Below are 57671 nucleotides of genomic sequence, written 5' to 3' on the forward strand. Positions count from 1 at the left end.
GTGTTAAGCACGCCGCCAGCGTTCGTCCTGAGCCAGGATCAAACTCTCCGTGAATGCTTTTCACGGGAGCGGAACAGCCGGAGGAATGATCCGACTGTTCACAGCGTCCTCGCTGTGTTTTCTTCAAAGGAACCTCGCCACCAGGAAAAGCTTCCCGGTGTCGGGGTATCAACATATCTGGCGTTGACTTTTGGCACGCTGTTGAGTTCTCAAGGAACGGACGCTTCCTTTGTACTCACCCTCTCGGGCTTTCCTCCGTGCTTCCCTTCGGTGTTCCAAACTCTATCAGTGTTTTTCCGGCCCTCTGACCACCGTCCTGCAAGCATGCAGAAGGCGACCCCGAGATAGGATCTGACAAGTTGGGTGCTGCTGGGCGAGGACGCCTAGCTGCGTCACTCATCCCCAAGCAGGAGTACGACTGTACACGCGGCCTCAGACCGGGTGCAAATCGGTTTACGGTATGGTCTAGACCACTTCGGAGTGCCCGCGCGGAACCGGCACTTCACGTGACATACCCTGCTGAACAGTGTGCCGTCGGAGCAGGCAGCGACGGCCCATAACGATCTCCACCCCTGGGAGGCTTCCCATGACCACCGTGACGTCCCCGCTGGCAGGACGCGCCGTCGGACTGGCATCCGTGCCGGATCCTGTCTTCTCCGGGGCCATGGTCGGCCCGGGCACCGCGATCGATCCCGTGCGTGAGCCCTCCGAGGCCGTGTCGCCCGTGGACGGGGTGATCGTGTCTCTCCATCCGCATGCCTTCGTCGTTGTGGACGAGCAGGGTCATGGGGTGTTGACTCACCTCGGTATCGACACCGTGCAGCTCAACGGCGAGGGCTTCGAGCTGCTCGTGAACAAGGGCGACACCGTGACTCGCGGCCAGGGCATCGTGCGGTGGGACCCGGCAGCCGTCGAGGCGGCCGGCAAGTCCCCGGTATGCCCGATCGTCGCCCTCGAGGCGACGGCCGAAGCCCTCTCCGATCTGCGTGACAACGGCGATGTGAAGGCCGGCGACAGCCTCTTCGCCTGGAAGTGACTTCGGTGCCGTCGTGTTACGGCGCGTAGGGACGACAACCACCGCGGCGGCGGGACCCGCCGCACTATCGGAGACGGGTGAGATGGAGACAACGCTGCGAGGCGTCGGTGTGAGCCACGGGGTGGCGATCGGCGAGGTTCGGCACATGGGAACGGCGGTGCTCGAGCCGCCTGCCAAGCAGATTCCGGCCGAGGACGCGGAGCGTGAACAGGGGCGCGCCCGCAAGGCCGTGGAGGCCGTGGCAGCCGATCTGATGGCGCGCGGCAATCTGGCGGGAGGCGAAGCCCAGGCGGTGCTCGAGGCGCAGGCCATGATGGCCCAGGACCCCGAGCTGATGGCGGACGTGGACCGGCGTATCGCCGTGGGAAGCACGGCCGAGCGGGCCGTGTACGACGCCTTCGCCGCGTACCGCGAGTTGCTGGCCGGTGCCGGTGAGTATCTTGCCGGTCGGGTCGCCGACCTCGACGACGTGCGGAATCGTATCGTCGCGCGGTTGCTCGGGGTTCCGATGCCGGGCGTCCCGGACAGTGACGAGCCCTACGTCCTGGTGGCCCGCGATCTGGCCCCGGCCGATACGGCGCTGCTGGACCCGGCTCTCGTGCTCGGCTTCGTCACCGAGGAGGGCGGGCCGACGAGTCACAGCGCGATTCTGGCGCGGGCGCTCGGTGTGCCGGCCGTGGTCGCGTTGCCGGGTGCCGGTGAGCTTGCCGAGGGCACGCTCATCGCGGTCGACGGCAGCACCGGCGACATCTTCGTGAACCCCAGCGAGGAGAAGAAGGCCCAGCTCGAGGCTGCCGCCGCCGAGCGGAAGGCCGCGCTGGCGGCGTCGACGGGGCCGGGTGCCACCGCCGACGGCCACAAGGTGCCGCTGCTCGCCAACGTCGGCGGACCGTCGGACGTCCCCGCCGCCGTCGAGGCGGGTGCCGAGGGTGTCGGTCTGTTCCGTACCGAGTTCCTCTTCCTCGACGACAGCACGAAAGCGCCTTCGGAGGAGAAGCAGGTCGAGGCCTATCGGCAGGTTCTCGAGGCCTTCCCCGAGGGGCGTGTCGTCGTGCGTGTCCTGGACGCGGGTGCGGACAAGCCGCTGGACTTCCTGACCCCTGCCGATGAGCCGAACCCGGCGCTGGGCGTGCGTGGGCTGCGGACGCTGCTGGACCATCCTCAGGTGCTGCGGACCCAGCTGACCGCCCTCGCCAAGGCTGCGGAGGGGCTGCCCGTCTACCTCGAGGTGATGGCCCCGATGGTGGCGGACCGCACCGATGCCAAGGCCTTCGCGGACGCGTGCCGTGAAGCCGGGCTGCAGGCGAAGTTCGGTGCGATGGTCGAGATCCCGTCCGCCGCGCTGCGGGCGCGCTCGATCCTTCAGGAGGTCGAGTTCCTGTCCTTGGGGACCAACGACCTCGCCCAGTACACCTTCGCCGCGGACCGTCAGGTGGGCGCTGTGTCCCGCCTGCAGGACCCGTGGCAGCCCGCGCTGCTCGACCTGGTCGCGCTGTCCGCGGAGGCGGCGAAGGCCGAGGGCAAGAGCTGTGGTGTCTGCGGTGAGGCCGCGTCCGACCCGCTGCTGGCCTGTGTGCTGGCCGGTCTGGGTGTCACCTCCCTCTCCATGGGCTCGGCCTCGATTCCCTATGTCCGGGCGACGCTGGCGAAGTACACGCTGGCGCAGTGCGAGCGCGCCGCCTCTGCCGCACGGGCCGCGGACACCGCCGAGGAAGCACGCAACGCCGCCCAGGCGGTGCTCTCCGGCGAGTAGTCGGGGCTCGACGGCCGTATGCCTGCCGTGTGGGGCGCTCCACCTGTGGGTGGAGCGCCCCACTTGCGTTCAGTGCTGGTGTTCGTTTGGTGATTCGTCACCGCCGAGGTCCGGTGGCACGCAGTAGTCGACGTCTGATTCCGGGGAGATGAGGTCTCCGGTGTCGATGTCGGTGCAGTAGGCGTCGAAGACCTCGCCCGCGGTGAGGGGCTCCAGATCGTCTCCGCGAAGGCGCCATCCGTAGATCTGGTCCGATGTGCCGGGTGCACTGGTCCGCATCACGAGTCCGCCGGGGCTCTGGGTGGCGAGGCCGAGGGCGAGGACCGTGGTGAATTCCAGGGCTTCGGCCTCGTCCAGGTGTGTGGCGCCGTCGGCGTCGTCGTCGGCGTGCAGGACGGAGAGGAGGGTTTCCGGGGTCCCGGTGATGCTGCAGACGAGGTGTCGGCTGCCTGGCTGGGCCGTGTCGAGGATGCGCATCAGGAGGCTCGAGGCGCGGGTGAAGGCCGCGCGGCCGATGTCCTCGCCGCAGGTGGCGCAGGCGCCGAGGCGGGCGAGGAGGGTGGAGGCGTACTCCCAGGTGGCCTGTCGGACGGCCTCGTCGACGAGGGCGGGGACGACGTCTGCCAGTGGCTGGCCCTCGTAGGGGATGGTGGGTCCGGTGGTCGCGAGTTCGGCCGTGAAGCGCGTGCGGCTTGCCGGGGCGTCGGGGTCGAGGCCTGTTTCGGTGCAGAACTCCGCGTACTCCTGCGGGTCGAAGAGGGCGATGGTCGTATGGCTGCCCTGGGAGGCCCTGGTCCTCAGGAGGGCCTCCACCTGTTCCAGGTAGATCTTGTGGTCGTCGAAGGTGAAGCTGCGGTAGCGCCGCATGGCACGGAAGTCGTGCTCATCGGTGAGCAGGCCGATCGTGCCGGCGATTTCGCGGCGCAGTACGCGTCGCATCGTGTGGTGGTCGGTGTGCGCCATGTTTCCCCCTTGTGCGCTGTCGATCAATGCTCACTCACAGTAATCGGCGGCACTGACAATGGGGGCGGAGCTGGTCCCCCGCAGCGGCCGGCCTCGGACTTCGCCGTGGTTCGGTGAGTCCGAGGCCGGGTTGGTTCAGTCGCGCTTGCAGGCGAGTTCCTCGTAGAAGTGGAGGAGGTCGAGGTTGTCGATGGAGCCGGGGTTGACCGCCTTCTCCAGTGGGGTGCCCTGGAGCAGGCGCTTGACCGGGACCTCGATGCGCTTGCCGGTGAGGGTGTGTGGGACGCCGGGGACCTCGATGATCTCGTCGGGGACGTGGCGTGGGGAGAGTTGTTCGCGGATGGTCTGTTTGATGCGGCTGAGCAGGGCGTCGTCCAGGACGGCTCCTGGGGCCAGGTGCACGAACAGAGGCATCCAGTAGCCGCCGTCGGGCTGTTCGATGCCGATGACGAGGGATTCCTTGATCTCGGGGAGGCGCTCGACTGCCTCGTAGATGTCGGCCGATCCCATGCGGACGCCCTGGCGGTTGAGTGTCGAGTCGGAGCGGCCGTGGATGACGACGGAGCCGCGTGAGGTGACGGTGATCCAGTCGCCGTGGCGCCATACGCCGGGGTAGGTGTCGAAGTAGCTGTCGTGGTACCGGCTGCCGTCGGGGTCGTTCCAGAAGTAGATCGGCATGGACGGCATGGGGTTGGTGACCACGAGCTCGCCCACCTCGTCGATGACGGGCTTGCCGCTGGGGTCCCAGGACTGGAGGTCGGTGCCGAGGCCGGGGGCCTGGAGTTCACCGACGAAGACCGGCAGGGTGGGCACGGCTCCGGCGAAGCAGGAGCACACGTCGGTGCCGCCGCTGACGGAGGCGATCCACAGGTCGTCGCGGACCTCGTCGTGCAGCCAGCGGAATCCGTCGGGCGGCAGGGGTGATCCGGTGGTGGCGACGCACTGCACCTTGGTGAGGTCGAAGTCGCGCGCGGGATGCACGTCGGCCTTGCGGCAGGCCATGACGTACGCCGCCGAGGTGCCGTAGAGGGTGGCCTGTGTGCGTTCGGCGACGCGCCACTGGGCGCCGGTGTCGGGATAGCCGGGGCTGCCGTCGTAGAGGACGATCGTGGTGCCGGTGAGGAGGCCGGAGACGAGGAAGTTCCACATCATCCAGCCGGTCGAGGTGTACCAGAAGAAGCGGTCCTCGGGGCCCAGGTCGCAGTGCAGGCCGAGTTGTTTGAGGTGCTCGACGAGGATGCCCCCCTGGGACTGGACGATGGCCTTGGGCAGGCCGGTCGTGCCGGAGGAGTAGAGCACCCAGAGGGGGTGGTCGAAGGGCACCTGTTCGAAGACGGGTTCGATGTCGGCGGCCGTAAGGGCCGACCATTCCAGGGCGCCCTCGGGGGGTTCGGTGCCGAGGACCGGGATGTGCACGACGGCGCGCAGGGTCGGCAGTTCGCGGCGGAGTTCGGTGACGATGTCGCGGCGGTCGTGCTCCTTGCCGCCGTAGCGGTAGCCGTCGACGGTGAACAGCACGACCGGTTCGACCTGCTGGAAGCGGTCGAGAACGCTGCGTGCGCCGAAGTCGGGGGCGCAGGAGGTCCAGACGCCGCCCACGGCGGCCGTGGCGAGAAGGGCGACGACGGCCTGCGGGATGTTGGGGAGGTAGCCGCTGACGCGATCGCCGGGGCGTACGCCGAGCGCGCGCAGCTCGGCGGCGAGGGAGCCGACCTGGCGGCTCAGCTCGGACCAGGTGACGGGGCGGGGCTCGTGGGTTTCGTCGACGTGGAGGAGCGCAGGTTCGTCGGCACGGGTCGCGGAGGCGCGCAGGGCGTGCTCGGCGTAGTTGAGGGTCGCGCCGGGGAACCATGAGGCACCGGGCATCGAGCGGTCGCCCAGCACGCGCGCGTAGGGCGTGGAGAAGCGTACGTCGAACCACTCCGTGAGGGCTTTCCAGAAGGTGTCGAGTTCGTCGACCGACCAGCGGTGCAGAGCCGCGTAGCCGCCGTCCGCGGGGGCACCGTGGTTTTCGGCGGCCCAGGCCTGGAACTTGGTTACCTGTGCGCGGGCGATGCGCTGCGGATCTGGCTGCCAGAGCGGCTGAGGGTTCACGATCGACATGGGGCGGCTCCCGGACTGTGCGCGTCGTGTGCGTCTCCCGCGCACGGCGGGGTGTGCGCGTGACGCGGATGACACGGACGATGCCATGTGATCGACTTCTGCACCAGGGGCCGCCGCACATAGTCCGTGTCGTGAAGATGTGGTCCCAGCACGGGTGAACGGCAGTTGAACGGCACACGCGTGTGGGGTGGTCAATGGCAGGCTGAGCAGCATGGACGGTCGTGACCTGGTGCGTTCGATGAAGGCGGTCGGTTCTGTGGGGGCGGCACAGGGGTTGCGTACCGTACGAGCGGCGTGGCGCAGGAGGCGTGCGGACGCCGCCGGGCTGCCGCCCCGGGGTGCCGAGCGTGCCCGTGTGCCCGGACCCGTGCAGGAGGTGCGGCCGGGGCCTGGTGGTGGTGTCATCCGGTTCAGCCGGTCCGAGCTGCGTGTCTCCGTCACGGTGAACGGCGCCGTCTTCTGGGGCTGGGACGGGGCCGGTCCCGAGCCGTCGTACGCACTCGCGGGCCGCTGTCCGGAGCCGGATCCCCGGGCGGTGCTGGAGCCCGACAAGGACGGTGGCTGGCGGGTCGTGGCCGAGCGGGTGACGGTCGTCATCTCGCGGCACGGTGCCGTGGAGGTGCGGACGCCCGGTGGTGTGCCCCTGCGCCGCGATCTTCCGCCGCGCTGGTGGGAGCCCGTCGCGGGTGGGCCGGCCCGGTGGATGCAGCGGTCGGAGGTGGCCGCGGACGCACGGTTCTTCGGGCTCGGAGGGCGGGCGTCGGGCCCCCGGCTCAGGGACGGGACGTACCGGCTGTGGAACACCGACCCCGGCCGTCCGTTCGGTCCCGGTGACGACCCTCTGTACATCACCATGCCGGTTCAGGTGGTGGTGGCCGACGCGGCCACGCATCTGGTGTTCCACGACACCTCGTGGGACGGCACGGTGACCCTGCGGGAGGGCGAGGAAGGAGCCGGTTCGGGCCATGATCGGGTGGGGACCAGCGAGCTGCGGATGGACGGTGGTCCACTGCGCTGCTGGGTGATGGTCGGCACTCCCGCGCGCGTGCTGCTCGCCTGGGCCTCCTTGACCGGTGCGGCCGCGCTGCCGCCGGCGTGGGCACTGGGCCACCATCACGCGCGATGGGGATTCGGCAGCGAGCAGGAAGTGCGGCGGATCGTTTCGGGCTACCAGGATCGGGACCTGCCATTGGACGCGGTCCATCTGGACATCGACCACTACGACGAGCACCAGGTGTTCACCGTCGACCACGACGGCTTCCCGAAACTGCCGCAGCTCGCCGAGGACTTGCGGCGGGACGGGATCCGCCTGGTGTCGATCGTCGACCCGGCGGTCAAGGCCGCCCCGGGCAATGCCGTCTACGACAGTGGGAGGGCCGGGGACACGTTCGTGCGGGACGCTTCGGGGGAGCTCGTGCGGGGCGTGGTCTGGCCCGGGGAGGCCGTGTTCCCCGACTTCACGCACGCGCGCGTGCGGCAGTGGTGGGGTGGGCTGTACGAGGAACGGCTGGCGCAGGGTTTCTCGGGGTTCTGGCATGACATGAACGAGCCGACCTCGTTCACCGCGTTCGGGGAGTCGACGCTGCCGCGCTCGGCCGGGCACTCCCTGGAGGGGCGGGGCGGCGACCACCGGGAAGCGCACAACGTATACGCCCTGTGCATGGCCCGGGCGGGCTACGAAGGGCTGCGCGAACTGGCGCCCGAGGAACGGCCCTTCGTCTTCTCACGCTCCGGATGGGCCGGCATGCAGCGCTACGGCGGGACCTGGTCCGGGGACGTGGCCACGGGGTGGCCCGGGCTGCGGGCGTCGCTGGCGCTGGTCATAGGGCTCGGGCTGTGCGGGGTGCCGTACTCGGGGCCAGACGTGGGCGGCTTCGACGGAAGTCCGTCGCCGGAGCTGTATCTGCGGTGGTTCCAGTTGGCCGCGTATCTGCCGCTGTTCCGTACGCACGCGAGTCTGCGGGCCGGGCGCCGGGAGCCGTGGGAGTTCGGTCCCGATGTGCTGGAGCACGCGCGCGTGGCGCTCGTCGAGCGTAGGAGGCTGCTGCCGTACTTCGTGACGCTGGCGCATCTGGCCCGGCGCACGGGGGCGCCTTATGTGCGTCCGCTGTGGTGGTGGACGCCGGAGGACCGAGCGCTGCGTGACTGCGAGGATGCGTTTCTGCTGGGTGACTGTCTGCTGGTGGCGCCGGTGCTGGATCCGGGCCTGCAGCGGCGTGCGGTGCAGTTGCCGCGTGGGCGCTGGTACGACACGGCGACGGGGCGGGCGTACGAAGGGCCGGGGCCGGTTCTTGTCGACGCGCCCATGTCGCGGATTCCCGTGCTCGCGCGCGCTGGTGCCGTCGTCCCCGTGCGTGGGGACGACGGCGGGCTGGAACTGGAGGTGTGGGCGCCCGCTCAGGGACGCACCGGGGGTGGGCTGGTCGTGCCGGACACGGGTGACGTCTGGGACGAGCCGGAGATCGAGCGCTACGTCACTCGGTGGAAGGGCCGCAAGGTGGTCGTCGAGCTGGAGCAGGAGGACGGCGTGATCCCGTCGCCCCGTCCGGTGCGTGTACGCGGGCTCGACGCGCGCTGAGTTCAGATGTAGCGGCCCTCGAAGAACGCCCGTACGGCCACCGTGTGGAGCGGGAAGGCCAGTTCCTCCGGCCTGCGCAGGAGATGCCAGCCTTCGGTCTCGTCCGTGGCGGCGGACGTCGGCAGGCGGTCGGCGGGCCGTTCCGGGAGGAGGCCGAACAGCAGCAGATGCCCGTCGGGTGAGCTCATCGCATCGACGAGGCGTACGTCGCGGCCGGCCGCGTCGATGCCGGTCTCTTCCTTGAGTTCGCGGACGACGGCCTGGCGCCAGTCCTCACGGTGGTCGATGTAGCCGCCGGGCAGGGCGATGCCTCCGCGCGCGGGGGCGACGGTTCGGGTGATGACGACCAGGGCGGTGCCCTTGGTGTCGTACACGGGCTGGAGTGCGATCGCCACCGGCAGCGGATTGCGGTAGGCGACGGCGCCGCAGACCGGGCAGGTGCGCGGCCAGCCGGATACGCCCTCTCCGTAGGGCGCGCCGCAGCTCGAACAGTAGGAGTCCGCTGCGGAGTTGGGAACGGAGTGCTGAGTTTCGGACACGCGGCGGACTGTATCCGATCAGCGGAAGGGCATCTTCCGGGGGCCGGTCATCAGTACCTCGTGAGGGATTTCGAAAACACGTGGAAGCCATGGCGGTCAGGCCCGACGGGACGCCCTGCCGTTTTCGGGGCGCCCGTGGCACACTTCTGACGTTCCGTCAGATCAGTGGCCGGGAGGGGCTATGCCACGGACGCGCACACCTGTGGTCGCCGGGTGGTTCGCCGGTGACGAGGAGGACTTCCGGCTTCTCGGCACCCGTTGCTCCGCGTGCACATCGGTCTTCTTTCCGCGCGAGGACGCCCACTGCCGCAATCCGCGCTGCACGGGCGGTGACCTGGAGGAAGTCCCTCTCTCGCGACGCGGACGCGTCTGGTCATTCACGGACAGCCGGTACCGACCTCCGTCACCCTATGTGACCAACCCGGAACTTCCGTGGGAGCCGTACACGTTGATCGCTGTGGAGCTGCCGTCCGAGCGACTCGTGGTGCTGGGGCAGGCGGCTCCCGGGGTCACCGTCGCCGATCTGGCGGTGGGCATGGAGGTGGAGGTCGTTCCCGGCGTGCTTCATGAGGACGCGGAGACGACCTGGACGACGTGGCAGTGGCGGCCGACGGGGGTGACAGCATGACGCAGGACGTGGCGGTGCTCGGCGCGGGCATGCATCCGTGGGGCAAGTGGGGGCGCAGTTTCGTCGAGTACGGCGCGGCGGCGGCCCGGGCGGCACTCGCCGACGCGGGGCTGGAATGGCGGGACATCGGGTCGATCGTCGGTGCGGACACGGTGCGGGGCGGCTACCCGGGGTATGTGGCCGGGGCGACGTTCGCGAAGGCACTCGGCTGGCAGGGCGCCCGGGTCGCGAGCGTGTACGCGGCGTGCGCGTCCGGGGCGCAGGCCGTCAACACCGCGCGGGCACAGATACTTTCGGGGCTGGCGGACGTGGTGCTCGTGGTGGGCGCCGATGCGGCTCCCAAGGGCTTCTTCCGGCCGGCGGGCGGCGACCGGCCGGACGATCCGGACTGGCTGCGCTTCCGCGTCCTCGGTGCGACGAACCCGACGTACTTCGGGCTGTACGCACGCCGGCGGATGGCCGTGCACGGGGACACGCCCGAAAACTTCGCGCAGGTCAAGGTGAAGAACTCCGCGTTGGGCGCGCTGAATCCGTACGCACGCTACCGCAAGCCGGTCACCGCCGAGGAGGTCGCCGCCTCCGCCGTGGTCGCCGATCCCCTGCGGCTGCTCGACATCTGCGCGACGTCGGACGGCGGGGCGGCGCTCGTGCTGGCATGCATGGAGTTCGCGCGTCGGCATGGGATCACGGATCCGGTGCGCATCCGGGCGGTGTCGACCGTGACTCCGCGCTACCCCAACACCGTGCTGGACCTGCCGGACATCGCTACGGACTCGGCCGTGGCGGTGCAGCCGGCGGCGGAGACGTTCCGGGAGTCGATCGCGCGCGCGGCCTACGAGGAGGCCGGCATCGGACCCGAGGACCTCTCGTTCGCGGAGGTCTACGACCTGTCCACCGCGCTGGAGTTGCAGTGGTACGAGGATCTCGGACTGTGCGGCGAGGGCGAGGCCGTGAAGCTCCTGCGCGAGGGTGCGACGGCGCCCGGAGGACGAATACCCGTGAACGCGAGCGGCGGTCTGGCCTCCTTCGGCGAGGCGGTCCCGGCCCAGGCGATCGCCCAGGTGTGCGAACTCACTTGGCAGTTGAGGGGCGATGCGGGCGACCGGCAGGTCGGCGGGGCGCGGGTGGGCATCGCTGCGAACCAAGGGCTGTTCGGGCACGGGTCGGCGGTCGTCGCGGTGCGATGACTCGCGCCGCGTCTACGCTGTGTGAGCGGACCGGAATCCTGCGTGAACGTCTCATGAACTGGGCTCGGGCACGTCTCAGCGGCGCAATCATGCTCCCGTGCAGTCCTGGACGGATACTCTCCGCTTCGCCTTCCAGCCGGTGGTCAATCTGACGACTGGAGGGGTCGCGGCGCTGGAGATACTCGCCCGCCCGGAGACCGGCGACGTCCTGGCCGAGGCGCGCCGCGATCCCGAACTCGACGGCCGGCTTGCCGTGTTGGCGTTCCGTGCGGCAGCTCGCAAGGAGACGCTGCTTCCCTTGCACGTCAATGTGTTCGCCGGCACTCTCGCGGACCTCGGCGGTCTCACGCCGCTGCACGACGCCGTGCGAGCGGCGGGGCGGATGCCGTGGGAGGTGACGGTCGACATCGGTCCGCCGTATACGCACGTTCCGCAGCCGGCGCTTCTGGAGGCGGTCGGCGCGCTGCGGGAGCAGGGGTTCCCGATCAGCGCGGACGGAGTGGGAGACGGGGACGTTCCGCTGCGGTTGCTCACGGACATGGCACCTGAGCTGGTGAAGCTCGACGCATCCCTGCTGGCACGGCCGGCGGCGATCGGGGCGATGCGGACGCTGTGCGAGCAGCTGGGAGCGCTCCTGTGCGTCGAGGGTGTGGAGACGGAGCTCCAGTGCGCGGCGGCTCGGTCGGCGGGTGGGCAGTTGGCCCAGGGCGAGTTGTTCGCTCCGCCGACCCGCCTGCCGGTGGCGGAGGTATACGTTCCGCCGCGCTCGCCCGGACTGCCGGTGACGCCCCGTTCCGGGCCCTCGGTGCGGGAGTTCGTCCGGCCGGCCGCCCTGCTGCCCGCCACCGCGTCGGCGGGGCAGGTACGGGCGCTGCTGACCGGGTCTCCGGACGTGTCCGGCGTGCTGCTGGTGGACGCACAGGGCGTCCCGGTGCGGTCGGTGCACCGCTCCCGCTTCCTGTTGTCGATGTCGGGCCGCTACGGCCATGCCCTGTACGCCGACCGGCCTGCGGCCAAGCTCGGCGACGCGCCGCGCACGGTGGGCGTCGACGCCACCGCGTGGGAGGTGCTGGACGTGGTCGCGGACGGCGGCCGGGACCGTACGTCGGACGATGTCGCGGTGGTCGACCGGTACTGCAGGTGTGTGGGTGTCGTACGGCTCGCCGACCTCGTGCGGGCGCTCGCCGAGACCCGGGTCGAGGAGGCCGCCGGACTCAATCCGCTGACCAGACTGCCCGGATCGGACGCGATCACCGGTGAGGTGGACCGGCGGATCGCGGACGGTCGGACGTTCGCGCTGAGCTGGCTGGATGTGGACCATTTCAAGCGGGTCAACGACGGGGCCGGGTTCGCGGCGGGCGACGAGCTGATCCGGTCGGTGGGACGGGCACTGCAGCACGCCGCGTCCGACGGTACGTGCGTGGGGCACATCGGCGGGGACGACTTCCTGGTGCTCGCGGATCCGGAGGGGCTCAGCCGGCTGGCCGCCTCCCTGCTGGACGCGCCCTGGTCGGCGGGCGGGCGTCCCGTCACGCTGTCCCTGGCCACGGTCCTGTGCGAGCCCGGAAGCGTGACGGACCATCGGCAGGCCGCCTCTTGTCTGGCGCCGCTGAAGAAGGCGGCGAAGTCACTGAGCGGGGCGAGCTGGGTGCTGGGTCGCGCGGGACTGCCCGGGCACGAGGTTCTGCGAGGGGTGGCCGCGGCTCCGGCCGAGTGCGCGGTGGCGGAGCCCGGCAGGGGGTGAGACGCTGTCCCCACGAGGCCTGCGGTGGCCGAAAAGCGCCGCAGGCCCCAGCACAGCCATGGCCTTCGACCCCTGCCGGGTCCAGCAGGAACTGGCCCGCCTGCCGGTCTCGGCACGGCCTCGGTGTCCGTCCCTGCCCGAACGGGCGTACCACGAGCGCGGTCGGCGTGGGCCGTGACCCGTCGGCACGCCCCTCAACCGTTGACGTCGGCGACCTTGACGCCCCCTGGACACCGGTGAACACTTCCCGGTGTCGGCCGACATCGCCACATTCTCGGCGTATCCACGCACTGCGCCGTGTGGCTCCGCCTGCACGAAGGCCCCTTCCCCCACGGGCGATTCGGCTGCGACGGCACGCTCGTCACGGACGCCGGGCGGGGCGCGGGACTCTCCCTGCCTTCGGCTGAAGTCGCCATGGGAAAGCGCACCCCGCACGGAGAACCGGGGCCGAACGTCCCGGCCAGGGCCTAGGAGCAGCCATGAGCAACGGAGACATTTTCCTCGGTGAGGTCATCGGGACCGCGATTCTCATTCTCTTCGGAGCCGGTGTGGTCGCCGCCGTCCTGCTGAACTACTCCAAGGCGAAAGACGGAGGCTGGATCGTCATCACGTTCGGCTGGGGTTTCGGCGTCATGGCCGGGGCGTACACCGCCGCGCCCTTGTCCGGCGGGCACATCAACCCGGCCGTGACCCTTGGGATCGCCATCGACACCGGCGACTGGGACAAGGTTCCGATCTACATCGCCGGACAGATGGTCGGCGCGTTCCTCGGGGCGGTGCTGTGCTGGCTGGTCTATCTCGCCCAGTTCCAGGCCAACGCCGAGGAGGACAAGGCGCAGCCGACCCTCGGAATCTTCTCCACCGCCCCCACGATCCGAAATCCCGTGGCGAACCTCATCACCGAGATCATCGCGACGATCGCCCTTGTGCTGCCGATCCTGGCCTTCGGCCTCACCAAGGGGCTCGGCGAATCGGGCACCGCGATTCTGATCGTCTCGTTCCTGGTGGTCGGCATCGGTCTGTCGCTCGGTGGCCCCACGGGCTACGCCATCAACCCGGCCCGTGATCTGGGCCCGCGCCTCGCGCACAGCCTTCTTCCGATCCCCAACAAGGGCACGTCGGACTGGGGTTACGCGTGGGTTCCGGTGGTGGGACCGCTGATCGGCGGGGCGCTGTCCGGGCTCATCTTCAACGCAGCCTTCTGAAGGAACCGACGAAGGGGACGTCATGACGGACAAGTTCGTCGCCGCTATCGACCAGGGCACCACCTCCAGCCGCTGCATCATCTTCAACCAGGACGGCGCCATCGTGGCCGTCGACCAACGCGAGCACCGCCAGATCTTCCCCAAGCCCGGCTGGGTGGAGCACGACGCCACCGAGATCTGGTCGAAGGTGCAGGCGGTGGTGGCCGGGGCGATCGCGAAGGCCGGGCTGCGCGCCGACCAGCTCAGCGCGCTCGGCATCACCAACCAGCGCGAGACGACGGTCCTGTGGGACCGCGCGACGGGCAAGCCGGTGCACAACGCGATCGTGTGGCAGGACACGCGTACCGCGGCGCTGTGCAACCAACTCGGCGGCCCGGACGGACAGGACCGTTTCCGCGAGCAGACCGGGCTACCGCTGGCCAGCTACTTCTCCGGTCCCAAGGCCGCCTGGCTGCTGGACAACGTGCCCGGCCTGAGGGCGCGCGCCGAGCGCGGCGAGATCGCCTTCGGCACCATCGACTCCTGGCTGATCTGGAACCTCACCGGCGGCACGGACGGCGGGCAGCACGTCACCGATGTGACGAACGCCGGACGCACCATGCTGATGAACCTGGAGACCCTCCAGTGGGACTCCTCGATCCTGTCCGCCATGAACGTCCCCGAGGCCGTCCTGCCGGAGATCAGGTCCTCGGCCGAGGTGTACGGGACCGCTGTCGGCCAGCTCTCGGGGGTGCCGGTCGCCTCGGCGCTGGGCGACCAGCAGGCGGCCGTGTTCGGGCAGGCCTGCTACGACGTGGGCACGGCGAAGAACACCTACGGCACGGGCAGCTTCCTGCTGCTCAACACGGGAAACCGGCCGGTGCCGTCGAAGAGCGGGCTGCTGACGACGATGGGTTACAAGATCGGCAGTGAGGCGGCGGTGTACTGCCTGGAGGGCTCGATAGCCATAACGGGCGCGCTGGTCCAGTGGTTCCGCGACCAGCTCGGCATCATCCGCAGCGCCGACGAGATCGAGCCGCTGGCGGCGAGTGTCGAGGACAACGGCGGCGCGTACATCGTGCCGGCCTTCTCCGGTCTGTTCGCGCCGTACTGGCGCTCCGACGCGCGCGGTGTCATCACCGGTCTGACGCGGTACGTCACCAAGGCCCACCTCGCGCGTGCCGTGCTGGAGGCGACGAGCTGGCAGACGCGCGAGGTCGTGGACGCCATGTTCCAGGACTCGGGGGTGCACATCACGACCCTGAAGGTCGACGGCGGCATGACGAAGAACAACCTGCTCATGCAGCACCAGGCGGACGTGCTCGACGTGCCGGTGATCCGGCCCAAGGTCTCCGAGACGACCTGTCTGGGCGCCGCGTACGCGGCGGGGCTGGCCACCGGGGTGTGGAACGACCTGGACGAACTCAAGGCGCACTGGGCGAAGGACGCCGAGTGGACGCCCTCCATGTCCGCCGAGGTGCGCGACCGCGAGTACCACAACTGGCGCAAGGCGGTGGAGAAGAGCTTCGGCTGGCAGGAGGACGGCGACAACTGACCGTGCCCCCATGAGCCACGGCCCGTACCCCGGTCGGCGGGGGTACGGGCCGTGTTCGTGCGCCGGGGTTCAGGTGGTCACGGTCTGGCGGTGGTCCGCCTGGTAGGCCATGGCGTGCTGGACGACGCCGATGAGGATCTCCTTGACCGACTCCCGGTCACGGGCGTCGCACAGCAGCAGCGGTACGCCGTCGTCGAGGTCGAGGGCCTGCCTGATGTCCTCCGCCGGGTAACGGGCGGCCCCCTCGAAGCAGTTGACGCCGACGAGGAAGGGTATGGAGCGCCGTTCGAAGTAGTCGACGGCCGCGAAGCAGTCCTCGAGGCGGCGTGTGTCGGCGAGGACGACGGCGCCGAGCGCGCCTTCCGAGAGCTCGTCCCACATGAACCAGAACCGTTCCTGGCCGGGCGTGCCGAAGAGGTAGAGCACCAGGTCCTCGCGCAGGGTGATGCGGCCGAAGTCCATGGCGACGGTGGTGGTGTGCTTGCCCTCGACACCGCTCGTGTCGTCGACCGGGCGTCCGGCCTCGGTGAGCAGTTCCTCGGTGCGCAGCGGCCTGATCTCGCTGACCGCGCCGACGAGCGTGGTCTTGCCCACGCCGAAGCCGCCGGCCACCAGGATCTTGAGCGTGACGGGCTCGACCGGAGGCTTCCCGCGCTCAGAACGCCCGAAGATCATCGATCTCTTCTCCTGCTTGATGGGGGTCGGGCGACGGTGGGCCGTATCCTCCGCCGCCGGGGGTTTCGATGACGAGTACGTCGCCGGGTCCGACGTCCGCCGAGTCGCTGCCGCCGAGTGCGGTGACGGTGCCGTCGGCGCGTTCGACCCGGTTGGCTCCCAGCGCGCCGGGCTCGCCGCCCGCCATGCCGTACGGCGGGACCCTGCGGTGCTGGGACAGCGTGGAGACGGTCATGGGTTCGTGGAACCGGATACGGCGCACGGCACCGTCCCCGCCGCGCAGCCGGCCGGCGCCGCCGCTGCCGCGCCGGACGGCGAACTCGTCGAGCTGTACGGGCAGTCGCCACTCCAGCACTTCGGGGTCGGTGAGCCGTGAGTTGGTCATATGGGTCTGGACGACGGGTGCGCCGGGGAAGCCGTCGCCCGCACCGGATCCGGAGGCCACCGTCTCGTAGTACTGGTGGCGTTCGTTGCCGAAGGTGACGTTGTTCATGGTGCCGGAGCCCTCGGCCTGGACGCCCAGTGCGGCGTAGAGGGCGCCGGTGATCGCCTGGGAGGTCTCCACGTTGCCCGCGACGACCGCGGCCGGGGGTTCGGGGGCGAGCATGCATCCGGGCGGCACGACGATGTCGAGGGGGCGCAGACAGCCGTCGTTGAGCGGGATGTCGTCGGCGACCAGGGTGCGGAAGACATACAGGACCGCCGCGTTGACGACCGAGAAGGGGGCGTTGAAGTTGGTGGCCAACTGCGCGGACGTGCCCGTGAAGTCGACGGTGGCGCAGCGGTTCGCGCGGTCCACGCGCACGCGTACCCGGATGACGGCGCCGGAGTCGGTCTCGTAGGCGTACTCACCGTCGTCCAGGGCGTCGATGACGCGGCGGACCGCTTCCTCCGCGTTGTCCTGCACGTGCTTCATGTAGGCCTGCACGACGTCGAGGCCGAAGTTCTCGATCATGCGGGCGACTTCGTCGACGCCCTTCTGGTTGGCCGCGATCTGGGCGCGCAGGTCGGCGAGGTTGGTCTTCGGGTTGCGCGAGGGGTAGGGCGCCTCGGTGAGCAGGCGGAGGGTCTCCTCCTCGCGGAAGCGGCCGCTCTCGGCGAGCAGCCAGTTGTCGAAGAGGATTCCCTCCTCCTCGATGGTGCGGCTGTTCGCGGGCATGGAGCCGGGGGCGATGCCGCCGATCTCGGCGTGGTGGCCGCGTGAGGCGACGTAGAAGAGGATCTCCGGCTCACCCTCCGTGTTCGCCGTGCTTCCCGTGTCGAAGACCGGCGTGATCACGGTGACGTCGGGCAGGTGGGTGCCGCCGTGGTACGGGTCGTTGACGGCGTAGGTGTCGCCGGGGCGCATCCGGGGGCCGCGGCGGCGGATGACCTCCTTGACGCTTGTGCCCATCGAGCCCAGGTGGACGGGGATGTGGGGGGCGTTGGCCACCAGGTTTCCGTCCGGGTCGAAGAGCGCGCAGGAGAAGTCCAGGCGTTCCTTGATGTTGACGGACTGGGCCGTGGATTCCAGCCGGGCGCCCATCTGTTCGGCGATGGACATGAAGAGGTTGTTGAAGACCTCGAGCAGAACCGGGTCGGCTTTCGTGTCGAGATCGGAACTCTCCGTAACCGCCGCGCGTTCCATGACCAGATGCCCGTCGTCGCTCGTCGTGGCCTGCCAGCCGTCGTCGACGACGGTCGTGGCTCCGGCCTCGGTGATGATCGCCGGGCCGGTGACGGTTTCGCCGGGAGGGAGGGACTCGCGGCGGTGGAGGGGTACGTCGCGCCAGGTGCCGCCGGTGTGGAGGCGGACGGTCCGGGTGGCGGCCCGGCTGCCTTCAGGGGTGGCTTCGTAAGGGGCGAGAGCGGAGAGATCAGGGGGTTCGGTGATGCCGGTGGCTTCGACGGAGAGGGCTTCGACGACGATCGGGCGGTCGAGGGCGAAGGAGTACGTGGCGCGATGACGTTCTTCGAAGGCGCGCCGCATCGCGTCGGGCTCGGTGAGTTCGACGGTGAGGGTGGTGTCGGTGCCGTCGTAGCGGAGTTGGGCGCGTCGGACGACCTTGATGCGCTCCTCGGGGACGTCCTCGTCGAGGAGTTCGGCGCGGGCGGCGGATTCGAGGTCGTCCGCGGTCTTGCGGACGCCGGGCATCGAGGCGGCCTCCAGGGGCGCCTCGACGGACTGTTCGCGCATGGCCGTGGTGTCGGCGAGGCCGATGCCGAGCGCGGAGAGGACGCCGGCCATGGGCGGCACGAGGACGGTACGGATGCCGAGCGAGTCGGCGACCATGCACGCGTGCTGGCCCCCCGCACCACCGAAGGTGGTGAGGGCGTAGCGGGTGATGTCGTGGCCCTTCTGGACGGAGATCCGCTTCACGGCGTTGGCGATGTTGGCGACCGCGATCTGAAGGTAGCCCTCGGCGACCTGCTCGGGCGTGCGGTCGTCTCCGGTCCGCTCGCGGATCTCGCGCGCGAGGGCGGTGAAGCGCTCATGGACGAGGACGTCATCGAGGGGCTGATCGCCCTCGGGGCCGAACACCTTGGGAAAGTGGGCGGGTTGGATACGGCCGAGCATCACATTGGCGTCGGTCACGGCGAGCGGCCCGCCGCCCCGGTAGCAGGCCGGCCCCGGATCCGCACCCGCCGAGTCCGGCCCTACGCGGTAGCGGGACCCGTCGAAGTGGAGGATCGAGCCGCCGCCGGCGGCGACGGTGTGGATGTCGAGCATGGGGGCGCGCAGCCGGACTCCGGCGATCTGTGTGGTGAAGACGCGTTCGTACTCACCCGCGAAGTGCGAGACGTCGGTGGAGGTGCCGCCCATGTCGAAGCCGATGACTCGGTCGAAGCCGGCGAGCTGCGACATGCGTGCCATGCCGACGATGCCACCGGCGGGGCCGGAGAGGATGGCGTCCTTGCCGCGGAACTGCCCGGCTTCGGCGAGGCCGCCGTTGGACTGCATGAACATCAGCCGTACGCCTTCGAGTTGGTCGGCGACGTGCTGGACGTAGCGGCGCAGTACGGGCGAGAGGTAGGCGTCGACGACGGCGGTGTCCCCGCGCGGGACGAGTTTCATCAGGGGGCTGACCTCGCTGGACAGCGAGATCTGCGGGAAGCCGACGCGGGCGGCGAGCTCGCCGATGGCCTGTTCGTGGGCCGGGTGGAGGTGGCTGTGCATGCAGACCACGGCGACGGCACGGATCCCGTGGTCGTACGCCTCCCGGAGGGGGCCGGTGAGGGCGTCCAGGTCGGGAGTGCGCAGGACGGTGCCGTCGGCGGCGATGCGCTCGTCGACCTCGACGACCCGTTCGTACAGCAGCTCGGGCAGCTCGATGCGGCGGGCGAAGATGTGGGGTCGGTTCTGGTAGGCGATGCGCAGGGCGTCGCGGAATCCGCGCGTGATGATCAGCACAGTCCGCTCGCCTTTTCGCTCGAGGAGGGCGTTGGTGGCGACCGTGGTGCCCATGCGGACGGCCTCGATGGGTTCCTGGGAGCCGTCCAGCAGCTCGCGTACGCCCGCGACGGCCGCGTCGGAGTAGCGGGCGGGGTTCTCCGACAGGAGCTTGTGCGTCAGCAGGCGGCCGTCCGGGCGTCGCGCGACGATGTCCGTGAAGGTGCCGCCACGGTCGACCCAGAACTGCCAGCCTGTCACGTCGCTACCCCGCTTCCGCGCCGCTCACAGCGCCCGCAGGCCGTTGATCACATCGCGCAGAATACTCTCGTCCACCAGCTCGGCAGGCGGTACTGGCCGGTTCACATGGACGAATTCTCCGTCCACGAGATCCCCGATGAGGACCCGTACCACTCCGATCGGCAGATCGAGTTCGGCGGAGAGCTCGGCGACGGACTGCGGGGCGTCACGGCACAGACCGACGATGTCCACGTGTTCCGGGGACAGCGTCGAGTCGGCGTCCGGGTCGTCCGCGTGCGGTTCGGCGACGACCACCGCGATCAGGTCGAGGCGGTGCTGGGCCGCACTGGTGGTGCGGCCACGCGTCATGGCGTACGGGCGGACGACCGGTCCGGCGTCGTCGTCGAACCAGTGGCTTCTTCCCTGACCGTCAGCGCTCATGCCATCCCACTACCCGCCCGAGGGCAGATCGGTGCGCGGAGCGGCGCCCAGATGTGCGCCGACCCGCTTGACGAGGAGCGTCATCTCGTACGCGACCAGGCCGACGTCGGAATCGGCGTCCGAGAGCACCGCGAGGCAACTGCCGTCACCGGCGGCCGTCACGAAGAGGAAGGCGTCGTCGAGCTCGACGACCGTCTGCCGGACGTTGCCCGCTTCGAAGTGGCGGCCCACGCCCTTGGCGAGGCTGTGGAACCCGGACGCGACGGCGGCGAGGTGCTCGCTGTCCTCGCGGGTCAGGTCCTTGGACACACCCGTCGGCAGGCCGTCGCTGGAGAGCACGACGGCCTTGCGGATGCTGGCGACGCGGTCCACCAGGTCGTCGAGGAGCCAGTTGAGCTCCCCGGACTGGTTGGTCGCGGAGTGGCCGGTCGCCTTCGGTGCGGTCATCGACCGTCCCCCTTACTCGTTCCCTGTGGTGCTGTGCCGCTGTGGGCGCTGTCGCCCGCGGCGTTCTCCCGGCGGCCGCGCTGCCAGCCGCGCTGGAGTGAGGCCATTCGGCTGCGTACCTCGTCCGCGTCCCGCTCGGCGGCCTCCGGCTTCTCCTCGGTCCGTGGCGGCGGGCCCTGCCTGAGCTGCGGAGCCAGATTGGCCTGCCGTATCCGCCGGGGCAGCGGTCCGGCACCGGAGCCGGGCTGCTGTGGCGTGGGGGGCGGGCTCGGTACGGAGTCGTCGGGGCCGCTCGACGCGATCGCGGGGCGGCGGCTGCGTCTGGGGAGAGCCGGTGCCTGCGAGGACTCGGCGCGCTCGCGTTCCGGGGAGGGCGGGGTCTCGGAGCGATCGCCGAGCCGGTCCGGTCCGTCGGCCGCCGCCTCACCACGGGGTCCGGTCGCGCGGCGGCGGGTCGGCAGCGGAGCGAGACCGTTCGGCTGTGGGCTGCTGGGGCCCGCCGAAGGCTCCGCGTCCCCCTTCTCGCGCCGGGATCGCTGCTCGGTGACCGGGCGTCCGTGCGAGCTGACGAGCTTGGGTGTGCTGCGGCGGGGCAGTGGCACCGGGGCGTTCACGTCGTCGTCGCGCTCGGCGCGGTCCGGTCCGCCATGGGCGCCGGGGGCCGGGTGCGGTTCACCGTGCGGGCCGGTCGTCTCGGCTTCCGTCCGGGTGAGGGCGCGGCGCGGGCGGAACAGGCCGCCGCGGTCGCCGTCCTCGTCGTCGAGGGTGTCCGGGAAGTCGCTGAGGGCGTCGAGGTCGACGGGGGCCTCCAGCTCGACCGGGCCGTCCAGCAGCGCGGGGGGCAGTCCGGGCACGCGTGCCGGCACCTGGGAGAGGGCGGCCCGGCGTGCCTCCTCCAGCTCGGCCTCCTTGGAGGGCGTGGGCCGGTCGAGCCGGAATCCGATGCCGTTGGTGTCCGGCACGTCGTCGGTGAGCAGCGCGTCGGGGATGAAGACGACGGCGGTGGTGCCGCCGTACGGCGACGGCTGGAGCGAGACCCGGACGTTCTGCCGCTGGGCGAGACGGCTGACCACGAACAGGCCGAGCCGGTCGGTGTCGGACAGCTCGAACTCGGGCGTCTCGGCGAGCCGGAGGTTGGCGTCCAGCAGGGCCTCGGCCGCCATACCCAGGCCTCGGTCGTGGATCTCCAGGGTGAAGCCGTTGGCGACCCGCTCGCCGAGTACCTGGACCGCGGTGTGTGGCGGGGAGAACACGGTGGCGTTCTCCAGGAGTTCGGCCACGAGGTGGGTGACGTCCGCGACGGCCGGTCCGGTGACGGCGACGCGGGGCAGGCGGCGGACCTCGATGCGTTCGTAGTCCTCGACCTCGGCGACCGCGGCGCGGACGACGTCCATGAGCTGGACGGGTTTGCGCCACTGCCGGGAGGGGGCGGCGCCGGAGAGGATCACCAGGCCTTCGGCGTGCCGGCGCATACGGGTGGTCAGGTGGTCCAGGCGGAACAGGTCGGCGAGTTCGTCGGTGTCCTCGGTCCGGCGTTCCATGGTGTCGAGGAGGGTGAGCTGCTTGTGGAGGAGGACCTGGCTGCGGCGGGCGAGGTTGACGAAGACCTCGGAGACCCCGGCGCGCAGTTCGGCCTGCTTGACGGCGGCCTCGACGGCGGCGCGCTGCAGGCTGTTGAGGGCCTGGCCGACCTCGCCTATCTCGTTCTTGTCGTATTCCAGGCGCGGGACCTCGGTCTCCACGTCGACCTGTTCGCCGGCGGAGAGGCGGCGCATCACGCTGGGCAGTCGGACGCCGGACGCCTCGTGGGCCTCCAGGCGGAGCTGCCGCAGATCGCGGATCAGGCTGCGGCCGATGCGCACGGACAGGAAGAGCGAGAGCAGCAGGGCGAGCAGACCGAGGACGCCCGCGACGGCCGCCTTGACGATGACGCCCATCGCGACCGGCTGGACACGCTCCTGGTAGCGGGCGCCCGCCTCGTCGTTGAGCTTGCTGAGCTCTTCGAGGACGCTGCCTGCGGCGGTGTCCCAGCTCTTGGCCTCGACGGTGCTGGTCTTGCCGGGCTGGGAGAAGACGATCGCCTGCTCGGCGACGCGCAGCGGGGTGGTGGAGGCGTTCTTCCAGAAGCGCTCGTAGCGCTGCCGCTCGGACGAGGGCAGGTCCGTCAGGCTGAGGTCGTACGTCAGGGTGCGCTGGGCGATGAGGTCGGAGACGTCGCGGATCTCCTCGCGGGTGAGCTTGCCGACCACGAGGGCGGAGCTGAGCAGGGCGTCCTCGCGGGAGAGGAGTTCGCGGGCGCGGGTGACGTTGAGCAGGGCGCGGGCCTGCTTGTCCATCGCGACGCTGTCGATGCCGTCCAGGGAGCCCAGCAGGGCGTAGCAGGGGTCGACGAGCCGGTTGTAGAGGTAGAGGGCCTGGGTGCGGGTCACCGTCCCGTCCTCGACGCTGCCGCGCAGGGAGTTGATGCCGTCGAAGGCGTCCAGGACGGCGGTGAGGCGCTCTTCGTCGCCCTCGTCCATCCCGTCGCGGACGTCGGGGTCCTTGGCGTTCTTACGGATGTCGGAGACGGCGGCGTCCGTGGCGCTTCGGGTGACGCGCAGCGCGGTCAGCGCGTCCGAGGCCCGGGGGTCGGCGAGATAGACCAGTGCCTGGCGGCGCTCCTGCTGGAGCACGCGGACGGCGTCCTCGGTGGAGTAGCCGATCTTCTCGACCAGGGACGAGACCGTGAACAGTTGGGCCACACCTCGCCCCGTGAGTACCGTGGCGAAACCCCAGATCGCGGTCAGGGACACCAGCGGCACGAGAAGCAGCGCCACCATCTTCCGGCGGATCGACTTCCCGCGAAAGCGCATGGCCTCCCCCAGCTCAAACCCCCCATCGGTCAGAGGGGCACACCTGTGCGTCAACAATCGGCGCGAGCCTACTACCGACGCGCAGGTATCTCGAAGAGCCGTCCGGAACCTGAACTTCCGCACCGGCGGCGAGACATGGGGAGTTGTCCGGGCATTGCGGGAGATTGCCTCCCTCGATCGCGCGGCGCCCCGACGGCGGGAACCGGACGGTCACCCTGGCCAGTTGGCCGGAATTTTATCTTTCCCGGGAATCTTCGAGACGCGTCGTTCGTCCTTCTGTACGGGAAATGGGGGCGGAATGGGCCACAGGAGCCGTATCCCGTCCCTCGGCGGCGTAAAACAGCGCAAGCCGGGCAGCCACTGGGGAGCCGGGTCTTCAGGCACGGGCGAGCGGTCTGCTGGCGGTGGGGAGTGACACGGTGATGGGCACGGCGGAGCGGCGCGAGGCGCCCGAGGACGGCGTTACGGCGCCCGCGAGGACGCAGCACGCACCCGAAGCGCTGGATCGCGACATTCCGGCGGGCACACGCCGGGAGACGGAGAGCGGCACCGGGTCCGTTGATGACCGGGCGGCGGTCCAGGAGTCGTCGGGTTACCGGCCGCTATGGGTGGAGGAGCCCGCGCGGCGGCGCCGGATGCCGGATCCGGTGCGGAGGTCGGCGGTGCGGGCCGTGCTGATCATCGCGCTGACGCTGATCCAGGCGATGGTGGCCTTCCTGTGCACTCTGGCGGGATCGTGGCTGGCGTTCCCGATGGTGATCAGCAGCGTGGTCAGCACCGTGGTGGCCACCTGGGGCGCCCTCGACGTCTGGGTGACCCGCCAGGTGTGGAACCAGCGCAACGGCGTGGTCTCGGCACCGAGCAGCACGGCCCGCTCGCTGCGCCGCGAGCGGCGCCGGGCGCGCCGGCAGGCGCGGGAGGCGGAGCGCGCGCAGGAGCGAATACGTCGGCGGGGTGGGGCGGGGCAGTTGTCGCACTCCTGAGCGGTCACGTCGCAGGGCGGCTGGCTGCGAGGCGCGTGAGCGCACACAACCAGCCATGTCCTCAACGGCGTACCTCCGCGGTCCACGCGGCGGCGATCCGGCCGACGCGGAGCCACCGAGCGTGATCATCGGGCTCCCGCCCGCTCAGGGGGCGCTGTTCGCCGGCTTCTTGAACATGCGCGTCGCCGTGATCTCGCTGTGCACCGCCTCCCCCGCCTGCGGCTGCTGGGGCAGTCCCGGGCGCAGGTGCTCCTCCACGCTGATGTACTTCAGGCCCGCCCTGAGGTCGGCGTCATTGCGCAGGCGGATGACCAGCGGGAACTCCGCCAGTGCCGTCGTGTCGAATAGGCCGGTGGTGTAGAGGAGCTGGACGCCGAGCGCGTCGGACACGGCCCGCTGCAGCTCCAGCAGATAGGTCGCGTTGGCGCGGCCGATGGGGTTGTCGAGGAACAGCGTGCCCGCGTGACGGTGCTTGTCGCGGCCCCGGTCGTTCGACCTGAGCGCGGCCATCGTGCAGTACAGCGCGATGGCCGCCGTGAGCAGCTGGCCCCCGGAGAACACGTCGCCCATCTGGCCGACCGGCACCCGCTCGGCGCGCAGCACGGCGTCCGGCTTGAGGATCTCGACGGCGACGCCCTTGGGCTGGAGCGCCGCCGCGACTCCTCGCAGCAGCAGGGACATTCCGTCGCGCCGCAGGTCGGAGTTCTTCTTCACGGCCGCTCTGGTCGCCTCGTCGATGACCTCGCCGAGGCGTTCGGTCAAGGTCGCCTGGTCGGGCTCCTCGAAGCGGATGCGCAGGAACTCCTGCCCGGACCACTCGCCGAGCCCCTCGGGCAGCCGGGACAGGCGCTGGGCGGAGCGCAGGGTGGCCAGCGCGGACTCCACCAGGCCGCGGAGGCGGTCCACGATCGAGTCGCGGTTGCGTTCGAGCTGGGCCAACTCGTCGGTGAGGACGCGCAGTCGGGGGGCGAAGGCGTCCGCCCACTTCTGTGCGTGCTCGGGCAGTGCGGAGGCGGGCAGTTCGCGGATCTGCTGGCGGGCGGGGGTGCGGACTTGCTCGTAGCGTGTGGAGTTGGCGTGCCGGACGAGTACGTCGCTCGCCTCACGGACGGCGGCATCGGCGGCGGACAGGTCGGCGGCGCAGCCGCGCAGCGACCGGCGGGCCTCGGCGGCGGACTGCCGGGCCTCCTCGGGGCTGCCGGGGTACGGCTCCGGCTCCTCCTGCTCCTCGTCGGTGGTGTGCTCGCGCAGCAGGTCGCGGAGCATCGCTGCGATCTCGTCGAAGCCGCCGGCCGCGTCCTCGGCGGCGCGGTGGGCTTCGAGGAGTTCCGCGTGGGCCTCGCGGGCCTGCGTCAACGCCTCGGTGCGGGAGGCGAGTTCGGCGGTGGCGGTGCGCAGCAGGGCCTGTGCCTGGTCGGCGTCGCGGGGCTGGAGCTCCTCGGACAGCTCGGTGTGCGCCTCGCCGTCCTCGGGTGCGTGCCGCTCGGCCTCGCCGCGCAGCCGGCCCAGCTGCTCGCTCGCGCTGGACATGCGGGTCTCCAGGAGCTGGACCAGCTCCTCCGCGCGCGCGGCGGCCGCCTGCCGGGACGGTCCGTCGGAGCCGTCGGGCGACTGCAGGAGCTGTTCGGCCCGGGTGCGGACCTTGTTGCTGAGCCGGTCCAGCTCCGCGCGGGCGGCGCTCTCGTCGCTCTCCGCGCGGGCCTGCTCGGCCCGCAGGTCGGCGCCGACGCCGACCTTCTCGTACACCTGGGAGGCGGCCCGGTACGCCTCGCGCAGCGCGGGCAGGGACGCCTTCGGGGCGTCCGCGTCGGTGTCCGGTACGTCGTCGGGGGCGCCCGCGATCTCCGAGCGCTCGGCGCGCAGGGTGCGCGCGGTGCGGCGTGCGTCGTCGGCGGCGCGCTGGGCGGCGCGGCGGTCCTCGTCGGCGGCGCGGGCACGCTCCAGGCAGGACTGGGCGCGGGCCTCGGACTCGGTGGCCTCGTCGGCGAGTTCGCGCAGCTTGACCTGCCAGCCGGCCCGCTCGCGCAGCCGGAAGGCCAGCCCGGCCAGGGCGTCGGCGGAGCGCCGCGCCTTCTGGGCGGCCTCCTGGCGCTCGTCGCGGACCTGGGCGGCCTCGGCTGCGGCTTCGTCGGCCTCGGCCCGCACGGTCCGCGCCTCGGCCAGCTCGGCCTCGGACTCCTGCGCGAACGCGCGTGTGTCCCGCGCGGCCTGCGCCAGCTCGACCAGGTGTCCGGCCGGGCAGCCGGTCCGCCACGAGGCGAGCCGCGCCGCCAGCTCCCGGTCCTTGCCGAGCCGCGCGGCGAGGGTGCGGATCTCCTCGTCGCGCTCGGTCGCCCGCGCGCGCAGCGCCTGCCGCTCCTCGTCGGCGGCGTGCTCGTCGTGCATGGCCGGGTTCGGCGGTACCAGGAACACATCGGGAGAGGGTCCGCCCGGTGTGTCGGCGGCCGGGGTCGGGGCGAGCAGGGCGGCCGCCGTGCCGACCGCGACGGCGGACCGGGGCAGCAGGGCCGCGTCGCTCAGCACCTCGCGGGCACGCGCGTGCGTGCCGGGGTCGGTGATGATCACGCCGTCGACCAGTTCGGGCCGGGCGGCCAGCACGCGCGCGTGGTCGGCGGGGTCGACGGCCTGGGCGAGGTAGCGCCAGCCCGGCAGCGCGGGGATGCCCTGCTCGCCGAGGAACTCCACGGTGGCCAGCACGTCCGGGCCGGGCGGCAGCAGCCCGCCGTCACCGAGCGCGCCCAGGATCCGGGCGTCGTCGGCGGCGGCCGTGCGCAGCTCGAAGAGCTGGCGCTCGGCGGCGGACACGGCGTCGTCGAGCAGGTCACGCAGTTCGTCGGCGAACCGGTCCAGCTCCTCCGGGGTGAGCGCGCCCTCGCGCGCGGACTCGCTCCCCCTGTCGTCGTCACCCATGCGCGGCGCGGGCACGGGCCCGCGCCGCACGCCGGACTCGCCGGTCAGGCTGAGCAGTTCGGCGAGCCGCTCCACGGCCGCCAGCCCCTCGGCGAGCCGCCGCTCGGCGTCGTAGGCACGCTCCGCCGCGGTCGCCGCGTCCGCCGCGCGGGCCGCGGTCAGCTCCGCGCGGGACTCGGTCGAGGCCGCCTCGCGGGCGTGCTCCGAGGCGCGGCGGGAGGCCTCGCGGGCGGTGTCCCAGGCGGCGACGGCGCTCTTCTCGGCGTCGCTGGCCGCAAGGGCGGCGCGAGCCGGGTCGGCGTCGGGCGCGCTGTCGTCGAGCCAGCCCGCGCGCACGGCCTCGGCGGTCTCCTGCTCGACCTCGGACAGCCGCTGCCGCAGATGCCCGGCCTCACTGCGGGCCCGCTGCGCGTCGGTGGCGGCGGCGGTGGAGTCCCGGTACGCGGACTCGCTGACCTCCTGGAGCGCGGCGGACCGCTCCTCCCCTTCGTTGGCGAGGGCCTCGGCGTTCTCGGCGGCGGCGTGCAGGGCCCGTACGAGATCGACGGCGGCCTTGGCGCGGGCGGCCAGGGCGGGGGCCGCGTCCCGCTCGGCCTCCTGGATGGCGGCCGCCACGCGCGCGACGCGGTCGGAGGCGGCGCGGTGCCGCAGGACGGCTTCGGCGGCCTGCCAGGCCGAGTGCAGGGTGCGTGCGTCGGCCAGCTCGCGCTTCTGGGCGGCCGCCGACTTCTCGGCCGCCGCGAGCGCCAACGAGGCATGCCGGTAGGCCAGTTCGGCGGAGATCAGCGCGCTGCGCTCGCGTGCCGCCTCGGCGTGGGTGACGGCGTACGCGGCGGCGGTGACCCGCTGGGCGAGGTCGGCGGCCCGCAGCCGCTCCTGGACGCCCCGCGCGGACAGCCGCCGGGCCAGGGTCCGGGTGCGCCGCTCGGCGCCAGCATGGATGTCACGCGCGCGTGAGCGTGCCTCGGCGGCCTCGACGATCCGCCCGAGCAGGTCGACGGACCCGGCGGTGAAGTCCCGCTCGGCGATCAGCTCGGCCCGTCGGCCCAGCTTGTTGCCGAAGCCGCTGACCAGGTCGGCGAGGCCGTCGGTGTCGCGCGTGTCGGTCACGGCCCGCAGCAGCAGATCGGTGAAGTCGGCGTCCTTCTTGACCGCGAAGAGGCCGGCCGCCTCACCTTCGTCGGCGTTCATCTCCCGCTGGTAGCGGAAGAGTTCGGGGTCGAGGCCGAGGTCGCCGAGGTGCTCGATCCAGCGGTCGTGGATCTCTTCCCAGTGCACCTCCAGATGCGGATACGCCTTGCCCGCCTCCGTGAGGGCGTCCCGGAAACCCTTCATGGTGCGGCGGCGGCCCTGTGCGCCCGACTGGCCCTCGACGGGCGGCCGTACGGCGGTGGACTCGGCGACGGGCAGGTTGTCCAGGCTCAGCCCGGGTCCGGGGCGGAAGGAGTACCAGGCCTCGGCGAACTTCCGCGGGTCGTTGGAGACCTGGCGGCCGCGCCACTCGCTGACCTTGCCGACCACGACGCACTCGCCGGTGAGCGTGTGCTGCCACTCCAGCGCGACGTGTCCGCAGTCGTCGGCGAGCAGGAACTTGCGTAGCACACCGGAGCTGGCGCCGCCGAGGGTGTTGCGGTGCCCCGGGAGCATCACCGAGAAGATCAGCTTGAGCAGGACCGACTTGCCGCCGCCGTTCTCCAGGAACAGCACGCCCGCGGGGGCCGGCCTGCGCGGCGGCCCGACGGGCTCCTCCTCGAAGAACTCCGCCTGCGTGGGCGCGGGGTCGGGCACGGTCTCGCCCACACCGCGCAGGTCAAGCACGGTGTCGGCGTAGCGCGCACCGGCCGGTCCGATGGAGTAGAGGCGGACCCGGGACAGCTCGTACATGGCGGACTCTCGTAAGTCTTCGGCAGGTCGGGGAAGTTCGGGGACTCGGGGGAGCTCGTGGGCTTCAGGCGGAGTGGAACGGCAGCCCGGCGTCGGCCACCAGCTCCAGGTGGTCCGTGTCCTCGGCGGGCAGCAGGGTCGCCGTGCCGTCGGTGACCGGGACCACGCCGAGCTCCAGCAGCTCGGCCATGGCGGCGCTGCCGGCCATGTCGCGCACCTGGAGCTGGTAGCGGGCGGTCGTCCGGTAGGTGCCGCCGTTGTCGTCGCCGGTCCGCTGGAGGAACCCGGAGTCGGTGAGGAAGGCGACCGCCTTGCCGATGATGCCGGTCGTGGAGCCGGCGAGGCGGCGGGCGTCCTTGGTGGCGCCGGTCGCGCTGCGTCTCACCCAGATCCGCCAGGCGGCCTCCAGGCCGGGCGCGTCCGTGGCGGGGTCGGTGTTCTCCCCCTGCTCGTCCGCGCGCTCCTCCAGCTTGCGGCAGGCCTGCCGGACGAAGGCGTCGACGCCGTTGACGGTGACGCGCCCGATGTAGCCGTCGTCGGCCAGGTCCTCGGGCCGCGGGAACGCCAGGGCGGCGACGGCGAGATGTGCCAGCCCGTGCAGGAAGCGGTCGCTGCCGTCGGCGGAGGTACGACGCGCGTAGTCCCCCATGCGCACGGCGAACACCGAGTCCTCGGCCGCGGTCACCGCCATCCCCGCGCGCGGCGAGACCTCCAGCACGATCAGGCCGAGCCCGGTGGCCACGGCGTCCGCGAGCCGCGCGAACGCCGGGTCCTCGCGGTAGCGGCGCAGCAGATCGGCGTACTCCTGGTCGCGCGCGGGCTGCAGCTTGGGCTGGAGCCCGAAGGCGACGAGCCGCGCCGCGTCGGCGGCGTCGGCGGGGGTGACGGCGGCAGGCGCCGACGGGGCGGCGGCCGCCGGCTCACTCCACTCGACGTGCTCGGTCACGGTTTCGGCTCCTTGTCGGGGTGTTGCTCAACGATGCGGTGGTGCGCGGAGGTGCGGTGCTGGTCGTCCCTGCGGTGCCCGGCGCAGCTCATGCGGTGCCCAGCACAACCCGTCCGGTGCCCGGCGCCGCTCATGCGATGCCCGGCGCGGCTCATGCGGCTTCCGTTCTGTCGGCGGCCATCCCCGCCGCGTCCAGCAGAGCCGTCCCCACGATCAGGTCGGCGCCGCCGAACTCGGGATCGTCCAGCTCCGTGCCGTCGTCCACGGCGAACAGCAGCTTCTCCTCGCCCTGCCGATAGGCCGTGCCGACCGCCGGGCTGGCCGCGTGCACCGCCAGCAGCGCGACGAGGTACGGCAGGTCGGGATCCTGCCGGCGTGCCTGCGCCAACAGCCCCGACAGCCGCCGTGGCGCATCCGCCGGCAGGTCCAGCAGCTCCGTCGCCGCCGCGAGCTGCTCCTCGCTGAACCGGCTGTCGTCCGGCGTCGCGATGAGGTCGGGCTCGGGCATCTCGGCGCCCAGGTGCTCCCGCTCCACGGGCGGCGTCAGCAGTATGTCGACGAGATCGCCCACCCGCACCGACACCGGGGTCCGCAGTCCCGTCCCGCGCGCGAAGTAGGCGTCGGTGACCCGGACCGCCTGCTCCAGGGGCAGCGGCAGGACGGGGGCGACGAGGTGGCCGTACAGGTCGATCCCGGACGTCGTCATCGGCGTCGCGAAGGCCTGCCGGTCCTGTTCGGCGCGGAAGAGCGGTCCGGCCTCCAACAGCCGGGACTGCAACTGCGTATGCCGTCGGATGCAGTCCTTGACGATGTCGACCAGCTCGGCCGCGCGCCGCTTGTGCTGCGGGTCCTCGGTCTCGTCGCGGGCCTTGCGGATGTTGGTCAGGATCGCGTTCTCGTGGCGGTAGCGGTCGGCGACGTGGTCGAGGGCCTCGGCGATCATGTCCGGTACGGAGTTCAGCCAGTCGACCGCCCGGACGTTGCGCCGGGTCGCGTCCAGGGCGCGGCGGAGCGTCTCGGAGTACTGCACGGTGCGGTACCGGGCCTGCTCGGCGGCGAGCTGGGCGTCGGCGAGGCGGCCTCGGTTGATCAGCACCTCGAGCTTGACCTCGGCGGCGATCTGCGCGCTGGTCACGTCGGTGTCGAGGGCGCCGACGAGGACGTTGACCGCTTCGTCGGTCGTCCGGAGGTAGACCGTGCCGCCCGGTCCCGGCACCTCCTCGATCAGCTTGAAGTCGTAGTCACGGCGGACATAGCTGCCATCAGGCGCGAAGGTGCCGTACACCGCCCGGAAGCCGCGGTCCACGCTGCCGACGTTGATCAGGTTCTCCAGGACCCAGCGGGCCACCCGCTCGTGCTCGGCGACGGGGCGGCGCGGGGCCTGGGCGGCGATGCGCGGGATGAGGCGGGCGACGATCTGGTCGTGGTCGGCGCCGGTGTCGAAGTCCATGTTGAGGGTGACCAGGTCGATGGCGGCGAGCGCCACCTCGGCCATGCCGTACACCGAGTACTCGCCCGCGAGGTTGGCCTTGCGGGCGTCGAGGTCGTGCAGCGGCGCGGTGCAGGCGAGCGCGCGCAGCCGCCGCGCCAGCCCCTCGTCGGCGGCCGGGCCCGGAGCAGGGCGCGGCCCCGCGCTGAGCTGGGGCGGAACACGGTCCGTCGATGCAGGCGAAGTCACGGTGCACAGACTAGGTCCTGGGTCTGACATCGACCCAAACGAACGCCCTCCGCCGTGACGGCTGCAACCGCAGGTCGCGCCGCTACGGGGCGCTCACCCGCCGCTGGTAGACCTCGACGACGCGTTCCAGTGAGTCGTCGAGGTAGACCGCGAGCAGCTTCTCGGCCTCGCCCTTGTCGCCCGCCTGAAGGGCCTGGAGGATCTGCCGGTTGCGTGCCAGGTACGGCTCGTGCAGTCGCCTCGGGTCGTCCACGACGTGGAAGGCGAGCCGAAGCTCCGCGAAGACGCTGCGCATCAGCTCGTCGGTGCGGGCGCTTCCCGCGAGGGCGACCAGCTCCCGGTGGAAGTGGATGTTGGCGGTACCCACGCCTTTCCAGTCACCTTCGCGCGCGGCCCGCCGCCCCTCCTCGACGGCTTCGCAGAGCCCGTCCAGGCTGTGCGAGGGCTCGCCGAGACCCCGCACTACGGCGCACTCGACCAGGCCGCGGGTGCGGTAGATGTCCTCGACGTCCTCGACGGTCAGTACCCGGACGAAGACCCCTCGGTTCAGCTCGTGCACGAGCAGGCGTTCGTGTGTGAGCAGCCGGAACGCCTCGCGCAGGGTGTTGCGGGAGACGCCGAGCGCGCCGCCGATGCTGTCCTCGGACAGGCGGGTGCCGGGAGGGAAGAACCCTTCGGCGATACGGCTCCTGAGGATGTCCGAGACCCGCTCCGCGGTGCTCGTGCGGCCCAAGAGCGCGCGGTCCTCGGACAGTGAGGTCAGGTGCTCTTCCATGCCTGGAATTCAATCGCAGACACAAGAACGAAACAACATGGGTATTGAGGGATCGTTGAACAATCCTCTACGGTACTGCGCACCGGCACGGCTCACTCTCCAAGCACCCTCCGTCCCCCCTCTGCGAGGTGCCCATGAGCACGACCCCTCCGCCGCAGGCCCTGTCCCACCCCACGACCGACGAACGCGCCGCCGACGACGGCGCGTTCGCCTGGCTGCGCGCTCTCGGTCCGCGCGGCCGGCGCGCCTTCGCGGGCGCTTTCGGCGGCTATGCCCTGGATTCGTACGACTACTTCACCCTGCCGCTGAGCATGGTCGCGCTGGCCGCGTACTTCGGCCTGGACAGCGGCCAGACCGGCCTGTTCACCACCGTCACGCTCGTGGTCTCCGCGGTCGGCGGCGCCCTCGCCGGGGTGCTGGCCGACCGGATCGGCCGGGTCAAGGCACTGATGATCACGGTGATCACCTACGCGGTCTTCACCGTCGCCTGTGGCTTCGCGCCCAACTACGAGACGCTGCTGGTCTTCCGCGCCCTTCAGGGCCTCGGCTTCGGCGGCGAGTGGGCGGTCGGCGCGATCCTCGTCGCCGAGTACGCGAGCGCCAAGCACCGCGGCCGCACGCTCGGCGCGATCCAGAGCTCGTGGGCCGTCGGCTGGGCGCTGGCGGCGATCATGTACACGCTGGTCTTCTCGCTCGTCGACGACGACCTCGCCTGGCGCGTGATGTTCTGGACCGGCGCGCTGCCCGCGCTGCTCGTCATCTGGATGCGGCGCCGGGTGCACGACGCGCCCGAGGCCGTGGCCGTGCGCGAAAGGAGCACCGAGAAGGGCTCGTTCGCGGCGATCTTCAAGCCGGGCCTGCTGCGTACGACGATCTTCGCGGGGCTGCTCTCGACCGGTGTCCAGGGCGGCTACTACACCCTCGCGACCTGGGTGCCGACCTATCTCAAGACCGAGCGGGAACTTTCGGTCGTCGGCACCGGCGGCTATCTGACGTTCCTGATCTCGGGTGCCTTCATCGGCTATCTGACCGGCGGTTACCTCACCGACCGGCTGGGCCGCCGGCGCAACATCTGGCTGTTCGCGCTGCTGTCGGCACTGTGCATCCTGGCGTACGCGAACATCCCGAGCGGCGCCAACACCCTGCTGCTCGTGCTCGGTTTCCCGCTCGGGTTCTGCATGTCGGCGATCTTCAGCGGCTTCGGCTCGTACCTGAGCGAGCTGTACCCGACGGCGGTGCGCGGCACGGGACAGGGCTTCACGTACAACACCGGCCGCGCGGTCGGCGCCGTCTTCCCCACCACGGTCGGCTTCCTGGCCGACAGCTGGGGCGTGGGCGGCGCGCTGGTCTTCGGCGCGATCGGCTACGGCATCGCGGCGCTCGCCCTGCTCGGGCTGCCGGAGACACGCGGGAAGGAGCTGGCGTGAACCGTACGGAGCGGCGTCCGCTCCCGGCCGTGACCGGCGACCGCCCGCTCACCCTGGTCGACGAGCACGCGCACGCGTGGAGCCCGCGCACCGCACGCGCGCGCTTCCGCGAGGGCCTCACGGGCCCCACGGCCGGGGTCGCGGCGGGCCACACCCAGGTCAACCTGATCTCGGTGCCCGCCGACTGGGCGTACGACATGCTGCTGTTCTGCCAGCGCAACCCCAAGCCCTGCCCGGTCCTGGACGTCACGGACGCCGGATCCTGGACCACCGTCCTCGCCGACGGCGCCGACCTGCGCACCGATCTGCCGCGCTACCGGGTGTGGCGCAACGGCGAGTTGGTGGACGAGCCGACGGACGTGCGCGCCCACTGGCGGGGCGATCTGGTGTCGTTCCTGATCGGCTGCAGCTTCACCTTCGAGTGGGCGCTGGCCGAGGCGGGCGTCCCGATCCGCCATGTCGAGCAGGGCCGCAACGTCCCGATGTACGTGACCGGCCGCCCATGCCGTCCGGCGGGGCGGCTGCGCGGCCCGATGGTGGTGTCGATGCGCCCGGTGCCGCCGCAGCACGTGGCGGCGGCGCTGCGGGAGACCGGCCTGCTGCCGGCGGTGCACGGCAGCCCCGTGCACTGCGGCGATCCGTCGGCCCTCGGCATCGCCGACCTCGGGCGGCCCGACTTCGGGGATCCGGTGGACAGGGAGCCGGACGACATCCCCATGTTCTGGGCCTGTGGAGTGACCCCGCAGGCCGCGGTGATGGCCTCGCGCCCACCGTTCGCCATCACCCACGCGCCGGGCCAGATGTTCCTGACCGACGCCCGCGACGAGCAGTACCGCATCGTCGCCTGACAGAGGAAACGACGTAACGCATGACCTCGATCGATCTCAACGCCGACCTCGGTGAGGGCTTCGGCCGCTGGCAACTCACCGACGACGAACGGCTGCTGTCGGTCGTCACCAGCGCCAACGTGGCCTGCGGCTTCCACGCCGGGGACGCGGCCACCATGCGGCGGGTGTGCGAGCAGGCGGCCGAGCGCGGGGTGCGGATCGGCGCCCAGGTCTCCTACCGGGACCTGGCGGGGTTCGGGCGGCGCACGATGGACGTGCCGCCCGCCGAACTGACGGCCGAAGTGGCCTACCAGATCGGCGCCCTGGAGGTCTTCGCGCGAGCGGCGGGCACGCGCGTGTCGTACGTCAAACCGCACGGCGCGCTCTACAACCGCGTCGTGCACGACGAGGAGCAGGCCGGCGCGGTCGTCGACGGCGTGCTCCTGGCTGATCCCGCGCTGCCCGTGCTCGGCCTGCCCGGCTCCCGGCTGCTGGACCTGGCCGCCAAGGCCGGGCTCCCGGCCGTCACGGAGGCGTTCGCAGACCGCGCGTACACCGAACAGGGCACGCTCGTGCCGCGCGGCCTGGACGGCGCCGTGGTCACCGACCCGGAGGCCGTCGTGGAGCGCTCGGTGGGCCTGGCCCACACCGGCGAGGTCACCTCCCACGCCGGGACCCGGGTCGAGGTACGCGCGCGGTCCCTGTGCCTGCACGGCGACACACCCGGCGCGGTCGAGCTGGCCCGCCGGGTGCGGGCGCGGCTGGAGGAGTCGGGTGTGCGGGTGGAGGCCTTCGCATGAGGGCGCTACCCGTCGGTGCCGACGCGCTGCTCGTCGAGGTGTCCTCGGGCGAGGAGGCCCAGGCGCTGCACACCGAGCTGCTGCGGCGCCGCGCCGAGGGCTCGCTGTCGGTCCGCGAGATCGTCCCCGCGGCCCGGACCGTCCTGCTCGACGGCCTCGCCGACCCGGCCCGCCTCGCCTCCGAACTGACCTCCTCCGCCGTGCCGCCCGCTCCGCCACGCGCGCGTGAGGTCGTCGAACTCCCGGTGCGCTACGACGGACCGGACCTGGCCGACGTCGCCGCGCACTGGGGCGTGTCCGCGCAGGAGGTGGCCCGCATTCACGCGGACACCGAGTTCAGCGTCGCCTTCTGCGGCTTCGCGCCCGGATTCGGCTATCTCACGGGCCTCCCTGCGCGCTACGACATCCCTCGCCGGGCCACCCCGCGCACCGCCGTCCCCGCCGGTGCGGTGGCGCTGGCGGGCCCGTACACCGGCGTGTACCCGCGCTCGTCGCCGGGCGGCTGGCAGCTGATCGGCACCACGGACACCGTGCTGTGGGACCACACGCGTGTGCCGGCCGCGCTGTTGTCGCCGGGCACGCGCGTGCGCTTCGTTCCGGTGGGGAGCTCATGACCGACCGCGCGCTGTCCGTCGTACGCGCCGGGGCACTCACCACTGTGCAGGACCTCGGCCGTCCTGGGCACGCCCATCTCGGCGTCCCCCGCTCCGGGGCGCTGGACGGACCCGCGGCGGCCCTGGTCAACCGGCTGGTCGGCAACGCCCCCGAGGCGGCCGTACTGGAGACGACCCTCAACGGCTGCACGGTGCGGCCCCGTTCCTCCGTCACCGTGGCGGTCGGCGGCGCGCCCTGCCGGGTCGCGGTGGACGGACGCCCGGTGGCCTGGGGCGCCCCGGTGCGCGTGCCCGCGGGTGCGCTCCTGGACGTCGGCGCGGCCCTCTTGGGCGTACGGAGCTATGTGGGCGTCTCCGGCGGCATCGCCGTCGAGCCGGTCCTGGGCAGCCGCTCCACGGACCTGCTGTCCGGCCTCGGCCCACCGCCCCTCACGGACGGCGCGGTGCTGCCCCTGGGCTCCCCGACGGGGCTCCACGCGCGCGTGGACGTCGCCCCACAGCCGGCGCCACCCGCCGAACTCGTCCTGCGGGTGACGCTCGGCCCGCGCGACGACTGGTTCACGCCGCGGGCCGTGCGCGCCTTCACCGCCCGGCCGTACCGCGTCTCCCCCGCCAGCAACCGCATCGGGCTGCGCACCGAGGGCCCTGCCCTGGAACGGGCGCGCACCCGTGAACTCCCCAGCGAGGGCGTGGTCCTGGGCGCGGTGCAGGTCCCGCCCGACGGCCGGCCGGTCGTGTTCCTCGCCGACCACCCGACGACGGGCGGCTACCCGGTGATCGCCGTCGTCCGCGCGGCTGACCTCCCGGCCGCCGCACAGGCGGTGCCAGGCACTCCGGTGCGCTTCGTGGCCGTACGCCGCCGCTGACGGCCGTGCCCGCACCCGCCGTGGGCTAGCGGCGGGTGTCACAGCCGGCGCGTGCCCGGGCGCCGTGGGCGCCGTGCGGGACCTTCACAACACCCCCTGAGTCCGTTACGCCGCCTCCGGTTCGCGCTGCTGCTCCGGGACCGAGCGCGGCCCGGGCAGCGACAGTCTTTCGGGCAGCGCCGGCTCGGCCGCCACGGACCGGTGCTCGGGCACCGACCGAGGCTCGGGCACCGGCCAAGGCTCAGCCACCGGCCAAGAGTCGGGCACCGGCCAAGGCTCAGGCAGCGCCCTCGTCTCCGGCACCGTCAGCGAGGCCAGCGCCATGGACGCCGCTTGGGCCGCGCGCAGGTCGAGCCGCCCGCAGGTGCCCCGCGCGCGGTGCCGCATCTCGGTGACGGCGAGGCGCAGCAGTTGGGGCAGCAGGTCGTTGCACCGCCGGACCACCCAGGCGGTGCCCGCGGTGGCCAGCCACAGCAGGCTCGCCGACCTGGTGGGCGGCGGGAACTCGGGCTCGGGCGAGGGCGCGGTCCCCGTCGCGATGCCCCGCTTCGCCAGCATCGCGTGGAAGCGCAGCGCGAGCTGGCGGTGACCGCGCTCGCCGGGATGCAGCCGGTCCGCGCTCCACATGGCGCGGTCGCCGATCCAGTCGTCGTCGACGGCGTGCAGATGCACGGCTCCGTACCGCTCGGACAGCGTGTGGACCACCGTGTTGACCGCCCGCTGCCGCCGGGCCAGCGGGTGCCCCAGAACCCCCGGCAGGCCCAGCATCGTGCCCGGGTCGGGCAGACAGGCCGTGAGCACGGCGGTGCCCTGACGGGTGAAGGACGCGTAGACCTTGTCGAGGCGTTCGGCGATCCTGTCGATGTCGTAGGTGCCGCGCAGCGTGTCGTTGACGCCCACGACGACGGATGCGACATGCGGCCGCAGGGACAGCGCCGTGGGGAGCTGGGTCTCCAGCACGTCCCGCGTCTGTGCCCCGCTGACCGCCAGGTTGGTGAACTCGGCGGACGGCTCGGACAGCCCGCCGGCGAGCAGCGCGGCCCAGCCGCGCCACCCGTTCCCCACGGGATCGCCCACCCCCTCCGACAGGGAGTCCCCGAGGGCGACGTAGCGCAGCGGTCTCATGCCGCGCCCTCCGCACGCGTGAACGGCCGTGCCGGCACGGCCGCGTCGTGCGCGGTCAGGAAGGCGTCCACGGCCGTGCCCCACCCGAAGCACTCGGCACGCGCGCGTGCGGTCTCCCGGCGCTCGCGCTCCGGACGGTCGAGCAGCATCTCCACGGCGTCCGCGAAGGCGTCCCCGTTGTCCGCGGCGGTGGCCCCGGCGGAACCGATCACCTCCGGCAGCGCGGAGGACGCGCTCGCGACGACGGGCGTACCGCAGGCCATGGCCTCCAGCGCGGCGAGCCCGAAGGTTTCGGCGGGCCCGGGGGCCAGGGCCACATCGGCGGAGGCCTGGAGCGCGCCGAGCAGGCTGCGGTCGGCGACATGCCCGAGGAACGTCACCGGCAGATCGCGCTCCTGGGCCCGCTTCTCGAGGCCCGCGCGCAGCGGCCCGTTCCCGGCGACCACGAGCACGGCGCGCACTCCGCGCCGGCGCAGCGCCTCCAGGGCGTCCAGGGCGGTGCCGGGCCGCTTCTCCACCGAGAGGCGGGAGCACATCACCAGCAGCGTCTCGTCGGCACGCGCGTGCGTGGCGCGCAGCGCGGCGTCGCGCAGGGTGGGGCGCCGGTTCATCAGGTCGACGCCCAGCGGGGCCCGTACGACGTTGCGGGCGCCGATCCGCACGAACTCCCGCTCGGCGAACTCGGTGGTGCACACGACCTTGGAGTACGTGTGGGCCGTACGGACGTTGAGGGCGTCGGCGGCGCGCCGGGACAGGTTCTCCGACAGGCCCCAGGTGCGCAGCACGCCGTCGGCGGTCTCGTGGGAGACCATCACGGCGGGGACCCGGGCGCGCCGGGCCCACCTGCCGGTCCAGCGCAGCGTGGTGCGGTCGGAGACCTCCAGGCGGTCGGGGGCGAGCTCCTCCAGGAGCGCCGCGACCCGGCGCTTGTCGATGAGGACGCGGTAGCCGCCGGTGCCCGGCAGCATCGGGCCGGGCAGGGTGATCACCCGGCCCTGCTCGGTCTCGCAGTCGCTGTGCTTGTCACCGGGCACGATCAGGACGGGATCGTGGCCCGCCAGCTTGAAGCCCTTGCCCAGCTCGCGCAGCGCGGTGCGCAGCCCTCCGGAGGCGGGCGCGACGAAGTTCGCGAGGCGGACGATGCGCAGGCCGGTCATGCCGCCACCACCGCCCGGCGCGCGGCGAGCACGTCCCCGTAGTGCCCGATGAGCTGGTCGCCGATCGCTGCCCAGGTGCGGCCCTCGACCGTGGCGCGTCCGGCGGCCCCGTAGGCGGCCCGCAGCGCCGGGTCGGCGACCAGGGACCGCACGGCGTCGCGTACGGCGTCGGCGTCGCGCGGCGGCACCAGCAGGCCGGTGCGGCCGTGGTCGACCAGGTCGAGGGGGCCGCCCGCGGCGGGCGCGACGACGGGCACGCCGCTGGCCATGGCCTCCTGCACGGTCTGGCAGAAGGTCTCGAAGGGGCCGGTGTGGGCGAAGACGTCGAACGAGGCGAAGATCCGGGCGAGGTCGTCCCCGCCGCGTCGGCCCAGGAAGACCGCGCCGGGCAGCGCCTCGGCGAGTGCGGGCCGGCTCGGCCCGTCACCGACGATCACGACCTTCACGCCCGGGATGCCACAGGCGCCGGCGAGCAGGTCGATGTGCTTCTCCGGGGCGAGCCGCCCGACGTAGCCGACGATGACCTCGCCGTTCGGGGCGAGTTCGCGGCGCAGCGCCTCGTCCCGCAGCTCGGGGCGGAAGCGGGCGGTGTCAACGCCGCGTGCCCACAGCTTGAGCCGGGGCACCCCGTGGGTTTCGAGGTCGTTCATGGACGCGCTGGACGGGACGAGGGTGAGGTCGGCGGCGGAGTGGACGGAGCGGATGCGACGCCAGGCCGCGGCCTCGCCGGCGCCCATGTAGGTGCGGGCATATCCGGCCAGGTCGGTCTGGTAGACGGCGACGGCGGGGATGCCGAGCCGGGCGGCGGCGGCCATGCCGCGTACGCCGAGGACGAAGGGGCTGGCCAGGTGCACCACATCGGGCCGGTGCTGGATCAGCGCGGCGGCGAGGCGTCGGCTGGGGAGCGCGACCCTGACCTGGGGATAGCCGGGGAGCGGAAGGGAGGGGACATGGACGACGGGGCAGGGCGCCAGAGCGGCGGCCCCCTTGTTCCCGGGAGCGGGAGCCGGTGCGACGACGAGGGGAGCGTGACCGCGATCGACGAGGTGTCGGGCGGTCTGGAGCGCGCAGTGGGCCACGCCGTTCACATCGGGGGGAAAGGATTCGGTCACGATGACGACACGCATACCGGTGTTGTCGCCGTGCTGGACGTGGCCGCGTCAAAGTGGATCTTTCCGAACGACAAACGTCCCATGAGCGTTCCGCTGCGCGCCCGAGCGGGTCAGATCACGTCCATGCGCGCCTGACCCGCCGGCCATTCCGTGTTCACCCGGCGGGCAGATCTCTCCGAGATTCACCGGGCGAACACATGTCAGCCGGTGCTCGCGTCCGGTCCGATCCGGCTGCGGACGGCCGTCTGGACCTCCGCCTCCTCGGCGGGGTCGGCGGCGAGCCGGCGCAGTCGTTCGACGACGCGGGTGTCGCCGGTCTCGGCGTGCCTGGCGGCGATCTCACGGGTGGTCTCCTCGCAGTCCCAGAGGCACTCGATGGCGAATCCGGACGGGAAGGAGGGGTCGGTGGCGGCCAGCGCACGGGCGGTGCGGCCGCGCAGATGGGAGGAGGCGGTCTCGCGGTAGACGTGCCGCAGCACGGGGGCGGCGCAGGCGATGCCGAGCCGTCCGGTGCCGTCCACGAGGGTCCACAGGGTCGGGGCGTCGGGGCCTTCGCCGCGTACGGCCTCCCGTAGGGCCGCCAGGACGAGGTCCTTGTCCTCGGCCCCGCCCCGGCAGGCGAGCATGCGTCCGGCGGCGGCGCCCAGCGGGTCGGGCCGCCGGGCCCAGCCGCGCGCGCGGTCGACGGCGGCGACACTGCGCATGCGCTCGAAGGCGTCGACGGCGGCCTCCACGACCGGCGGTGAGCCGGTGATCACGGCCGCCTCGATCAGGTCGAGGGCGTCGGGGTCGTTGCTGTCGGCGAGATAGCGCAGGGCCGTACTGCGGGCCCCATCGGTGCCGTCCTGGGCGGCGGCGACGATTTCGGGCCGGTCCTCGGGGCCCGCGACGGCCATGAGGCACCGCGCGGCGGGCACATGGAGCGCAACGCCGCGCTCGAGGCCCTGCTGGGCCCACTCGAAGACCGCCTGCACGCTCCACCCCGGACGGGGCCCGGTAGGTCGCATCTGGCGCTGCCAGCGGTCGAAACAGCCGGCCTCCTGAGCGGCACGCACGCGCGTGGCGATCGATTCGCGCGGATCCTCGGCCCACAGCCGCCAGGGCCGTGGCTCAAAAGCGTCCCGTACGGCGGCGGCCAGCTCGGCCTCGCCCTCGGGATCGGCCGGGAAGCGGGCGAGGACGGGCGCGGCGAGGGCGCGCAGCCCGGTGTCGTCGTCCCTGAGGGCGAGCTCGTCCAGGGCCCAGGCCCAGTTGGAGCCCGTGGCGGCGTACCTGCGCAGCAGCGCGAGCGCGTCCCGCCTGCCGTAGGAGGCGAGGTGGCCGAGGACGGCGAGGGCCAGGCCGGTGCGTGACTCCTCGGTGTCGAGGGCGTCCTCGACGTCGAAGAGGTGCGCCTCGATCTCGTCCAGTTCGCCGCCCAGGTCGAGGTAGAGACGGGCGTAGTACAGGGAGCGGTTCTCCACCTGCCAGTCGTGGCGGGGATCGCGCAGCACACAGTGGTTCAACGCCGCGAGCGCCTCGGCGCGCGGGGCGGTGAGCGCGTGCAGTGTGCCGTCGCCGCGGCCCCGCTGGAGCAGGCCGAGCAGCGTACCGCTGGGCGCTATGACCGGTTCGAACATGGGAAACAGCCTCACATCAAGCGTCGACGCAACCGGGGATCCTGCATTACCTGGCCGCGTGACAACACGTCGGGGCGCCCGCCGTTTCCTGCTTGCTGTAGACCATCTTCCTCTGCCTCTCGTCAGTGGCCCTCGCGGACCGCATCACGGCCCGCGCGGTGCGGCAACACCTGCCCAGCCATCGCGTCCGTGAATCACGACGTCATGATGACTCGGCACTTCCGTCTGCCGCGACCGAAATTTCGGCGGCCCGGTACCGCCTCCCCCGTTTTCTGTGTTTTCGCTGGTCAGATGATTCGGATCAGTGTGCGCCGAACAGCTCGAGCAGGTCCGCCTTGCCGAACATGCGGGCCGTGTCGACGGCCGACGGGGTGCCCGCGGCCGGGTCGGCGCCGCCGTCCAGCAGGGCCCTGATCACTTCCGTCTCGCCCTTGAAGACCGCACCGGCGAGTGGCGTCTGGCCGCGGTCGTTGACATGGTCCGCCGCGGCGCCCCGGGCGAGCAGGGCGCGCACCGCGTCGGCGTGGCCGTGGTAGGCGGCGAGCATCACCAGGGAGTCGCCGCGGTCGTTGGTGAGGTTGGCCGGAACGCCCGCGTCGACGTACGCCACGAGCGCTTCGGTCTGCCCCTGCCGGGCCAGATCGAAGATCTTGGTCGCCAGCTCCACGACCTCGGGGTCGGGGGCTTCACTCATCGGCCGGACCGCCTCTCACTACGAACGGGGACTGCGGGGAACTGCGGGGAGCACGGGTACGGCCGACGAGCGGTGCTCGGCCGTACGAGTGATTCGCCAGGGTACTGGCTGGCGCCGGACATGACCCGATGCGCCGGCGGCAAAGATCATCGCAGACACGGTCGAACACGACACCCAAGCCCATCCGGTCAGAGACACTCCGCCACCGGGGGGAAATATGCCGGATTTCACCCAGTTGCACCTTTTATCGTATGGATACATCCTGTGAGCCTGGAAGTACTCATGGTGACTGTCCCCACCAACCAGGAGCACTCACATGATCCTCTCCATCTCAGGCGTCGTTCTGCTCGGCATCGTCGTCTTCATCTTCTTCCGCAAGGACGGGCTGAAGGCGTCGCACGCCCTGATCTCGGCCCTGTTCGGCTTCTATCTGGCCAGCACGGCCATCGCCCCGAGTATCAAGGCAGGCGGCGAGAGCCTCGCGAGCCTGCTGGGCGGCATCCAGTTCTGACCGCCGCCCCACCCGCCCGTACGCACCTGTAGGAGACAGCAGTGGCCCGCCGCCCCCTCCCCCGCGTCCTGAGCACAGGCAGCGCGCAGTTCGCCCGGAGCCGGGATCTGGCCCGGGATCGGTTCGCCCGGAGCCGGGAGCTGGCCCGGACGGCGAGCGACAGCGCCTCTGACGTCCTCCATCCACTGATCACGATCACCCGTGGTCTGCGCCGGCTGGCCGCGGCCGGGCGGCGCAGATGGGCCGGGACCCCCAAGGACCGGCGCGGAGCGCTGCTGTTCATGGTGGCCTCGGTGATTCTCGTCGTGGCGCTCGTGCCGTACGGGCCGCTGCTCGCCGTCATCACCCTGATGGCGGCGGCAGCCTGGCAGGGCCGGGACCGCAAGCCGGCCGCGCCGGAGGGGCCCGACGAGTCCCAGTCGGAGCGGCTGAGGTCGCTGTACGAGGCGCTGGTGCCGTACTTCTGCGCGGCCGACGACCCGGCACCGCTGTACACCCACGGCGGCGAATGGCAGAAGGCGTTCCCGGAGTACGAGTTCGACGGCGCGGGACGCGTCAGCAGCCTCCTCGTCCGCTACCCCGCCTACTTCACCGACGGCGAGGCGCAGGCCCGTGCGCGCATCGAGCATCTGCTGACCACCAAGTCCGGCCGCGGCCGGGAGTACCACTTCGACTGGGACGAGGAGGGCAACGAGCTCACGGTCACCGTCCTCGCCCCGCTGCCCACCGACATCGCCGCCCAGCGCTTCGTCACGGCCCCCGGCGAGACCGTCCTCGGCTTCACCGACCCCAGCGGGACACAGCGCACGCTGCCCCTCACCCACGGCGAGGAACAGCGCGACGTACCGCCGGTGGTCTGGCGCACCGGCATCCGCTCCACCGAGCCGCACCTGCTGGTCATGGGCCAGCCGGGCAGCGGCACCTCGTCCCTGCTGCGCTCCATCGCGCTCCAGGCCCTCCAGTACGGCGACGTCGTCATCGTGGAGGGCGGCAGCACCGGCGAGTACGCCTGTCTGACCGGCCGGGACGGCGTCCTGGCCGTCGAGTGCGGCCTGGCCGGGGCGATCGCCAGCATGGAGTGGGCGGCGACGGAGACGGAGCGGCGCCTGATCGCCGTGAACCGGGCCCGGCAGGCGGGCAACCCCCCGCCGGACGACACCAAGCGCCCGCTGTGGGTCCTGCTGGACCGCCCGACGGTGTTCACCCACCTCGCCGCCGCCGGCGATCGCAAGGACCCGCAGTCCCTGCTCCAGGTACCCCTGCGACACGGCCGCGCGGCCAATGTCACAGTGGTCGTGGCCGAGCAGTGGGACGCCATGGACGCCCTGTCCGACCCCGTACGACAGCACACACGCGCGCGTGTCGTGCTCGGCCCCGCGACGGCCCAGCAACTGGAGTCGGTCCTGGGCGCTCCCCCGCACACCACCCCGGTCGCCGACGTCCCGCCCGGCCGCGGCTACGCCCGCCTCGGCGTCGGCCCCGTGCACCGCCTCCAGGTCCCGGCGACCCCGGACCCCTACGACGACGCGACGAGCGACGCGCATCGGCAGGCGGTACTGGACCTGCTGCCGGAACGGACCACGCCGGTTGAGGCGACGCCGACGGCGAACTTGGAGAAGGCGGAGCCGGAGCCCGAGCCGGTGCCGGCGGAGGCCGCGGTTGCCGAGACCTCATAGTCACCGGCGCCGACGTCGCCGCCGGGTCGGGTCACTCGCCCGCGCTTGTGGGTGCCGCCACCCGCGCCGCCCCAGTGGCACGACCGCCCGCAGGCCACGCCCTCTCAGGCGACAAAGGGCCGCATGGACTCCCCAGCCGCACTGACCCCGCTCTCCACCAACCGCGCGGCCGCCGCCAACCGCACCGCGGCCTCCTCCGCCACCGCGCCGCCCACGGTGAACGGCAGCCGCACATACCCCTCGAAGGCCCCGTCCACCCCGAACCGAGGCCCGGACGGCACCCGAACCCCCACCCGCTCGCCCGCCTCCGCGAGCCGCGAGCCCGACAGGCCACCCGTGCGCACCCACAGGGTCAGCCCGCCCCGCGGCACCTCGAACTCCCACCCGGGCAGCTCCCGCCGCACGGCCGCGACCAGCGCGTCCCGGTTCTCCGCGGCCTGCCCCCGCCGCAGCTCCACGGCCTGCTCCCAACCCCCGGTGCCGAACAGCCAGTTCACGGCGAGCTGCTCCAGCACCGGCGTCCCCAGATCGGCGTACGCGCGCGCGGCGACAAGAGAGCGGATCACATCCGGAGCCGCCCGCACCCACCCGATCCGCATCCCCGCCCAGAACGCCTTGCTGGCCGACCCTACGGTGATCACAGTCGACCCGGCGGGGTCGAAGGCGCACACCGTCCGCGGCATCTCAAGATCCGGGTCCAGCCACAGCTCGCTCATCGTCTCGTCCGCGACCAGCACCGTCCCCGCCGACCGGGCCGCGTCCACCAGCCGCCGCCGCTGGTCCTCGTCGGCCAGCGCCCCGGTCGGGTTGTGGAAGTCGGCGACGACATAGGCCAGCCGCGGCGCGGCCTCCCGCAGCACCTGCCGCCATCGGTCCATGTCCCAGCCGGCCAGCCCGTCGGCCATGGCGACGGGCACCAGCCGGGCCCCGGCCTCCCGCATGAGCTGGAGGATGTTCGCGTACGACGGCGACTCGACCGCGATCCGCTCGCCGCGCCCGGCGAACAGATGGCAGATCGCATCCATGGCGCCCATCGCCCCGGTCGTCACCATGATCTGCTCGGGCATGGTCGGAATCCCACGCGCCGAGTACCGGTCGGCGATCATCGAGCGCAGCGCGGGCAGCCCGGCCGGATAGTCGCCGTGGGTGTGGGCGTACGGCGGCAGTTCCTCCAGGGCGCCCTGCACGGCACGGGTCAGCCACGGCTCGGGGGCGGGCAGCGCCGCGGTGCCCAGGTCGATGACGGAGCCGAGCGCCTCGGGCGGCAGCGGTTCGAGGCCGCGCGCGGGCAGCGGGTTCCCGGCCGGCACCGCGGTCCAGCTCCCGGCGCCGCGCCGCGACTCCAGGAAACCCTCACTGCGCAGCGCCTCGTACGCCGCCGCCACGGTCGTACGGCTGACGGACAGCGCGAGGGCCAGCTCACGCTCGGCGGGCAGCCGGGCGGCGACCGGAACGCGGCCCTCCAGGACGAGCAGCCGGACACCGTCGGCCAGCGCCCGGTACGCGGGCGGCCGTTTGCCGCCGGGTCCGGCGGGGCGGTCCTGCTGGGAGGTGAGGAGTCGGGCGAGCTGTGCGGCACCCACCGCCGATGTCCACTGCGCCATGATTCCAGTCCACCTTCTCCGAATTGGCCATGGATGGCTGTGCATCCCGAGCCACAGGGTGTCATGCGTCAGGCCACTACCACCACAGGGGGGGCACGTCTTGTCCACGCAGGGGCGTCTCGCACAGCGGCTCACGCAAAGGGCATCTCAAGGGCATCTCATACGGCGGCTGTCACAGCTCTACCTCGGGCTCGCGCTCTACGGCGCGAGCTCGGCGCTGCTCGTCGAGGCGGGCCTCGGCCTGGAGCCCTGGAACGTGCTGCACCAGGGCCTCGCCGAACGCACCGGCCTGACGATCGGCGTCGTCTCGATCATCGTCGGCGCGACGGTCCTGCTCCTGTGGATCCCGCTGCGCCAGCGCCCGGGCCTGGGCACCGTCTCCAACGTCTTCGTCTGCGGCATCGCCATGGACGGCACGCTCGCCCTGCTGCCCGAGGCGCACTCGCTGACGGTACGGATCCCCCTGATGCTGGCCGGCATCGCGCTCAACGGCGTGGCCACCGGCCTCTACATCACGGCCCGCTTCGGACCGGGGCCCCGGGACGGGCTGATGACCGGCCTGCACCGGCGCACCGGCCGCTCGATCCGCCTGATGCGCACGGCCGTCGAGGTCGCGGTCGTCGTCACCGGATTCGCCCTGGGCGGCACCGTAGGCGTCGGCACCCTGCTGTACGCGGTGTCGATCGGACCGCTCGCCCAGTTCTTCCTGCGCGTGTTCGCCGTTCCCCCGGCATCCGACGGCAGCACGGTCGTTGCCACCGGGCAACCCCGGGGAGCGATACTGCGTCCGTGAGCACCACGCGCATACGCCACCCGTATCTCGACCACCCCGGCCCGATCCCGTTCGCCCATCGGGGCGGGGCGGCCGACGGCCTGGAGAACACCGCGCTGCAGTTCCGGCGCGCGGTCGAGCTGGGCTACCGGTACATCGAGACCGACGTCCACACCACGCGCGACGGCAAGCTCGTCGCCTTCCACGACGCGACCCTGGACCGGGTGACGGACGGGGCGGGCCGGATCGCCGACCTGCCCTGGGACGACGTACGGCACGCGCGCGTGGCGGGCAAGGAGCCGGTGCCCCTCTTCGAGGAGCTCCTGGAGGCCTTCCCCGACGTGCGCTGGAACGTCGACCTCAAGGCGGAGCCGGCGCTGCACCCCTTCCTGGAGCTCATCGAGCGCACGGCCGCCTGGGACCGCGTCTGCGTCGGCTCCTTCTCCGAGGCGCGCGTCGTGCGCGCCCAGCGGCTGGCCGGACCGCGCCTGGCGACGTCGTACGGCACCCGGGGCGTGCTCAATCTGCGGCTGCGCTCCTGGGGCGTGCCGGCCGCGCTGCGCCGTTCGGCGGTGGCCGCCCAGGTGCCCGAGGCGCAGTCCGGCATCCAGGTGGTGGACCACCGCTTCGTGCGGGCCGCCCACGCGCGCGGGCTGCAGGTGCACGTGTGGACCATCAACGATCCCGAGGCGATGCACCGTCTCCTGGACCTGGGCGTCGATGGCATCATGACCGATCACATCGACACGTTGCGCAAGGTCATGGAGGACCGGGGCGTCTGGGTCTGACCCGGCCCGCCCGCTCCGCCCTCGCGCGGGATCTTCACGGGGAAGCGAGGGCGCGGGGTGGGGACCGACACCGTGCGGACCGAGGCGGCGGACGACGCCGCCGGTCGCCGGCGCGAGCAGCGCGGCTGGTATTTCTACGACTGGGCGTGCTCCGTCTACTCGACGAGCGTGCTCACCGTGTTCCTGGGCCCCTATCTGACGTCGGTCGCCGAGGAGGCGGCGGACGCGGAAGGGTTCGTCCACCCGCTGGGCATCCCGGTGCGCGCGGGCTCGTTCTTCGCCTACTCGGTGTCCCTGTCGGTCATCGTGGCGGTGCTGGTGATGCCGCTGGTGGGCGCTGCCGCCGACCGCACCGGCCGCAAGAAGCCCCTGCTCGCGGCCGCCGCGTATCTGGGGGCCACGGCGACCACGGCGATGTTCTTCCTGGACGGCGACCGCTATCTGCTCGGCGGCGTCCTGCTGATCGTCGCGAACGCGGCCCAGTCCGTGGCGATGATGCTCTACAACTCCTACCTCCCGCAGATCGCCCCGCCCGAGGAGCGCGACGCGGTCTCCTCCCGGGGCTGGGCCTTCGGCTATGCGTCGGGCTCGCTGATGCTGATCGTGAACCTGGTCCTGTACCTGGCGCACGACTCCTTCGGCGTCTCCGAGGGCATGGCCGTGCGGATCTGTCTCGCCTCGGCGGGCCTGTGGTGGGGCGGCTTCGCGCTCATCCCGCTGCTCCGGCTGCGCGACCGCCGGTCCACGAGCCGGCGGACGGAGGGGGAACGGACCGCGATGGGCTTCCGGCAACTCGCGGCGACGGTCCGCGACATGCGCCGCCACCCGCTGACCCTCGCCTTCCTGCTCGCCTACCTGGTCTACAACGACGGCATCCAGACGGTGATCTCCCAGGCGTCGGTCTACGGCTCCGAGGAACTGGGCCTCGGGCAGTCCACGCTCATCGGCGCCGTGCTGCTGGTCCAGGTGCTGGCGGTGGCGGGGGCGCTGGCGATGGGGAGGCTGGCCCGGATCTACGGGGCGAAGCGGACGATCCTGGGCTCGCTGGTCGCGTGGACGGTGACGCTGGCGGCGGGGTACTTCCTGCCGGCCGGGGCGCCGGTGTGGTTCTTCGTGCTGGCGGCCGGCATCGGGCTGGTCCTGGGCGGCAGCCAGGCCCTGTCCCGGTCGCTGTTCTCCCATCTCGTCCCGCCGGGCAAGGAGGCCGAATACTTCTCCGCGTACGAGATGAGCGACCGCGGCATGAGCTGGCTGGGCCCGCTGCTGTTCGGGCTCACCTACCAGCTCACCGGAAGTTATCGAGACGCGATCATCTCCCTCGTGGCCTTCTTCGTCATCGGATTCGCCCTGCTCGCGAGGGTTCCGGTGCGGCGGGCGATCAGTGACGCGGGCAATCAGGTGCCGACGACGATTTAGCGTTCCGAGTGAAAGGGCGGTAGTGTACGCGTTTGGCCTGCCAGGCGTACCGTTACTGCGCGTCAAAGATGCCGAAACGCTGGGTTACATCTGCTAGCAGATGTGACAAACCGGGCGCCGGTGGGTACGACATTGGTCAGCAAGGCTGCGGCTACGACGGCGACGCATGACCCCGGAACGGGACTCGGAACGGGAATCTTTACCGCCGACCGGACGTTGACCGGATGACGACGACAGCGACACCTGTCCTGTGGGCGACAAGCCCGGGAGGCACGATTCATGAGTGAGCGAGCTCTTCGCGGCACGCGCCTCGTGGTGACCAGCTACGAGACGGACCGCGGCATCGACCTGGCCCCGCGCCAGGCCGTGGAGTACGCATGTGAGAAGGGGCACCGCTTCGAGATGCCCTTCTCGGTCGAGGCGGAGATCCCGCCGGAGTGGGAGTGCAAGGTCTGCGGGGCCCAGGCACTCCTCGTGGACGGCGACGGCCCTGAAGAGAAGAAGGCCAAGCCCGCGCGTACACATTGGGACATGCTGATGGAACGGCGTACCCGCGAGGAACTCGAAGAGGTCCTCGAGGAGCGACTGGCCGTCCTGCGCTCCGGGGCGATGAACATCGCGGTTCACCCCCGGGACAGCCGCAAGTCCGCCTAGCCCCTGCGGGGGTTGCGCGGAACCACCAGGCAACGCGCGTAACCGCGGGCGCCGTACGTGATCTCGACGTACGGCGCCCGCGGTTTGGTGTGTTGGGGTCCGGATCGGCACCGGGGCCGGGGCTCAGCCGGTCAGCGGCGGCCTCGGCCCCTCCGGGGCGTCCTGGGCGTCCCCCGGCTCGTCCCGGATGACCTCGCCCTGGACGACCTTGCCGTCGGGGCGGTGCATGCGGGCCTGCTGGAAGGCGTCCCCGAGGGAACCCGGGGTCGCTTCCCGGAGCTTTCGGTCGAAGGTCCGCTCGGCATAGCGGCTCAGGGCCTTCTGCACCGGCGGGATCAGCAGGAACAGCCCCAGCGCGTCCGAGATCAGACCGGGCAGCATGATCAGCAGGCCGCCCAGCATCATCAGGCCGTTGCCACCGCCGCTCTCCGGGGTGCCGCCGCGCTGCAGCGCCTCGTTCAGCGCCTGGAACGCGCGCCGGCCCGCCCGCTTGACCACCACCGAGCCGAGCACGAGACCGCCGACCAGCAGCAGGAACACCAGGAGCCCGCTCGCCGCGTCCGCGACCACGGTCAGCAGCCAGATCTCCAGCACCAGCCACGCGGCGATGCCCAGCGGCAGGAAGGTGCGCACCCGGGAGCGCCGGGGCCGGGCGGGGTAGCTGGGGGTCGGAGCGCCAGTCGTCATGCGTCCAGTGTGCCTGGCCCCGGCTCAGAGCGGGATAAGGTGCCGACCGCCGGCTGCGTCGCAGCCGTCGGCCTACGCCTGTGACCGCGGCTGCTGCGGTGGCGACGGCTTGGTGCGCCCCATCAGCTTGCCCACCCGCTCCTGAGCCCCCCACGACGTGACCCGCCACAGCGCCTCGACGAGGATGTCGCGGCTCATCTTCGAGTCACCGTGCTCACGCTCTACGAAGGTGATCGGCACCTCGACGACATGGAACCCGGCCCTGACCGCGCGGCGGGCGAGGTCGACCTGGAAGCAGTAGCCCTGGGAGGCGACGTCGTCGAGGCCGAGGCCCTCGAGGGTCTCGCGGCGGAAGGCGCGGTAGCCGCCGGTGATGTCGCGCAGCGGGAGGTCCAGGGCCACGCGCGAGTAGAGGCTGCCGCCGCGAGAGATGAACTCGCGCGACTTCGGCCAGTTCACCACCCGGCCGCCGGGCACCCAGCGGGAGCCGAGAACCAGGTCGGCGCCCTTGAGGGCGGTCAGCAGACGGGGCAGTTCCTCGGGCTGGTGGGAGCCGTCGGCGTCCATCTCGATCAGGACGCCGTAGCCGTGCTCCATGCCCCAGCGGAAGCCCGCGAGATAGGCGGCGCCGAGGCCCTCCTTGCCCTTGCGGTGCAGGACCTGGACGCGGTCGTCCTCGGCGGCCAGTTCGTCGGCGAGCTTGCCGGTGCCGTCGGGGCTGCTGTCGTCGGCCACGAGCACGTGCGCCTCGGGCACCGCCTTGCGGACCCGGCCGACGATGCTCTTGATGTTCTCCGCCTCGTTGTAGGTCGGGATGATCACCAACGCCGTGCCGAGCGGCCCGAACCGCCTCCCTGGGTCCTGTGCCCCGAGGGTCCCGTCGCCGTCGTTCACTGCTGCCCCTTCACTTCCGTACGCAGAGGTCCACCATAGTCGTCGCGGCCTGCGCCGACGCGACAGCACGTTCGTATGGCGATGTCGATTCCACAAGAGCGGGGCGGGTGCGGGATTTCGCGTGGGGTCACGCCGGTGAACCGGTGCTGCGGATGGGGGCCCGGCGCCCTTCGGGCCGACCTGGGACCCGCTGGCTGCGGATCGACCGAAAGCCGTTGTCTACTGAGCGCCCGGGCCCCACCCGGGTCACACCTCCCCGACCGGCCGGAAAGTTCCGTCGTCGCCGCGCGAGCGCTGAGCCTGGCTCCCAGTGGCGGTGCCCCGGTGCGGCACACCGTCCCTGACCCAGCGGCGTTGCGAGGGGTTCCCGGAAGTTCCGCGGTTGTCCGGTCGGGCGTCCGGTGGTGGACCCGGCCGAACCTACCGGCCCCGGGCCTCCGCCTGTCAACAGCCGTTTGACCTGCGGTTTCTCGCCTCCTTCGCTGGTCAGGGCGGAGGATACGCAGGTCGTGCACCGGCGCGGCGCGCGATGATCGGGTTCGCGCCACCCCGGGAGATCACTCGCCCGGCCGTACGAAGACCGTTCGTCCGCCCACCACCGTGCGCAGGCAGACCGGGAGGTCACGGCCAGGGGTCAGGTCGGGCAGTCCGGGGGTGCCCGAGCGCGGGTCGGTGGACCAGCGGGCGACCCGGTCGTCGGGGGCCTGGACCACCAGTTCGTCGGTGCGCCACACCGCGTAGTCGGCGGGTGCGCCCGGCACCAGGACGCCCGCGTCGTCGCGCCCGACGGCCCGCCAGCCGCCGCGCGTGTGCGCCGTGAACGCGGCGCGCACCGACACCCGGTGCTCGGGCGTGTGATGGAACGCCGCCGCACGGACCGTGCCCCAGGGGTCGAGGGGCGTGACGGGGCTGTCGGAGCCGAAGGCCAGCGGGACACCCGCGCGCAGCAGGGCCGCGAACGGGTTGAGGGAGCGGGCGCGTTCGGCCCCGAGGCGCCGGACGTACATGCCGTCCTCGCCGCCCCACAGCGCGTCGAAGGCGGGCTGCACCGAGGCGGTCAGGCCCAGCTCGGCGAAGGCCGCGACGGTCTCGGGCGTGAGCATCTCGGCGTGCTCGACCCGGTGCCGGGCGGCACGGACCCGGGCGAGGCCGACCTTCTCGGCGGCGGCGCGCACGCCCTCCACGACGGCGCTCACGGCGGCGTCGCCGATGGCGTGGAAGCCCGCCTGCAGGCCCGCCTCGGTGCAGGCGGCGACATGGGCGGCGACGGCGGCCGCGTCCAGATAGGCGGTGCCGGTGTGGGCGGCGTCGGCGTACGGCTGGTGCAGACAGGCGGTGTGCGAGCCGAGGGCGCCGTCGACGAACAGGTCGCCGGCCGCGCCCCTCGCGCCCAGCTCCCGCGCCTTCGTGATGTCCTGTTCCGCCCAGTACCCGACGACCCGCGGCCCGGCCTCCTCGGCGGCCAGCCGGAGCAGCCCGCTGAAGTCGTCCTCGGAGGAGATGTCCGGCCCGGCGCACTCGTGGACGGTGCCGATGCCGAGGGACGCCGCGTGCGCGAGCGCGGCGCGCTGGGCCTCGCCGCGCTGGGCGGGCGTGAGGGAGGCCAGCGCGGTGGCGCGTACGGCGTGATGGGCGTCGGCGACGAGCGGCCCGTCGACCGCGCCGAGGTCACCGGGGGTCAGGTCCAGCAGTGCCGTGGTGACGACCGCCGAGTGGACGTCGATCCGGGAGAGGTAGAGGGGACGGCCGCCGGTGGCCTCGTCCAGTTCGGCGCGCGTCGGCGCGCGTCCGCCGGGCCAGCGGGAGGCGTCCCAGCCGTGACCGAGGAGGACGCGGTCGTTCGGGCGGGCGGCGGCGAACTCCCGCACCAGAGCGAGAGCCGCCTCCAAGGAGGAGGCACCGGACAGATCGAGACCGGTCAGCGCGAGCCCCGTGGCGGTGGTGTGCACATGCGCGTCGGTGAACGCGGGCGTGACCAGCGCCCCGTCCAGGTCGACGACCTCGTCCACACCGTCGGCGAAGGCATCGGCGGCTCCCTCGGACCCGACCCAGGCGACCTGCCCGCGCTCGACGACCATCGCGGTGGCGAAGGGGTCGGCGGCGCTGTGGACTTCTCCGCGGCGGAGCAGGACGGTCTTCGGCTGGGCGGTGGGCTCACTCATGGGGAACAGTCTCGCGCCTGCCCCGGAGCCCTCCGGACCGGGGGCTCGCGAGCGGCGATCAGATCCTGGGCGGCCGCGCCTCGTACGGCGTCGACAGCACCACCGTCGTGCGTGTGGAGACGCCCGCCAGCGAGCGCAGCCGGGCCAGCAGCTCCTCCAGCTCGTGCGGTGTGGCCACCCGCACCTTGAGGATGTAGTTCTCGTCCCCCGCCACGCTGTGGCACGCCTCGATCTCGGGCACCCCGGCCAGCCGGTCCGCGATGTCGTCCGGCGCGCTGGGATCGAAGGGCTTGACCGAGATGAACGCGGTCATGGGCAACCCCACCGCCTCGGGGTCCACGACCGCGGCGTAACCGCGGATGACGCCACGCTGCTCCAGCCGCCGCACCCGCTGGTGCACGGCCGACGTGGACAGGCCGGTGGCCTTGCCCAGGTCGGTGTAGCTCATCCGCCCGTCCTTGACGAGCAGCTCCACGATCTGTCGGTCCAGCTCCTCCATGACGCAAGAACCTACAGTGCGGCTGATCTCCTCGGATACCTCAGCAGCGCAGGTCATGCCCGGTTTGTGATGTGGGGCAGCGCGAGCTGTGAGCCGCCTGTGGGACAAAACGTCCGCGACGGGCACCTGCGGGCGGCATGTGACGAAGGCCACAGCCCTCGAACAGCCTCCGTGATGTTCCCGTGATTAACGCCGAGAGCGGGCGGGAAGTGCTTGCTGTGGTCGAGGCCGCAGTGCCTTCACGGCCCAGCCCGAGGGGGAGAATCCCATGCAGAGTCTTAAGCGCCCTGGTCGTACCGCACCCAAGCGGCAGCAGCCGGTCGTCGAGCCCGCTCCGGAGGGCGTCGAACCCGACGCCTTGGAGGACGACGAACTCGACGCGTACGACACCTTCGAGATGTACCGGGTGGTCTGCCCGGACTGCGCGCAGCCCATCGCCCTGCTGGCGGACGAGGACGTCCTGCCGGAGCACGCGCTGTGCGCCTCGCCGTGGAACCCGTTCGGCCTCACGGTCTGTGCCGGCACGGGCCGCAGGGCCGCCGAGGCCCGCTCCGCGGACGAGTCGCTGGAACCCCAGGAGCAGGACACCGCCCTGCTGTTGACGCTTCCTCAGGGGCTCGACTGGCGGACCCAGCCCTTCTCGCACGTCGGCGGCCCGGGCTCCCGCCCCATCAGGGTCCCGGTGATGCGGCGCCACGCCGCCTGAGCGCACGCGGCACCACATTCGGCGCGGCTCAATCCCAGTAGCTGCCCTGCACCATGGCTCGCAAGCTGCCGTGGTGCAGGATCAGTGTGTCCGGGTCGGCCGGAACGGCTGCTTCTTTGAAGTGGACCTGGCGGTAGGCGATCCGCAGCATGACGACGGCATGCCTCAGGGCGGCGTACAGCGTGTAGAAGTCCATGTCACGCGGGGTGTGTCCGGTGAGGTCCGCATAGCGGGCCTCGACCCGGTCCCGGCGCAGGAATTCGGGCAGCCCGCGCTGCCCGAAGGCGACCGTCAGGTCGTGGAAGAAGCGGTGCAGATAGATGGTCCAGCCGAGGTCGACCTCGCGCGGGGCCAGCGCCGCCATCTCCCAGTCCAGGACGGCCGCGGGCGCGAAACCGTCGTAGACGATGTTCCCGATGCGCGCGTCGCCCCAGTTGAGCACGGGTGTGCCGGGATCGCGCGGCCAGAGTTCCTCGAGCCGTGCGAACGCGTCCTCGATCAGGGGTGAACGGGCGAGTCCGTCAACCACCCATTCGTAGTACGCGCGTTGGGCCGTGACGTGCCGCCGCAGCATGTCACCCTCACCCGGAAGGGCCAGGAACTCGGCGTCCGTCGAGGGCACTTGGTCGTGCAGTCGGGCCAGCACCCCGACCGTCGCCGCCTCCAGCACCGCACGCTCCTCCTCGCTCGCCGCGTGCAGCCAGTTGCCCTCGTAGGTGTACGGCATGACGTCCGGCGGCACGCGCCCCTCGACGCGCTCCATGACGAAGAAGGGCGCCCCCAGTGGGCCGGGGTCCTCCTCCAGCCACAGCACCTTCGGCACGGGGACGTCGGACCGCTCGGCGACCAGCCGCATCGTCCGGTACTGGCGCGGCATGTCGTACACCGGGAAGACGGTGTACGCCGCCGGATCCGCCGCGAGCCGCAACGCGCAGGCGCGCGCGGGCGGTTCGCGGTGCTCGACGGTGAAGAGCAGGGTCTCGCTGGACAGGCCGTTCGACTCGGGGACGGTGACATCGACCGCCTTCGCGCCGGGCAGCCGGGTGCCGAGCCAGGCGGTGAGGCGGCGGGTGATCTCCTCAGGGTCGCGGGTGGTGGTGCGCGGGCGGGGTGCCGTCGCTGCCATCTCAAACCCCCTACGGTGCGACCGACTTGAAGTCCGTGAAGCCGCTCGGGTCGTGCCGCCCGAACGAGCCGTGCTCGAAGATGCCGTGGCCGGTGCGCCCGTCCAGGCGGATGCGGGCCGCGTGGTCGGTGACGCCGTACCCGGCCAGGGGGTGAGCCTCGGTGAGGTCGTAGGTGCGGCGGTCGCTCCAGCCGCGTCCCCGCCATGTGCCGTGCTGCCAGTCGTCGGCGGGCGGGTAGCCGGCGCCGACGGCGAGCGGGGAGGAGGTGAGGATCTCCACCTCCAGCTCCTGGGGCTTGCGGACGTCGCCGAGGTGGATGAGGGCGCGTTCGGGGTGGCGGGTGCCCGGGCGATAGGTGATCTCGGGCTGGGGCCAGCCGAGTTGGCGGTCCCGGTGGCCGGGGCGGACCAAGGTCGCCTCGTTCAGCGAGCGATGCCCGTCCGCGTCCTCCTGGACGATGATCATCAGGAACCGGTCCTCGAAGCGCACCGGGCACCAGATCCAGTGGAAGCCCTCGGTCGGATGCTCCTCGGCGAGCCGCCCGCCCTCCTCCCCCGGTAGGGGCCGCACACCCCAGCTCCGGTCACGCGTGCCGGTCCACTCGCCGGCGTCGACCCGGAACTCCTCCCCGGCGGCCCGGATCACGCCCGCCACGCTCCCCGCCTGCACGAAGCGCCGCCCTTCGAGAGTGAGCCGCCCGCCGCGGCGCTGGACGTGATGGGGTTCCCACAGCGCCGGGAAGTCGGCGGTCCAGGTCAGGTCGTACGACAGCGCGCCGTCGTCGCAGACCAGCCGCAGCCTGCGCAGCGGCTCGGCGACCTCGATCCGCAGCGGTCCGACGGCGAGCCGCATCCGGTCGTCGCCGAGCGCGTCCGAGGCCCGTACGGCGTGCAGAGTGTCCCCCACCCGCAGGGTCGCGTAGGCGTCGATCACCCCGACGTTCGGGTAGACCCCGAGGCCGAGGACGAGCAGGGCGCGCCCCTGGTGGTCGAGGACGTGGAAGATGCAGCGGTCGTAGGCGTTCCGGTCGCCGGTCGCGACGTGCTTCATGGACAGGGGCACCTGGTGCACCGGGTACTCGTCGAGCGGTACCGGCCGGTCGTCGTCGGCCACGGCAGACCTCCCTGGAGGCGGGCTGGGCTGACGGTACGTCAGGCGCGGGCAAGTGGCCAGAGAGGGAACCGGACGCCGGTGAACTCACGGCCGAATCCGACTGACGGTGACTTGTCCCACCACCTCCGCGTTGCCCTGGTATGCCCCCCACCTATTACGGGACCGGGCCCCAGCGCCGCGTCTTCGTTCCCCGGCCCGCAGGAACGCTTCAGCCGCCGGCACCCCCGCAGCAGCCGGATCCGCCGATCTACCAGGCTCTGATGCGCATGTGGGCCGACCGTGGCCGCACGCTGCCGGGGCGCCACGACCCGGAGTGGATCCGGCTCGCGGCGCCGACGGTGAAGCACGGC

General features: G+C 72.0%; 44 protein-coding genes and 1 pseudogene. 21 read left to right on the forward strand and 24 right to left on the reverse strand.

The window, feature by feature from the left end; translation table 11 throughout:
* Nucleotides 1–586 precede the first annotated feature (586 nt).
* Nucleotides 587–1036 (forward strand): PTS sugar transporter subunit IIA, encoded by a 450-nt coding sequence (locus ACP4J3_RS29530; protein ID WP_194048325.1) that lies wholly within the window; start codon nucleotides 587–589, stop codon nucleotides 1034–1036.
* A gap of 82 nt (nucleotides 1037–1118) precedes the next feature.
* Nucleotides 1119–2789: a phosphoenolpyruvate--protein phosphotransferase gene (ptsP, locus tag ACP4J3_RS29535; RefSeq protein ID WP_426539099.1), complete on the forward strand. Its 1671-nt coding sequence runs from the start codon at nucleotides 1119–1121 to the stop codon at nucleotides 2787–2789.
* A 69-nt stretch (nucleotides 2790–2858) separates the two neighbouring features.
* On the opposite strand, the gene ACP4J3_RS29540 is transcribed toward ptsP, so the two are convergent.
* Both ACP4J3_RS29540 and ACP4J3_RS29545 read right to left on the reverse strand, forming a co-directional pair.
* Complete coding sequence (locus tag ACP4J3_RS29540; RefSeq protein ID WP_426539100.1) at nucleotides 2859–3752, reverse strand: hypothetical protein; 894 nt, start codon at nucleotides 3750–3752, stop codon at nucleotides 2859–2861.
* Nucleotides 3753–3887: 135 nt separating this feature from the next.
* Nucleotides 3888–5855, reverse strand: coding sequence for an acetoacetate--CoA ligase (locus tag ACP4J3_RS29545; RefSeq protein ID WP_426539101.1), 1968 nt, complete (start codon nucleotides 5853–5855; stop codon nucleotides 3888–3890).
* A gap of 211 nt (nucleotides 5856–6066) precedes the next feature.
* On the opposite strand from ACP4J3_RS29545, the gene ACP4J3_RS29550 reads away from it, so the two are divergent.
* Nucleotides 6067–8433: a glycoside hydrolase family 31 protein gene (locus ACP4J3_RS29550; RefSeq protein ID WP_426539102.1), complete on the forward strand. Its 2367-nt coding sequence runs from the start codon at nucleotides 6067–6069 to the stop codon at nucleotides 8431–8433.
* Nucleotides 8434–8435: 2 nt separating this feature from the next.
* On the opposite strand, the gene ACP4J3_RS29555 is transcribed toward ACP4J3_RS29550, so the two are convergent.
* The gene (locus ACP4J3_RS29555; protein WP_426539103.1) at nucleotides 8436–8972 is read right to left on the reverse strand and encodes an NUDIX domain-containing protein; all 537 of its coding nucleotides are present in this window, start codon (nucleotides 8970–8972) and stop codon (nucleotides 8436–8438) included.
* A 202-nt stretch (nucleotides 8973–9174) separates the two neighbouring features.
* Between ACP4J3_RS29555 and ACP4J3_RS29560 the strand changes: the two genes are divergently transcribed.
* The 5 genes from ACP4J3_RS29560 to glpK all read left to right on the forward strand — a co-directional run bounded on the left by ACP4J3_RS29560 (nucleotide 9175) and on the right by glpK (nucleotide 15270).
* The gene (locus ACP4J3_RS29560; protein WP_426539213.1) at nucleotides 9175–9600 is read left to right on the forward strand and encodes a Zn-ribbon domain-containing OB-fold protein; all 426 of its coding nucleotides are present in this window, start codon (nucleotides 9175–9177) and stop codon (nucleotides 9598–9600) included.
* Nucleotides 9597–10787, forward strand: coding sequence for a lipid-transfer protein (locus ACP4J3_RS29565; protein ID WP_426539104.1), 1191 nt, complete (start codon nucleotides 9597–9599; stop codon nucleotides 10785–10787). The genes ACP4J3_RS29560 and ACP4J3_RS29565 overlap by 4 nt, the downstream gene beginning before the upstream one ends.
* Nucleotides 10788–10884: 97 nt before the next feature.
* Nucleotides 10885–12531 carry an EAL domain-containing protein gene (locus ACP4J3_RS29570; protein WP_426539105.1) on the forward strand — a complete coding sequence of 549 codons (1647 nt, stop codon included), beginning with the start codon at nucleotides 10885–10887 and terminating at the stop codon, nucleotides 12529–12531.
* A gap of 479 nt (nucleotides 12532–13010) precedes the next feature.
* A complete protein-coding gene (locus tag ACP4J3_RS29575; RefSeq protein ID WP_426539106.1) occupies nucleotides 13011–13736 on the forward strand; it encodes an MIP/aquaporin family protein in 726 nt (241 codons plus the stop codon).
* A gap of 22 nt (nucleotides 13737–13758) precedes the next feature.
* Entirely contained in the window at nucleotides 13759–15270 is a 1512-nt protein-coding gene (glpK, locus tag ACP4J3_RS29580; protein WP_426539107.1) for a glycerol kinase GlpK, read from the forward strand.
* Between the two features lie 69 nt (nucleotides 15271–15339).
* Here glpK and ACP4J3_RS29585 read toward each other — a convergent pair whose 3' ends face one another.
* From ACP4J3_RS29585 to ACP4J3_RS29605, 5 genes are read right to left on the reverse strand one after another with little or no spacing between them, the layout of a single operon-like run.
* A complete protein-coding gene (locus ACP4J3_RS29585; RefSeq protein ID WP_194048315.1) occupies nucleotides 15340–15945 on the reverse strand; it encodes a GTP-binding protein in 606 nt (201 codons plus the stop codon).
* Nucleotides 15926–19576: a hydantoinase B/oxoprolinase family protein gene (locus ACP4J3_RS29590; protein ID WP_426539108.1), complete on the reverse strand. Its 3651-nt coding sequence runs from the start codon at nucleotides 19574–19576 to the stop codon at nucleotides 15926–15928. Before ACP4J3_RS29590 ends, ACP4J3_RS29585 begins: the two co-directional genes overlap by 20 nt.
* A 24-nt stretch (nucleotides 19577–19600) precedes the next feature.
* The gene (locus ACP4J3_RS29595) at nucleotides 19601–19996 is read right to left on the reverse strand and encodes a DUF742 domain-containing protein (protein ID WP_194048313.1); all 396 of its coding nucleotides are present in this window, start codon (nucleotides 19994–19996) and stop codon (nucleotides 19601–19603) included.
* Nucleotides 19997–20005: 9 nt separating this feature from the next.
* Nucleotides 20006–20443, reverse strand: a complete 438-nt coding sequence (locus ACP4J3_RS29600) for a roadblock/LC7 domain-containing protein (protein ID WP_426539109.1) — start codon at nucleotides 20441–20443, stop codon at nucleotides 20006–20008.
* Entirely contained in the window at nucleotides 20440–23295 is a 2856-nt protein-coding gene (locus tag ACP4J3_RS29605) for a nitrate- and nitrite sensing domain-containing protein (protein WP_426539110.1), read from the reverse strand. The genes ACP4J3_RS29600 and ACP4J3_RS29605 overlap by 4 nt, the downstream gene beginning before the upstream one ends.
* Before the next feature lie 422 nt (nucleotides 23296–23717).
* On the opposite strand from ACP4J3_RS29605, the gene ACP4J3_RS29610 reads away from it, so the two are divergent.
* Complete coding sequence (locus ACP4J3_RS29610; RefSeq protein ID WP_426539214.1) at nucleotides 23718–24278, forward strand: hypothetical protein; 561 nt, start codon at nucleotides 23718–23720, stop codon at nucleotides 24276–24278.
* A gap of 144 nt (nucleotides 24279–24422) precedes the next feature.
* Here the strand turns inward: ACP4J3_RS29610 and ACP4J3_RS29615 are convergent, their stop codons facing one another.
* From ACP4J3_RS29615 to ACP4J3_RS29630, 4 genes are all read right to left on the reverse strand, one after another.
* On the reverse strand, nucleotides 24423–29072 hold the full coding sequence (locus ACP4J3_RS29615; protein WP_426539111.1) for a hypothetical protein: 4650 nt from the start codon (nucleotides 29070–29072) through the stop codon (nucleotides 24423–24425).
* A gap of 64 nt (nucleotides 29073–29136) precedes the next feature.
* Nucleotides 29137–30018: a hypothetical protein gene (locus ACP4J3_RS29620; protein ID WP_426539112.1), complete on the reverse strand. Its 882-nt coding sequence runs from the start codon at nucleotides 30016–30018 to the stop codon at nucleotides 29137–29139.
* Between the two features lie 151 nt (nucleotides 30019–30169).
* Entirely contained in the window at nucleotides 30170–31696 is a 1527-nt protein-coding gene (locus tag ACP4J3_RS29625) for a hypothetical protein (RefSeq protein WP_426539113.1), read from the reverse strand.
* Between the two features lie 82 nt (nucleotides 31697–31778).
* Nucleotides 31779–32471, reverse strand: a complete 693-nt coding sequence (locus tag ACP4J3_RS29630) for a GntR family transcriptional regulator (protein ID WP_426539114.1) — start codon at nucleotides 32469–32471, stop codon at nucleotides 31779–31781.
* A gap of 134 nt (nucleotides 32472–32605) precedes the next feature.
* Here ACP4J3_RS29630 and ACP4J3_RS29635 point away from each other — a divergent pair, with 134 nt between their 5' ends.
* From ACP4J3_RS29635 to ACP4J3_RS29655, 5 genes are read left to right on the forward strand one after another with little or no spacing between them, the layout of a single operon-like run.
* Nucleotides 32606–33898 carry an MFS transporter gene (locus ACP4J3_RS29635; protein ID WP_426539115.1) on the forward strand — a complete coding sequence of 431 codons (1293 nt, stop codon included), beginning with the start codon at nucleotides 32606–32608 and terminating at the stop codon, nucleotides 33896–33898.
* On the forward strand, nucleotides 33895–34746 hold the full coding sequence (locus tag ACP4J3_RS29640; RefSeq protein ID WP_426539116.1) for a putative hydro-lyase: 852 nt from the start codon (nucleotides 33895–33897) through the stop codon (nucleotides 34744–34746). The genes ACP4J3_RS29635 and ACP4J3_RS29640 overlap by 4 nt, the downstream gene beginning before the upstream one ends.
* 20 nt (nucleotides 34747–34766) lie before the next feature.
* Nucleotides 34767–35525 (forward strand): LamB/YcsF family protein, encoded by a 759-nt coding sequence (locus ACP4J3_RS29645; protein WP_426539117.1) that lies wholly within the window; start codon nucleotides 34767–34769, stop codon nucleotides 35523–35525.
* Nucleotides 35522–36139, forward strand: coding sequence for a 5-oxoprolinase subunit B family protein (locus ACP4J3_RS29650; RefSeq protein ID WP_426539118.1), 618 nt, complete (start codon nucleotides 35522–35524; stop codon nucleotides 36137–36139). Before ACP4J3_RS29645 ends, ACP4J3_RS29650 begins: the two co-directional genes overlap by 4 nt.
* Nucleotides 36136–37005 (forward strand): biotin-dependent carboxyltransferase family protein, encoded by an 870-nt coding sequence (locus tag ACP4J3_RS29655; RefSeq protein ID WP_426539119.1) that lies wholly within the window; start codon nucleotides 36136–36138, stop codon nucleotides 37003–37005. The genes ACP4J3_RS29650 and ACP4J3_RS29655 overlap by 4 nt, the downstream gene beginning before the upstream one ends.
* A gap of 294 nt (nucleotides 37006–37299) precedes the next feature.
* Here ACP4J3_RS29655 and ACP4J3_RS29660 read toward each other — a convergent pair.
* From ACP4J3_RS29660 to ACP4J3_RS29680, 5 genes and pseudogenes are all read right to left on the reverse strand, one after another.
* Nucleotides 37300–38130 (reverse strand): annotated as a pseudogene (locus ACP4J3_RS29660) (SGNH/GDSL hydrolase family protein); the annotation flags it as partial.
* Nucleotides 38127–39287 (reverse strand): glycosyltransferase, encoded by a 1161-nt coding sequence (locus ACP4J3_RS29665; protein WP_426539120.1) that lies wholly within the window; start codon nucleotides 39285–39287, stop codon nucleotides 38127–38129. The gene ACP4J3_RS29665 and the pseudogene ACP4J3_RS29660, both read right to left, overlap by 4 nt.
* A complete protein-coding gene (locus ACP4J3_RS29670) occupies nucleotides 39284–40414 on the reverse strand; it encodes a glycosyltransferase family 4 protein (RefSeq protein ID WP_426539121.1) in 1131 nt (376 codons plus the stop codon). The genes ACP4J3_RS29665 and ACP4J3_RS29670 overlap by 4 nt, the downstream gene beginning before the upstream one ends.
* 185 nt (nucleotides 40415–40599) lie before the next feature.
* The gene (locus ACP4J3_RS29675) at nucleotides 40600–42018 is read right to left on the reverse strand and encodes a HEAT repeat domain-containing protein (protein WP_426539122.1); all 1419 of its coding nucleotides are present in this window, start codon (nucleotides 42016–42018) and stop codon (nucleotides 40600–40602) included.
* A 301-nt stretch (nucleotides 42019–42319) separates the two neighbouring features.
* Entirely contained in the window at nucleotides 42320–42712 is a 393-nt protein-coding gene (locus ACP4J3_RS29680) for an ankyrin repeat domain-containing protein (protein WP_426539123.1), read from the reverse strand.
* A gap of 316 nt (nucleotides 42713–43028) precedes the next feature.
* On the opposite strand from ACP4J3_RS29680, the gene ACP4J3_RS29685 reads away from it, so the two are divergent.
* Entirely contained in the window at nucleotides 43029–43223 is a 195-nt protein-coding gene (locus ACP4J3_RS29685; protein WP_004002760.1) for a hypothetical protein, read from the forward strand.
* A 41-nt stretch (nucleotides 43224–43264) separates the two neighbouring features.
* Entirely contained in the window at nucleotides 43265–44899 is a 1635-nt protein-coding gene (locus ACP4J3_RS29690) for a hypothetical protein (protein WP_426539124.1), read from the forward strand.
* A 104-nt stretch (nucleotides 44900–45003) separates the two neighbouring features.
* Here the strand turns inward: ACP4J3_RS29690 and ACP4J3_RS29695 are convergent, their stop codons facing one another.
* Nucleotides 45004–46503: a PLP-dependent aminotransferase family protein gene (locus tag ACP4J3_RS29695; RefSeq protein WP_426539125.1), complete on the reverse strand. Its 1500-nt coding sequence runs from the start codon at nucleotides 46501–46503 to the stop codon at nucleotides 45004–45006.
* A 100-nt stretch (nucleotides 46504–46603) separates the two neighbouring features.
* On the opposite strand from ACP4J3_RS29695, the gene ACP4J3_RS29700 reads away from it, so the two are divergent.
* From ACP4J3_RS29700 to ACP4J3_RS29715, 4 genes are all read left to right on the forward strand, one after another.
* The gene (locus tag ACP4J3_RS29700; protein ID WP_426539126.1) at nucleotides 46604–47296 is read left to right on the forward strand and encodes a YczE/YyaS/YitT family protein; all 693 of its coding nucleotides are present in this window, start codon (nucleotides 46604–46606) and stop codon (nucleotides 47294–47296) included.
* On the forward strand, nucleotides 47293–48063 hold the full coding sequence (locus ACP4J3_RS29705) for a glycerophosphodiester phosphodiesterase (RefSeq protein ID WP_426539127.1): 771 nt from the start codon (nucleotides 47293–47295) through the stop codon (nucleotides 48061–48063). The genes ACP4J3_RS29700 and ACP4J3_RS29705 overlap by 4 nt, the downstream gene beginning before the upstream one ends.
* Nucleotides 48064–48120: 57 nt before the next feature.
* The gene (locus tag ACP4J3_RS29710; protein WP_426539128.1) at nucleotides 48121–49479 is read left to right on the forward strand and encodes an MFS transporter; all 1359 of its coding nucleotides are present in this window, start codon (nucleotides 48121–48123) and stop codon (nucleotides 49477–49479) included.
* Between the two features lie 279 nt (nucleotides 49480–49758).
* Nucleotides 49759–50133: an RNA polymerase-binding protein RbpA gene (locus tag ACP4J3_RS29715; RefSeq protein WP_003977404.1), complete on the forward strand. Its 375-nt coding sequence runs from the start codon at nucleotides 49759–49761 to the stop codon at nucleotides 50131–50133.
* Between the two features lie 123 nt (nucleotides 50134–50256).
* Here ACP4J3_RS29715 and fxsA read toward each other — a convergent pair whose 3' ends face one another.
* The 4 genes from fxsA to ACP4J3_RS29735 all read right to left on the reverse strand — a co-directional run bounded on the left by fxsA (nucleotide 50257) and on the right by ACP4J3_RS29735 (nucleotide 54375).
* Nucleotides 50257–50820, reverse strand: a complete 564-nt coding sequence (fxsA, locus tag ACP4J3_RS29720) for an FxsA family membrane protein (protein ID WP_426539129.1) — start codon at nucleotides 50818–50820, stop codon at nucleotides 50257–50259.
* A 72-nt stretch (nucleotides 50821–50892) separates the two neighbouring features.
* A complete protein-coding gene (locus tag ACP4J3_RS29725; protein ID WP_426539130.1) occupies nucleotides 50893–51714 on the reverse strand; it encodes a polyprenol monophosphomannose synthase in 822 nt (273 codons plus the stop codon).
* Between the two features lie 557 nt (nucleotides 51715–52271).
* Nucleotides 52272–53876: an amidohydrolase gene (locus tag ACP4J3_RS29730; RefSeq protein ID WP_426539131.1), complete on the reverse strand. Its 1605-nt coding sequence runs from the start codon at nucleotides 53874–53876 to the stop codon at nucleotides 52272–52274.
* Nucleotides 53877–53934: 58 nt separating this feature from the next.
* Complete coding sequence (locus ACP4J3_RS29735) at nucleotides 53935–54375, reverse strand: Lrp/AsnC family transcriptional regulator (RefSeq protein ID WP_426539132.1); 441 nt, start codon at nucleotides 54373–54375, stop codon at nucleotides 53935–53937.
* Nucleotides 54376–54643: 268 nt separating this feature from the next.
* Between ACP4J3_RS29735 and ACP4J3_RS29740 the strand changes: the two genes are divergently transcribed.
* The gene (locus ACP4J3_RS29740; protein WP_426539133.1) at nucleotides 54644–55081 is read left to right on the forward strand and encodes a hypothetical protein; all 438 of its coding nucleotides are present in this window, start codon (nucleotides 54644–54646) and stop codon (nucleotides 55079–55081) included.
* Between the two features lie 28 nt (nucleotides 55082–55109).
* On the opposite strand, the gene ACP4J3_RS29745 is transcribed toward ACP4J3_RS29740, so the two are convergent.
* Together ACP4J3_RS29745 and ACP4J3_RS29750 are read right to left on the reverse strand one after the other, a co-directional pair.
* On the reverse strand, nucleotides 55110–56207 hold the full coding sequence (locus tag ACP4J3_RS29745) for a phosphotransferase family protein (RefSeq protein WP_426539134.1): 1098 nt from the start codon (nucleotides 56205–56207) through the stop codon (nucleotides 55110–55112).
* A gap of 10 nt (nucleotides 56208–56217) precedes the next feature.
* Nucleotides 56218–57258, reverse strand: a complete 1041-nt coding sequence (locus ACP4J3_RS29750; RefSeq protein ID WP_426539215.1) for a hypothetical protein — start codon at nucleotides 57256–57258, stop codon at nucleotides 56218–56220.
* Nucleotides 57259–57671 lie beyond the last annotated feature (413 nt).

The organism is Streptomyces sp. UG1, from assembly GCF_049974585.1.
Classification (GTDB): domain Bacteria; phylum Actinomycetota; class Actinomycetes; order Streptomycetales; family Streptomycetaceae; genus Streptomyces.

Coding starts and splice junctions, on each gene's coding strand:
- ACP4J3_RS29670 (WP_426539121.1), bottom strand. CDS start 40,414: ATGCGTGTCGTCATCGTGACCGAATCCTTTCCCCCCGATGTGAACGGC.
- ACP4J3_RS29685 (WP_004002760.1), top strand. CDS start 43,029: ATGATCCTCTCCATCTCAGGCGTCGTTCTGCTCGGCATCGTCGTCTTC.
- ACP4J3_RS29740 (WP_426539133.1), top strand. CDS start 54,644: ATGCAGAGTCTTAAGCGCCCTGGTCGTACCGCACCCAAGCGGCAGCAG.
- ACP4J3_RS29540 (WP_426539100.1), bottom strand. CDS start 3,752: ATGGCGCACACCGACCACCACACGATGCGACGCGTACTGCGCCGCGAA.
- ACP4J3_RS29655 (WP_426539119.1), top strand. CDS start 36,136: ATGACCGACCGCGCGCTGTCCGTCGTACGCGCCGGGGCACTCACCACT.
- ACP4J3_RS29680 (WP_426539123.1), bottom strand. CDS start 42,712: ATGAGTGAAGCCCCCGACCCCGAGGTCGTGGAGCTGGCGACCAAGATC.
- ptsP (WP_426539099.1), top strand. CDS start 1,119: ATGGAGACAACGCTGCGAGGCGTCGGTGTGAGCCACGGGGTGGCGATC.
- ACP4J3_RS29585 (WP_194048315.1), bottom strand. CDS start 15,945: ATGATCTTCGGGCGTTCTGAGCGCGGGAAGCCTCCGGTCGAGCCCGTC.
- ACP4J3_RS29745 (WP_426539134.1), bottom strand. CDS start 56,207: ATGGCAGCGACGGCACCCCGCCCGCGCACCACCACCCGCGACCCTGAG.
- ACP4J3_RS29715 (WP_003977404.1), top strand. CDS start 49,759: ATGAGTGAGCGAGCTCTTCGCGGCACGCGCCTCGTGGTGACCAGCTAC.
- ACP4J3_RS29645 (WP_426539117.1), top strand. CDS start 34,767: ATGACCTCGATCGATCTCAACGCCGACCTCGGTGAGGGCTTCGGCCGC.
- ACP4J3_RS29575 (WP_426539106.1), top strand. CDS start 13,011: ATGAGCAACGGAGACATTTTCCTCGGTGAGGTCATCGGGACCGCGATT.
- ACP4J3_RS29695 (WP_426539125.1), bottom strand. CDS start 46,503: ATGGCGCAGTGGACATCGGCGGTGGGTGCCGCACAGCTCGCCCGACTC.
- ACP4J3_RS29750 (WP_426539215.1), bottom strand. CDS start 57,258: ATGAAGCACGTCGCGACCGGCGACCGGAACGCCTACGACCGCTGCATC.
- ACP4J3_RS29650 (WP_426539118.1), top strand. CDS start 35,522: ATGAGGGCGCTACCCGTCGGTGCCGACGCGCTGCTCGTCGAGGTGTCC.
- ACP4J3_RS29630 (WP_426539114.1), bottom strand. CDS start 32,471: ATGGAAGAGCACCTGACCTCACTGTCCGAGGACCGCGCGCTCTTGGGC.
- ACP4J3_RS29550 (WP_426539102.1), top strand. CDS start 6,067: ATGGACGGTCGTGACCTGGTGCGTTCGATGAAGGCGGTCGGTTCTGTG.
- ACP4J3_RS29605 (WP_426539110.1), bottom strand. CDS start 23,295: ATGCGCTTTCGCGGGAAGTCGATCCGCCGGAAGATGGTGGCGCTGCTT.
- ACP4J3_RS29595 (WP_194048313.1), bottom strand. CDS start 19,996: ATGAGCGCTGACGGTCAGGGAAGAAGCCACTGGTTCGACGACGACGCC.
- ACP4J3_RS29600 (WP_426539109.1), bottom strand. CDS start 20,443: ATGACCGCACCGAAGGCGACCGGCCACTCCGCGACCAACCAGTCCGGG.
- ACP4J3_RS29610 (WP_426539214.1), top strand. CDS start 23,718: ATGGGCACGGCGGAGCGGCGCGAGGCGCCCGAGGACGGCGTTACGGCG.
- glpK (WP_426539107.1), top strand. CDS start 13,759: ATGACGGACAAGTTCGTCGCCGCTATCGACCAGGGCACCACCTCCAGC.
- ACP4J3_RS29545 (WP_426539101.1), bottom strand. CDS start 5,855: ATGTCGATCGTGAACCCTCAGCCGCTCTGGCAGCCAGATCCGCAGCGC.
- ACP4J3_RS29665 (WP_426539120.1), bottom strand. CDS start 39,287: ATGACCGGCCTGCGCATCGTCCGCCTCGCGAACTTCGTCGCGCCCGCC.
- ACP4J3_RS29675 (WP_426539122.1), bottom strand. CDS start 42,018: ATGTTCGAACCGGTCATAGCGCCCAGCGGTACGCTGCTCGGCCTGCTC.
- ACP4J3_RS29565 (WP_426539104.1), top strand. CDS start 9,597: ATGACGCAGGACGTGGCGGTGCTCGGCGCGGGCATGCATCCGTGGGGC.
- ACP4J3_RS29635 (WP_426539115.1), top strand. CDS start 32,606: ATGAGCACGACCCCTCCGCCGCAGGCCCTGTCCCACCCCACGACCGAC.
- fxsA (WP_426539129.1), bottom strand. CDS start 50,820: ATGACGACTGGCGCTCCGACCCCCAGCTACCCCGCCCGGCCCCGGCGC.
- ACP4J3_RS29615 (WP_426539111.1), bottom strand. CDS start 29,072: ATGTACGAGCTGTCCCGGGTCCGCCTCTACTCCATCGGACCGGCCGGT.
- ACP4J3_RS29530 (WP_194048325.1), top strand. CDS start 587: ATGACCACCGTGACGTCCCCGCTGGCAGGACGCGCCGTCGGACTGGCA.
- ACP4J3_RS29730 (WP_426539131.1), bottom strand. CDS start 53,876: ATGAGTGAGCCCACCGCCCAGCCGAAGACCGTCCTGCTCCGCCGCGGA.
- ACP4J3_RS29735 (WP_426539132.1), bottom strand. CDS start 54,375: ATGGAGGAGCTGGACCGACAGATCGTGGAGCTGCTCGTCAAGGACGGG.